The organism is Cupriavidus sp. FW216-B1 (assembly GCF_058789195.1).
Genome location: NZ_JBYTEL010000005.1, coordinates 85 through 55,586, shown reverse-complemented (window position 1 = coordinate 55,586; position 55,502 = coordinate 85). Strand labels below are relative to the sequence as shown.

The following is a 55,502-nucleotide window of genomic DNA, read 5'->3' as shown; positions in this document are numbered from 1 at the left end:
CGCCAGCGTGCGCGCGTGCGCCTCGGCGCGCGGCACGCCCTGGGCGATGGGGCCGGAGGCGATGGCCGCGCCGATGCGGTGGCGCGGGTTGAGCGAGGCGTAGGGATCCTGGAACACCATCTGGATCTTGCCGCCCGAGCGCTGCAGCAGGCCGCTGCCCTGCGACAGGTTGCGCCCGTTGAAGAGGATGCGGCCGCTGTCGAACGGCGCCAGGCCGACGATGCAGCGGCCCAGCGTGGACTTGCCCGAGCCGGATTCGCCCACCAGCCCCAGCGTCTGCCCGCGCAGCAGCTCCAGGTTGATGTTGCGCGCGGCGGGCACTTCGCGCGGGGGCCTGAACAGGCCGCCGCCGCTGCGGTAGGTCTTGCACAGGTCCTGCACCTGCAGCACGCGGTGGAATTCGGCGCCGTCCCCGGGCGCGCGCGCCTGGCCGCCCGGGATGGCGGCCAGCAGCTTGCGCGTGTAGGCGTGCCGCGGCGCGCCCAGTACCTGCGCGGCCGGGCCGGCCTCGACGATGGTGCCGGTCTGCATCACCGCCACCTGGTCGGCGATCTCGGACACCACGCCGAAATCGTGGGTGATGAACAGCACCGCCATGCCGCGCTTGCGCTGCAGCTCGCGGATCAGCTGCAGGATCTGCGCCTGGGTGGTGACGTCGAGCGCGGTGGTGGGCTCGTCGGCGATCAGCAGGCGCGGCTGCAGCGCCATCGCGCAGGCGATCATCACGCGCTGGCGCTGGCCGCCGGACAGGCGGAACGGGAAGCTGTCGTAGAGCAGCCCGGGATCGGGCAGGCCCACGTCGGCCAGCGCGCCGACGATGCGCCGGCGCTTCTCGGCGGCGCCCAGGCTCTGGTGCGCGTCGAACACCTCGGCGATCTGCTCGCCGATGCGCATGACCGGGTTGAGCGCGGTCATGGGCTCCTGGAACACCATGCCGATCTGCTGGCCGCGCAGCTCGCGCAGGGCCGGCTCGCCGAGCTGCAGCAGGTCGCGCCCCCCGAACAGGATGCGGCCGGCCACCGGCTCCACGTGCGGGCGCGGCAGCAGGCCCATCACCGCGTTGGCGATCATCGACTTGCCCGAGCCGGATTCGCCCACCACGCACAGGGTCTGGCCCGCGTGCAGGGTCAGCGAGGCATCGGTGACGGCCAGCGCGCGGTCGCCGCCGGCCGGCAGGCGGATGCTGAGGTTCTGGATGTCGAGCACCGGGCTCGCGGCGGCGCCGTTCATCGTCCCCTCCCGCCCAGGCGCGTGTTGAGCGCGTCGTTGAGGCCCTCGCCGACCATGTTCAGCGCCAGCACCGTCAGCAGGATGGCCAGGCCCGGGAACACCGCCATCCACCAGGCCTGGCGCAGCACCGTGCGCGCCGAGCCCACCATGTAGCCCCAGCTCATGTGGTTGGGGTCGCCCAGGCCGAGGAAGCTCAGGCTCGATTCCAGCAGGATCGCCGTGGCCACCATCAGCGAGGCCATCACCACGATGGGCGAGGCGGCGTTGGGCAGGATCTGCGCCACGATGATGCGCAGCGTCGACTGCCCCGCCAGTTGCGCCGCGGCGACGAAATCGCGCTGGCGCAGCGATAGGAACTCGCTGCGCACCAGGCGCGCCACCGGCGGCCACGACACGATGGCGATGGCGCTGACGATGGAGGCGACGGACGGCTCGAAGATGGCCACCAGCACCAGTGCCAGCGCGAAGCTCGGCACCGCCTGGAACAGCTCGGTGAAGCGCATCAGCGCGGCGTCGATCCAGCCGCCGAAATAGCCGGCGATGGCGCCCAGCGTCACGCCGATCGCCAGCGAGACCACGGTCGAGACCACGCCGATCAGCAGCGAGATGCGCGCGCCGTGGATCACGCCGGCCAGGATGTCGCGGCCCATCGTGTCGGTGCCGAGCGCGAAGCCGGCTTCCTGCATGGGATGGAGGAAGGGCTGCTGCACCATGTCCCACGGATCGTGGCCGGCCAGCAGCGGGCCGAACAGCGCCAGCACCGCGATGCACGCCATCACCAGCAGGCCGAGCAGGGCCGCCTTGTTGCGGCAGAAGCGCCGCCAGAATGTGTTTTTCATTGCATCTCGATCCGTGGGTCGACCAGGGTGTAGACGAAATCCGTGATCAGGTTGAACACGACCGCCATCGCGGCGGTGACCAGGAAGCAGCCCAGCAGCAGGTTGTAGTCGCGCTGCAGCAGCGCGTCGAACATCAGGCGGCCGATGCCGGGCCAGGCGAACACGGTCTCGGTCAGCACCGCGCCGCCGATCATGCCGCCGGCCTGGATGCCGGCCAGCGTCACCACCGGCAGCAGCGCGTTGCGCAGGATGTGCGCGCGCTGGATCCGTCCCGGGCGCACGCCCTTGGCGCGCGCGGTCTTGACGAAGTCCATCTGCGCCACTTCCAGCATCGAGGCGCGCGTCATGCGCGCGTACACGGCCATGTAGAACAGCGCCAGCGTCAGCGCGGGCAGTACCAGGTGCGCGGCAACGTCAGCCACGCGCGCCAGCCCGTGCAGGTCGGCGCCCACGGTGAAGTAGCCGAAGCCGGGCAGCCATTCGAGCTGCACCGAGAACAGCAGCACCGCCATCATCGCCAGCCAGTACAGCGGCGTGGCGTAGAACACCAGGGCGAAGGTGGTGATGGCGCTGTCGGTCCAGCTGCCGGCGCGCCGGCTGGCCCACGCCCCCAGCGCCACGCCGAACAGCACCGAGAGCAGGAAGGCGCTGCCGGTCAGCAGCAGCGTGGCCGGCAGGCGGTCCAGGATCAGCTTCAGCACCGGCTGCTGCTGGCGGTAGCTGTAGCCCAGGTCCAGCTGCGCCACGTGCAGCAGGTAGTTGCCGAGCTGCTGCGGCAGCGGCTGGTCCAGGCCGAACTGCGCGCGCAGCTGCGCCACGAACTGCGGGTCGGAGGCGCCGGCCTCGCCGGCCATGACCGAGACCGGATCGCCGGGCGCGGCGCGGATCAGCAGGAAATTGACGGTGGCGATCACCAGGATGGCGAGCACGCCCTGGACCACCCGGTTGAGCATGCGCTGGGTACGACTCATGGCTTCCCCCTCGAACAGGAACGCGCCGCCATCACGCCAGCCAGGCGCGGCCGAGGCCGTCGTTCAGGCCGATGCCGGAATTGATCGGGTTGTTGACGCGGCTGCGGTACAGCGTGGGGAAGTTCAGCTCGTGCATCCACACCACCGGCATTTCGTCGAGCAGGATCTTCTGCACGTCGCGGTAGAGCGCCGCGCGCCGGGCCGGGTCCATCTCGCGCGCGCCGGCCTGGAACAGCTCGTCCACGCGGGCGTTGCGGTAGCCCTCCACGTTGTTGAAGGGCGAGCCCTGGGCGATGTTGTCCGAGGTGTAGTTGCGCGCCACGCCCAGCGCGGGGTCGCCGTACTGGTAGACGTAGGTGAAGGCGAGGTCGTAGTCCCACTTGTTGAGGCGCTCGCCCCAGCCGGCCACGTCGGTCGGCGTCATCTCGATCTTGACGCCGGCCTGCAGCAGGTTCTGCCGGACGATCTCCGCCGAGCGGGTCCAGGTCTCGCCGTAGGGCAGCGGCAGCAGGCGCAGCGCCTCGCCCTTGTAGCCCGACTCGGCCAGCAGCGCCTTGGCCCTGGCGAGGTCGCGCGGGTATTTGGCGACGTCGGTGCTGTAGTACTTGATGTGGCTGTTGAAGGGGCCGGTGGCGGTCCTGGCGTAGCCCTGCCAGGCCACCTTGGCGATGGCGTCGCGGTCGATGGCGAAGGCCAGCGCCTGGCGGAACTTGACGTTGTCCATCGGCGCGCGGCGGTTGTTGACCCACAGCCACGAGTGCGGCGCGAAGAACTCCCAGCCCTTGGTGGTGACCTGCACGCCGGGCAGCTTGGCCAGCCGCGCCACGTCGAAGTATTCCACCGCGCCGCCCGGCACCAGGTCCACCTTGCCGGACTCGAACGCCGCCGCGCGCGCGGCCGCGTCGGGGATCACGTGGAAATAGACCGAGTCCACCAGCGGCACGTCGGGCAGGTGATAGTGCTCGTTGCGCACCAGCTGGATGTAGGAGCCGCGCACCCACTCCTTGAACTTGAGCGGGCCGGTGCCGATCGGGGTGGCATTGGCCGAGTTGGTCAGGAAATCGGTTCCCTCGTAGATGTGCTTCGGCACCATCGGCATCGAGCCCACCTCGAAGATGCCGAGGAAGGGGCCGAACGGGTACTTGAGCTTGAACTCCACCGTGTACGGGTCCACCGCGCGGATGGTTTCCACCGCGGCCAGGTTGGCGCGCAGGCGGGCGTGGGTCTTGCGCAGGAACACGTCGGCGGAGAACACCACGTCGGCGGCGGTAAACGGCTTGCCGTCGTGCCAGGTCACGTTGCGCTTGAGCTTGAAGGTGTACAGCGTGCCGGCCGGGTTGACCGTCCAGGACGTGGCCAGCGCCGGCTGCGGGTCCAGCTTCTCGTCGTAGCGCAGCAGGCCCTCGTAGATATTGCCGGAGATCAGCTGGGTCGGGCCGTTCTGGGTGATGCCGATCATCAGCCCGGACGGCTCGGGCTGCACCAGCGCGTTGATCACGCCTCCCTTCTTGCCCTGCGCAAGCACGTGCAAGGGCACGCCCGCGAGCGACAGCCCCGCGGTGGCAACACCCATCTTGATCAGTTGGCGACGATTCATGGCGAGACTCTCCTGGGGCTAGGGATGTGTGGGTCAGGCAAGAAGGGAAAAACGGGGCGAAGCGCCGGCGCCGGGTCGCCGGCGTTCAGCCGCTGGTGTCCAGCCGCTGGCGCTCAGTCGCGGAACGAAGGCGCGGCGGCCGGCTCCAGCCGGCGCAGCAGCGCGCGCCATTCGCGCGCGTAGGGATCGGGCGCGCCCGGCAGGCGGTTGGTGTCGCCGCTTTCGTACTGGCGCGCGGTCTTTTCGCGGACCGCCTCGGGCACCGGGTATTCCGGCTGCCCGCTGGACTGGATCGCCACCTGCACGCGGCAGGCGCGCTCCAGGTTGTGCATCAGGATGAAGGCCTCCGCCACGCTGCGGCCCAGCGTGAGCAGGCCGTGGTTGCGCAGGATCAGCGCGCGCTTGTCCGGGCCGAGGTCGGCCACCAGGCGCTCGCGCTCGTCGAGGTCCAGCGCGATGCCCTCGAAGTCGTGATAGGCCACGCGCTCGTGGAACTGTAGCGCCCACTGGTTCGACGGCTTGAGGCCGCACGCCAGCGAGGACACCGCCACGCCCGCCACCGTGTGGGTGTGCAGCACGCAGGCCGCGTCGTGGCGCGCGGCATGCACCGCGCTGTGGATGGTGAAGCCGGCGGGGTTGACGTCGCAGCCCGGCGGCGCGCTGACGATGCGGCCCTCCAGGTCGATGCACACCAGCGACGACGCCGTGATGTCGCGGAACAGCGTGCCGAACGGATTGATCAGGAAACGGTCCTCGGTGCCGGGCACGCGCGCCGAGATGTGGGTGTAGATGCTGTCGTCCATGCCGTACAGCGCGACCAGGCGGTAGGCGGCGGCGAGATCCTCGCGCACGCGCTGTTCCGCCGCGGAAATGGTCGCAGCCGCGGCCTGGATGTGGAGGGAGGGGACCGTGTTGCCCATGTTTTCTGTCCTTTGGCTAGGCGTGGATAGGCGCCATCGGTGGCGCGCTGATCTGGTTGCCAACTGTCGACAGCCGGCAGTCGTCGCCGATACGCAAAGTTCAGGCCATGCCGGCCGGAACTCGGGCAAGGTGCCGCGAGCCGGTGGCAACTGTTTGATTTATCGGGGATTTACTCGAGCGGGGCGGGCGGCATGCACGCGCGTGGGGCGGCGCGCGCATGCCCGAGGCTGGCGCGCGGCGGCATGCCGGGCCCGGCATTGGGGAGCGATGCACGAGAGATGCGCCGGTCGGGATGCACCGATTGGTGCGTGGGCACGCTAGTTCCTGGCGAACAGCCGGCACGGCGCTTCGGCAAAGCACCGTATGCGCGGCTGCACGCGCAGCAGGGCGCGCACGTCGCCGTCGATGGCGTCCATGAAATGCTGCACGACCTCCGCCGGCCGCGAGGGGCCTTCGCGGAAGTTCGCCTCCACATGGACTCCCGCGCCGTGGGGTTCGGCGAGCAAGGGCACCGCCATGACCTGCACCAGTTCCGGCCTGGCCTTGAGCGTGGCGGCGCAGTGGCCGGCCACCCGGGCGACGAGCGCGTCGATGGCGGCCGGGTCCCGCGGCATCGATCCCGGTCCGATGAAGACCTTGACGATCGGCATGAGCGGCTGTTCGTATGGATGGCGTGCCGCCGCGACGGCGCGGCACGCCCGCCCCGTCAGTCGAGCCGGATGTTCGCCGCCGTGACGATGCGGCCGTACTTCTGCAGCTCGGCCTGCATGAACTGCCCCAGCTGCCTGGGCGTGCCCTCCTGCGGTTCGGCGCCAAGGTCCTGGATTGCCGCCTTGACCTTGGGCATCTGGTTGATGCGTATCAGTTGGGCATTCAACTTGTCGACGATGGCCTGCGGCGTTCCGGCAGGCGCGAGCAACGCGGCCCAGGTCGAGCCTTCGAAACCCGGATAGCCCTTTTCGGCCACGGTCGGCACGTCCGGCAGCCAGGGGATGCGCTTCGCGCCGCTGACGGCCAGCGCCTTGATCTTGCCGCTCTTGAGGAGCGGCAGCGTGACCGGCGTGCTGTCGAACATGACCTGAACCCTGCCGCCCATCAGATCGGTCATCGCCGCCGAGGCGCCCTTGTACGGCACGTGGGAAATGGTCAGGCCGGCCTTGTCCTTCAGCATTTCCATCACCAGGTGGTTGGTGATGCCGTTGCCGCCCGAGGCGTAATTCAGGCGAGGGCCCTGCTCCTTGGCGATGCGGATGAATTCCTCGAAGGTGTTGGCCGGGAAGTCATTGTTCGCGACCAGCACCTGCGGCACCCGGATCACCAGGCCGATGGGCTCCAGGTCCTTGATCGGGTCGTACTTCAGCGTGTTCTTGTAGATCCAGGGGCTGATGGTCAGCGGGCCGCTGGAGCTCATCAGCAGCGTGTAGCCGTCCGGCGCGGCCTCCGCCACCGCGCGCGCGGCGATGGTCGCGCCGGCGCCGGGGCGGTTCTCCACCACGAAGCCCTGCCCCAGCGCCTGGCCCAGATGTTCCGCATAGATGCGGGCAATGATGTCGGTGGTCTGTCCGGCGGGGAAGCCCACCAGGATGCGTACCGGCTTGTCCGGGTAGCCCTTGCCGTCTGCGCCGGCAAGGGCGGCTCCGCAGGCCAGTGACAGGCACAGCGAGGTCACGGCGATCAGCTTCTTTCTTAATGTCTTCATGTCTCCATCCTCCTGTTGCGGCGGCGGCTGCGCCACTTTTAAGAGCGCCGCTCATTCTGACTCTACAAGCAGGTCATGAATCGTTTCATTGTCTTTGTCGCTGCGTCGCGGCGATGCCATCGGCTGCGTCTTTTCGATCGCACAAGAACCACGTTTTGCGCATCTTCATTGGCGACAAAAGAAACGTTTCATTTGAGAATTATGGCTATCTGCCAGTAGGCGTCAACCAAGGGCTAACCCTTAAGGTCGATTCGTCGTGGGAGGTCGGAGTCCCGATTCTCTCAATAATCTATTGTTTTTAAATGAGTTTATCTTGGTGGCGTGGAAGTCTGTCGATGTTACCCTGGTTGTCTCGCGCCAAGTTGATCTGGTTTCATCGCTTGCGACGAACTTATCATCTTGCTAGTATTGAATCGTTTCAACAAGATGCGGTGTGCCTCGTGAAACGGCCAACACCAGCCGCACCACCCGGACGAGGCGATCCCGGCTGGGCCACTGCCGGGCACGGCAGTGAAACGAATCAACATATCGACAAGGCGAGCGAAGATGACTGAACTGTCGGGAGTCGAGGGCATGGCGGATGGCCAGCCACTCAAGGGCGTCACCGTGGTGGAGTTGTGCCACAGCATCGCGGGGCCGTACGGCGCCAGCATTCTGGCGCAGCTGGGCGCAGAAGTGATCAAGGTCGAGAACCCGGCCAAGGGCGACGATGCGCGCGCCTGGGGGCCGCCGGACTGGTGCGGTTCATCGAGCGTGTTCCAGGCGATGAACCGCGACAAACTCGGAACGACCCTGAATCTCAAGGATGACGCGGAGTGCGCGCGCCTCAAGGCCTTCATTTTCGACAAGGCCGACGTCGTGCTGCAAAGCCTGCGCCCCGGCGCCGCCGAAGCGCTCGGCCTCGGTGCGCAGGCGCTGCGCGGCGTCAAGCCGGAACTGATCTACTGCAACCTCGGCGCGTTCGGCACGCGCGGCCCCCTGCGCGAAAAGCCCGGCTACGACCCGTTGATGCAGGCGCGCGGCGGGCTGATGAGCGTGACGGGGGAAGACGGCCGCGAGCCGGTGCGCGTGGGCTGCTCGATCATCGACATGGGTACTGGCATGTGGGCGGCGATGGGCATCGTGTCCGCGCTGTATCGCCGCGCGGTCAGCGGGCAGGGATGCGTGGTGGATACCTCGCTGTTCGAAAGCAGCATCGCGTGGATGACGGTGCATCTGACCGGCTACATGGCGTCGGGCGAGATCAGGCGGCCGATGGGCTCTGGCCTGGTCGAGATCGTGCCGCACCAGGCCTTCCGCACGCAAGACGGCTACATCATGGTCGCGGCCGGCAACGACTCGCTGTTCCGCAAGCTCGCCGCCGCGATGGGATGCCCCGAGCTGGCAAGCGATCTGCGCTACGCCACCAACAATGGGCGCGTGGCGAACCGCGACGGTTTGCTGCCGGTTCTGCAGGGTCTCTTCGCCGGCCGTTCGACCGCCGAATGGGAGGCAACGCTTGACAACGCGGGCGTGCCGGCCGCGCCGCTGCAGAAGGTCGACCAGGTGCTGAGCGACGCGCAGACGCAAGCCATGCAGATGATCCAGTCCGTGCCGGGCTCGGAGATGACGCTGGTTGGCCTGCCGCTGTCGTTCGACGGCACACGCCCGCCATGCCGCTCGGCACCGCCGCGCATGGGCCAGCACAACGCGGTGTTTGCCGAGGCGGATGCCGCCGTCGAACCGAAAATCGCCGCAGGAGCGCAGGCATGAACCAGTTGATAAATGCACCTCTCGAGACGCTGAAGCTGTCGCAATTGGCCGGGCCTGTCGTCCAGGTCAGCATCAATCGCCCGGAAGCGGCCAATGCGATCAACACGCGCATGGGCGAGGAGCTGACCGACGTATTCACTCGCCTGGCGGCTGGCCGGGAGCAGGTCCGCGCCATCGTGCTGACCGCCGAGGGCGACCGCCATTTTTGCGCCGGCGGCGACCTGAAAGAGCGAAATGGCATGACCGACGCCGACTTCCTGCGCCAGCACGCCATCTATGAGCGCATGGTGCTGGCCATCATGGATTGTCCGGTGCCCGTCATCGCCGCGGTCAATGGCGCCGCGTTCGCGGGCGGCTGCGAACTGGCGCTGGCCTGCGATTTCGTCTACGCCGGCGACAACGCCAGGTTCGCGCTGACCGAAACCAGCCTCGGCATCATGCCTGGCTGCGGCGGCACGCAGAACCTGGCGCGTGCCGTCGGCACACGCCGCGCGAAGGAACTGATTCTCGGCGCCATGCCATTTTCGGCGCAAGACGCCTGCGAATGGGGGCTGGTCAACAAGATCTGCCCGGACCACTCGGTCAAGCAGGAAGCCGCGCACATCGCGCAGCGCATCGCCGCCAATGCGCCGCTGTCGGTCTACCAGGCCAAGCGCGCGATCGACCACGGCGCGCGCATGGATTCGCGCACGGCCATGTTCTTCGAGGTAGAGGCCTACAACCGGCTGGTGCCGACAGCCGACCGGCTGGAAGGCATCGCCGCCTTCAACGAAAAGCGCAAGCCGGTATTCACCGGACGATAAGCATGCGCGGCGCAGACAAAGGAGATGCCATGAGCGACAAGGTGACGATTCGGGAAGTTGGATTGCGCGACGGCTTGCAGATCGTCAAGGGATTCATGCCTACCGACACGAAGCTGGCATGGATCGCGGCGGAGCACGCCGCGGGCGTGACGGAGATCGAGGTGTGCTCGTTCGTGCCGCCGAGACTGATTCCGCAGTTCGCCGACGCCGAGGCCGTGGTGAACGGCGCGCTCGCGCTGCCCGGCCTCGCGGCTACCGCGCTGATTCCCAACCTGAAGGGGGCAGAGCGCGGCCTCGCCCTTGGCGTGCACAAGCTCAACTACGTCATGTCGGTCAGCGAGCGCCACAACCTCGCCAACGTGCGGCGCTCGACGCAGGAATCGCTGGACGACTTCCGGCGCATCGTCGCGCTGGTGCGCGACAGTCAGGTGCCGCGTCGTCCCAAGGTGGTTGGGGGCTTGTCGACGGCGTTTGGCTGCACGCTCGAAGGGCGCGTGTCGGAAGCGCGGGTGGTCGAACTGGCGGTCGCGCTCGTCAGGGCCGGCGCCGATGAGCTGACCATCGCCGATACCGTCGGCTACGGCGATCCCGCCGGCGTGCGCCGCGTCTTCAAGGCGGTGCTGGACAACGTCGGCGACATTCCCGTGGCCGCGCATTTCCACGATACGCGCGGGCTGGGCATCGCCAATGCGCTGGCCGCGGCCGACACCGGCATCCGCGCGTTCGATGCCTCGCTGGCGGGCCTGGGCGGCTGCCCCCATGCGCCCGGCGCGACCGGCAACGTGGTCACGGAAGACCTCGCTTTCCTGTTCGAGTCGATGGGGCTGGCCACGGGAATCGACCTGAACCAGCTCTTGCAGGTGCGCAAGATCATCGAAGCCTCGCTGCCCGACGAGCCGCTCAGCGGCGGCCTGGCGCGCGCCGGCTTGCCGCGCGGCTTCGGCGGCCACGCGCTGGCGGCATGACGGAGGCCGCCATGCTGACGCTGGAAATCGGCCGCTTCGCGCACGAGTTTGGCTGGGATGCCATTCCGGACAAGGTGCGACGCCAGATCACGAGTGCCTTCATCGATACCACGGCCACAATGGTGGCTGGCCGTACCGAACCCGTCACCGCGGTGCTGCTCCATCACCTTGCCGATGAGCTGGCACTGGCGGGGCATTCTTCGCTGCTGTTCGGGGACCGCCATGTGCCGGCGCAGTACGCCGCGCTGGTCAATGGCACCGCCGCCCACGCGCTCGACTACGACGATGTCGCGCTGTCCGGCCATCCCAGCACCGTCCTGGTGCCGGCGCTGGTCGCGCAGGGCCAGCACATCGGCGCGTCGGGCCCGGACCTGATCCGGGCCTATCTCGTCGGCTATGAAACCTGGGCCGAACTGGTATCGCGCGATGCCGATCCGCATCATGCCAAGGGCTGGCATCCGACCGGGGTATTCGGCACCGTCGCCGCCGCCGCGGCGCTGGGCGCGCTCGAGCGTCTCGACCCGGCCATCGTGGCGCATGCGGTCGCCCTGGCCGCCAGCATGGCCGCCGGGCTGGTGGGCAATTTCGGCACCATGACCAAGCCGTTTCATGCGGGACGGGCGGCGCAGGCCGGCATCGAGGCCGTGCGTCTGGCCAGATGCGGAATGACCGCCGCCCTCGACGTGCTCGACCGCGGCAACGGCTACCTGATGGCGATCTCGCCGAACGGGCGCGTGCGCATGGATCCGGTGGCCGCGCCGCTCGGTACCACGCTGCGCTTCCTCGAAAACGGACTGAGCGTCAAGAACTACCCGGTCTGCTATTTCGCCCACCGGATCATCGACGGCGTGCTGGACCTGCGGGCGCAGGCCGGCCTGCAGGCGAGCGAGGTCGCGCACGTGAAGCTCGTCATCGGCGATGTGCAGGCCGGCATGCTGCGCAACCACCAGCCGCGCAGCGCACTGGAAGCCAAGTTCAGCGCCGAGTTCGGCGTCGCCGCGGCAATGGTTGCGGGGCGCGTCGACCTGTCGGTGCTGAACGATGCGTTCGTCGGCCGCGACGACGTGCGGGCGCTGATGGCGCGCGTCGAGGTGGAGACCACCGAGGCCCAGTGTCCGGTCGAGCCGGTGTTCGCGCCCAACGACTACGTGACCATCGGGACCCGGGACGGGCGCGTGCTCGACAGCGGCCCGATCCGTTTCCCGCGCGGCAATGCGCTGAACCCGCTGCCCGCGGCGGCGCTCAGGGAAAAGTTCATCAACTGCCTGGCGGGCGCGCCGGAACTGGATGCGCCGGCCATCTTCGCGCGCCTGTCGGCGCTGGAATCGCTGCCGGACCTGGCGGGCGTGTTCTGCGCGCCGGCCGCGGCGGGACGCTGACGCATGCCGACGCATGTGCCGACAGCCATGCCGGCCACCATCGACGGCCACCAACAACTCCAGAGAGACATCATGACATCCGACATCAATTGCAGCGTTGCCCTGGGCGAGGACTACAGCGACTTGCGCGACGCGGTGCGCCGGCTGTGCGGCGATTTCCCGGGCGCGTACTGGCGAGAGCTGGAAAAGACCGACGACTATCCCACGGCCTTCATCTCGGCGCTGACGGAGGCCGGCTTCCTGGCCGCACTGATACCGGAGCAGTACGGTGGCGCCGGCCTGCCGCTGCGTGCCGCGGCGGCCATCCTGGAGGAGATCAATGCGTCCGGCTGCGTCGCAAGCCAGGGCCATGCCCAGATGTACATCATGGGCACGCTGCTGCGCCACGGCAGCGAGGCGCAGAAATCGCACTACCTGCCGAAGATCGCCAGCGGCGCGCTGCGCCTGCAGGCCTTTGGCGTGACCGAGCCGACCACGGGCTCGGATACCACCAGCCTGAAGACCACCGCCACGCGCAAAGGGGATGTTTACGTCATTAACGGCCAGAAGGTGTGGACCTCGCGCGCGCTGCATTCCGACCTGATGCTGCTGCTGGCGCGGACCACGCCGCTGGCCGAGGTGAAGAAGAAGACCGAGGGGCTGTCGGTGTTCCTGGTCGACATCAAGGCCGGCCTGGGCAGGGGGCTGGAGTTGCGCCACATCGACGCCATGATCAATCACGGCGCTACGGAAGTGTTCTTCGACAACCTCGAGATTCCCGCCGAGAGCCTCATCGGCCAGGAAGGCAGCGGGTTCCGCTACATCCTCGACGGCATGAACGCGGAGCGCATCCTGGTCGGCACCGAAGCGCTGGGCGACGGCCGCTGGTGCCTCAGGAAAGCCGTCGAATATGCCGGCGAGCGCAAGGTGTTCGGGCACAGCATCGGCAAGAACCAGGGCGTGCAGTTCCCGCTGGCGCGCTGCCATGTCGAACTGGAGTCGGCGGACATGATGTGCCGGCGCGCGGCGGCCCTGTTCGACGCCGGCGCCGACTGCGGAGAAGCCGCCAATATCGCCAAGCTCGTGGCTTCGGAGGCGGCGTTCCATGCGGCCGACGTGGCGATGCAGACGCTGGGCGGCTTCTCCTTCGCCAAGGAATACGACCTGGAGCGCAAATGGCGCGAGACACGGCTGTATCAGATCGCGCCGATCTCCACCAACATGATCCTGGGCTATGTCGGGCAGCACGTGCTGGGCATGGAGCGCTCCTACTGAGCCGGCGCGGCATCTCAAATCACAAACCAGAAGGTCAACATGAAACTTGTACGTTACGGCGCGCCTGGACAAGAACTGCCGGGCATCATCGACGAGGCGGGCGTGCTGCGCTCACTGTCTCCGCTTGTCGCCGACATCACCGCCGCCATCATCGCGCCGGCCGGCCAGCGCATGCTGCGAGCGCTCGACCTGAGCCGGCTGCCGGCGGTGGCGGGATCGCCGCGCCTTGGCGTGCCGGTGGCCGGAATCCGGCAGATCGTCGCCGTTGGCCTGAACTATCGGCAGCATGCCGAAGAAGCGAAGATGGCCATCCCGGCCGAGCCGATGCTGTTCAGCAAGGCGATCAGTTCGCTGTCGGGCCCCGGCGACGACATCCTGGTGCGGGCGGGATCGCAGAAGACCGACTGGGAAGTCGAGCTTGGCATCGTCATCGGGACCGAAGCGGAATGTGTCAGCGAGGCCAATGCGCTCTCCCACGTGGCGGGCTACTGCAACGTCAACGATGTATCGGAGCGCGCCTGGCAGCTGGAGAAGGGTGGCCAGTTCTTCAAGGGCAAGAGCGCGCGGTCGTTTTGCCCCGTCGGTCCCTGGCTGGCGACCGCCGACGAGATCCGGTGGCCGCAGGAGCTGGCGCTGTCGCTGTCCGTCAACGGCAAGGTGATGCAGGCGGGCAATACCGCGGACATGATTTTCGGCGTGCCGCAACTGGTGAGCTACATCTCGCACTACATGACGCTGATGCCGGGCGACCTGATCATCAGCGGCACGCCGGCCGGAGTGGGGCTGGGCATGGTGCCGCCGCAATTCCTCCGCGCGGGCGACACCGTCACGCACAGCATCACCGGGCTGGGCGAGCAGCACCACAACGTGGTGCCGTATTAGACGGCGGGTCCGCAATAGCGGACCCGCGGTGGAAATGCCTGGCCGGCTGACGATATCAGTACAATCTGTCGATTGAATCGATGCAAGGGACAGGTGTGAAATCAGTCACCATTCGGGATGTCGCAAGAGAGGCGGGGGTGTCCGTCGGCACGGCTTCGCGCGTCATCAACGAGGCGAGCAATGTCGAGCCGGAAAACCGCGTGCGCGTGCGTGCCGCCATCGAGAAGCTGGGGTTCGTGCCGAACCGGGCCGCGCAAAGCATGCGCAATGGTTCCAACCGGGAAATCGGCATCATTGTGCGCGACATCACCATCCCGGTGCTGGCCGGTTTCGTCAAGGCGGCGCAAAGCGTGTTCGACCAGGCCGGCTATGTCCTGCTGATCAGCAGCGCGGAGAACGAGAAGAGCCGCGAGCTGGAGCTCCTGAGCCTTCTGCGCCGGCGCCGCGTGGATGGCCTGATCATGACTACCGCTTCGCAGGTGGATGCCCAGCTGGCCAGCGCGCGCGAGCATCTCGGGTTTCCGGTGGTGCTGTTCGACCGCGATATCGCCAACGCCGCCGATTGCGTGCTGATCGACCATGCCGAAGGGATGCGCCAGGCCGTGAGTCATTTGTTGAGCCTCGGGCATCGGCGCATCCTGCTGGTCACTGGCGATCTGGAAACCTATCCGGCCCAGTCCCGCATTCAGGGCTACCGGCAGGCGCACCAGGCTGCCGGCATTCCGGTCGACGAGGCGCTCATACACGCTGGCAGCTTCGAGTCCAGCTCGGCGTTCGTCGAAACCGCCTCCATGCTCGGCATGACGAACCGCCCCAGCGCCGTGATCGCGGGCGGCATCGGCATGCTGCCCGGCGTCATGAAGGCCGTTCGGGCACACAGCCTGCGCATCCCGGAGGACATCTCGGTGATCGGCAATGGCGATTCGGATCTTGCCGTGCTGGCAAGCCCCGCGATAACGGTAATCAAGTGGGACTACAGCGAACTCGGGCGCACCAGCGCGCGCATGATCCTCGATCGCATCGCCAGCCGCGCCGTGCCGGCGCAGCGGCGCATTCTGTTTCCGACCGAACTGGTGATACGCGGTTCCTGCGCCGCGCCGCTGGCCAATGCATAGCGGCGCGGCGCAGGCGGCGGCTCAGTCTTCGTGCTCCAGCCGCGCCGCCTCCTCGTCGCTGAACAATTCCGAGCGCGTCAGGAAGCGCAGGCCGGTCGGCCCTTCCAGCGAGAACATGCCGCCGGAGCCGGGCACGGCGTCGATCACCAGCCGCGTGTGCTGCCAGTACTCGAACTGCGCGCGCGTCATGTAGAACGGTACGCCGCCGATCTCGCCCAGGCGGACGTCGGCCTCGCCGAGGATCAGCTCGCCGGCCGGGTAGCACATCGGCGCGCTGCCGTCGCAGCAGCCGCCGGACTGGTGGAACATCAGCTCGCCGTGCTGCGCGCGCAGGTGCTCGATCAGCGCCAGCGCGGCGGGCGTGGCGACCACGCGCCGCACGGCGCCGGTGGGGATGGCTTCGGACATGGGGGCGCTCCTTGCCGGGTCGGGATGCTCAGCTTGCGGCGAAGTCCATCACCACGCGGCCTTCGATGTCGCCGGCGCGCATGCGCGTGAAGATGTCGTTGATCTTCTCCAGCGGCGCGGTGGAGACCGTGGCCTTGACCGCGCCGTGCGCGGCGAAGTCCAGCGATTCCTGCAGGTCGCTGCGGGTGCCGACGATGGAGCCGCGGATGGTGATGCCCTTGAGCACCACGTCGAAGATCGGCGTGGGGAAGTCGCCCGGCGGCAGGCCGTTGAGGGCGATCGTGCCGCCGCGCCGCACCATGCCGATGGCCTGGCCGAATGCCTTGGGCGACACCGCCGTCACCAGCGCGCCGTGGGCGCCGCCGATTTCCTTCTGCAGGTAGGCCACCGGATCGGTGGTGCGCGCGTTGACGGTGACTTCGGCGCCGAGCTTGCGCGCCAGCTCGAGCTTCTTGTCGTCGATGTCCACGGCCGCCACGCGCATGCCCATCGCGCGCGCGTACTGCACGGCCACGTGGCCGAGGCCGCCGATGCCGGAGATGACCACCCACTGGCCCGGGCGCGTCTCGGTGACTTTCAGGCCCTTGTAGACGGTCACGCCGGCGCACAGGATCGGCGCGATCTCGACGAAGTCCACGCTGTCGGGCAGCAGGCCGACGTAGTTGGGGTCGGCCACCACGTATTCGCCGTAGCCGCCGTTGACGGAGTAGCCGGTGTTCTGCTGCTTCTCGCACAGCGTTTCCCAGCCTTGCAGGCAGTGCTCGCAATAGCCGCAGGCGCTGTACAGCCACGGCACGCCGACGCGGTCGCCTTCCTTGACGCGTGTGACGCCCGCGCCCACGGCGGAGACGTAGCCCACGCCTTCGTGGCCGGGAATGAAGGGCAGGGTGGGTTTGACGGGCCAGTCGCCTTCGGCGGCGTGCAGGTCGGTGTGGCAGACGCCGGAGGCTGCGATCTTGACCTGGATCTGTCCGCGGCCGGGCTCGGGCACGGGGACTTCATCGATCGTGAGCGGGGCGCCGAATTCGCGCACCACGGCGGCTTTCATCATCGCTGTCATATGTCGACTCCTGAAGCTGATTCGGTTGGCGGTCGCGCCCGCCGCGCGGCGGGCGCCGATCCGATCATGCGCGCGCGGGCCGCGCTGCACCAGCGGTGCCGCGCGCGCATTCTTGCGCTGGATCAAAAGAAGCCGAGAGCGTTGGGGCTGTAGCTGACCAGCAGGTTCTTGGTCTGCTGGTAGTGGTCGAGCATCATGCGGTGGTTCTCGCGCCCGATGCCGGACTGCTTGTAGCCGCCGAAGGCCGCGTGTGCCGGATACGCGTGGTAGCAGTTGGTCCACACGCGCCCGGCCTGGATGCCGCGGCCCATGCGGAACGCGCGCGCGCCGTCGCGGCTCCACACGCCGGCGCCGAGGCCGTAGAGCGTGTCGTTGGCGATCTCCAGCGCCTCGTCCTCGTCCTTGAAGGTGGTCACCGCGACCACCGGGCCGAAGATTTCCTCCTGGAAGATGCGCATCTTGTTGTGGCCGGCGAAGACCGTGGGCTTGACGTAGTAGCCGGTGGACAGGTCGCCGCCCAGCGCGTTGCGCTCGCCGCCGATCAGGCATTGCGCGCCTTCCTGCTTGCCCAGGTCGAGGTAGGAGAGGATCTTCTCCAGCTGCTCCTGCGACGCCTGCGCGCCGATCATGGTGCTCTTGTCGAGCGGGTGGCCCTGCTTGATCGCCGCCACGCGCTTGAGCGCGCGCTCCATGAAGCGCTCGTAGATGGATTCCTGGACCAGCGCGCGCGACGGGCAGGTGCAGACTTCGCCCTGGTTCAGCGCGAACATGGCGAAGCCTTCGAGCGCCTTGTCGAAGAAAGCGTCGTCGGCGGCCATCACGTCTTCGAAGAAGATGTTGGGCGACTTGCCGCCCAGCTCCAGCGTCACCGGGATGATGTTCTGCGAGGCGTACTGCATGATGAGCCGCCCGGTGGTGGTCTCGCCGGTGAAGGCGATCTTGTTGATGCGCGGGCTGGACGCCAGCGGCTTGCCCGCTTCCAGGCCGAAGCCGTTGACCACGTTGAGCACGCCCGGCGGCAGCAGGTCGCCGATCAGTTCCATCAGCACCAGGATCGAGGCCGGGGTCTGCTCGGCCGGCTTGAGCACCACGCAGTTGCCGGCGGCCAGCGCCGGCGCCAGCTTCCAGGTGGCCATCAGCAGCGGGAAGTTCCACGGGATGATCTGGCCGACCACGCCGAGCGGCTCGTGGAAGTGATAGGCCACGGTGTCGTGGTCGATCTCGGAGATGCCGCCTTCCTGCGCGCGGATGCAGCCGGCGAAGTAGCGGAAGTGGTCCACCGCCAGCGGCAGGTCGGCCGCGGTCGTTTCGCGGATGGGCTTGCCGTTGTCGATGGTCTCGGCCACCGCCAGCGTGACGAGGTTGGCCTCGATGCGGTCGGCGATGCGGTTCAGGATGTTGGCGCGCTCGGTGGTGGAGGTGCGGCCCCACGCGGTCTTGGCGCGGTGGGCGGCGTCGAGCGCGGCGTCGATGTCCTTCTGGTTGGAGCGCGGCACGCGCGTAAACGGCTTGCCGGTGACGGGCGTGATCGCCTCGAAGTACTGGCCGTCGGCCGGGGCCACCCAGGCGCCGCCGATATAGTTCTCGTACTGGTCCTTGTAGGGGTTCGCAACGCCCAGCTGGGCGATTTCCGCCATGTCCATGTCTCGCTCCGTTCTTTGATGTGGTCCGCTGTCGGGCGACAGCCGCCGTGCGGCGATGCCGCGCGCACGCCGCCTTATCCGCAAGAGGCATGCCCGCGGCGGGCGGCGGCGTGGCAGGGGCGTGGCAGGGGCGTGGCGGCGCCACGCGGCGCGCAGATGCGGGCGCCCGCCGGGCGACGCGGCGCGCGCGGGTGTGTCAATCTGGAACAGCGCGTGCGCCAGCGTGACACGCCGGTGTCACAGGCGCGGGTTAGCTGCCGCTGGCGTGGATCAGGAACTCGCGCAGCGCGTCGGCCGGCTTGTCGAGCGCGCGGCCGGGCTGCCACAGCAGGCCCACTTCCATGTCCGGCACGCCGTCGGCGATCGGCCGCGCCTCGATCTGGCGGCCTTCGAGCGACCACGGCCGGTACACCATGTCGGACAGCACGGTCACGCCGAAGCCATGCGCCACCAGCCCGCGCAGCGCCTCCATCGAACTGGTGCGGAACGCGACCGATGGCGCCAGCCGCTTGCTGCGCCAGTAGCGCAGGGTGGCGCGCTCGCTCTCGTCCACGGTGATCTGGATGTACGGATGGGCCGCGATGTCCTTGAGCGTGAGGCGCGGCAGCGCCAGCAGCGGATGCGAAGGCGAGGCCCACAACTGCCGCCGCGAGCGGATCAGCGTGTGATGGGCGAAGCGCTGCAGCTTCTCGATATTGGACAGCAGGCAGATGCCCAGCTCGATCTCGCCGTTCAGCACGCCCTGCTCGATGCCGGGGCGGTCCATGTCGTGCAGGTCGAAGTCGATGTCCGGGTAGTTGCTGCGAAAGCGTGCCAGCAGTCCCGGCAGCAGGTAGCCCAGCACGGTGTACGACGCCGCCAGCCGCACCGTGCCGGCGAGGTTGTGCGCCTGGAAGCGCGGCTCGCGCAGGGTGTCCTGCACCGCGTCGAGGATGTCGCGCGCGCGCTGATGCAGGCGATGGCCTTCGGCGGTGAGCGCCACGCCGTGCGGCAGGCGGTCGAACAGGCGCACGCCGAGCTGCTGCTCCAGCATCAGCACGGCGTTGGTGATGGCCGACTGCGACACGTGCTGGGCGGTGGCCGCCATCGAGAACTGCCCGGTCTCGGCCGCCGCGGCGAAGTAGCGGAACTGCCGCAGCGTGATTTCCTTGGCAAGGCGCGGCGCGCCGTCCTGTCTGCTGCTGCGTTCCTTCGGCATGGCTGCGCTCCCGATGGGTCACAGGGTTAACGCGTATTATCTGTCTCGCGCATACCTGTTCTCTGATTTTTTGATTTTACGATAACGGGCCGCCTTCCTACACTCAGCGCAGCCCCCACAGAGCGCAGAACGGAGACCGCATCGATGAATGCCCCCCTATCCCCCGCCCAGCAAGCCGAACTGGCGTCCCTGGAAACGGTTTCGCTGGACGACAAATACACGCTGGAGAAGGGCCGGGTCTACCTGAGCGGCACCCAGGCGCTGGTGCGCCTGCCCATGCTGCAGAAGGCGCGCGACCGCGCCGCCGGCCTGAATACCGCCGGCTTCATCTCCGGCTACCGCGGCTCGCCGCTGGGCGGCGTGGACCAGGCGCTGTGGAAGGCCAAGGCGCACCTGGCCGCCAGCGACGTGGTGTTCCAGCCCGGCGTCAACGAAGACCTCGCCGCCACCGCGGTGTGGGGCTCGCAGCAGGTCAACCTGTTTCCCGGCGCCACCCGCGACGGCGTGTTCGCCATGTGGTACGGCAAGGGCCCGGGCGTGGACCGCTCCATCGACGTGCTCAAGCACGCCAACTCGGCCGGCTCGGCCAGGCACGGCGGCGTGCTGCTGCTGGCCGGCGACGACCACGCCGCCAAGTCCTCCACCGTGGCGCACCAGTCCGAGCACGTGCTGATGGCCGCGGGCATCCCGGTGCTGTACCCGTCGGACGTGCAGGAATACCTCGACTACGGCCTGCACGGCTGGGCCATGAGCCGCTATTCCGGCCTGTGGGTGTCGATGAAGTGCGTGACCGACGTGGTGGAGTCCAGCGCCTCGGTGGAGATCGATCCCGAGCGCGTGCGGATCAAGCTGCCGGAAGACGTCGCCATGCCGCCGGACGGCCTCAACATCCGCTGGCCCGACCCGCCGCTGGTGCAGGAAGCACGCCTGCTGGACCACAAGTGGTACGCGGCGCTGGCCTACGTGCGCGCCAACAAGCTCAACCGCGTGGTGCTCGATTCGCCCGACGCGCGCTTCGGCATCATGACCGCCGGCAAGGCCTACCTCGACGTGCGCCAGGCGCTCGCCGACCTGGGCCTGGACGACGACACCTGCCGCCGCGTCGGCATCCGCGTGTTCAAGGTGGGCTGCGTGTGGCCGCTCGACGCGCAGGGCGCGCGCGAGTTCGCCACCGGCTTGGAAGAGATCCTGGTGGTGGAGGAGAAGCGCCAGATCCTCGAATACGCGCTCAAGGAAGAACTCTACAACTGGCGCGACGACGTGCGCCCCAAGATCTACGGCAAGTTCGACGAGCGCGGCAACCACGGCGGCGAATGGTCGTTGCCGCGCGGCGACTGGCTGCTGCCGGCGCACTATGAACTGTCGCCGGCGCTGATCGCCAAGGCCATCGCCACCCGCCTGGAAAAGCGCGACCTGCCGGCCGACGTGCGCGCGCGCATCGCCGCGCGCGTGGCGCTGATCGAGGCCAAGGAGCGCGAGGCCGCGCGCCCGCACATCGCGGTCGAGCGCAAGCCGTGGTTCTGCTCGGGCTGCCCGCACAACACCTCGACGCGCGTGCCGGAAGGCTCGCGCGCGATGGCCGGCATCGGCTGCCACTACATGACGCTGTGGATGGACCGCAATACCGACACCTTCAGCCAGATGGGCGGCGAGGGCGTGGCGTGGACCGGCCAGATGCACTTCACCGGCGAGAAGCACGTGTTCGTCAACCTCGGCGACGGCACCTACTTCCACTCCGGTCTGCTGGCCGTGCGCGCGTCGATCGCGGCCAGGGCCAACATCACCTACAAGATCCTGTTCAACGACGCCGTGGCCATGACCGGCGGCCAGCCGGTCGACGGCGTGCTGACGGTGCCGCAGATCGCCCACCAGGTGCTGGCCGAAGGCGCCAGCAGGATCGTGGTCGTGACCGACGAGCCGGAAAAATACGGCGACGGCGCCATGCTGCCCGCCGGCGTGACCGTGCATCACCGCGACCGGCTCGACGAGATCCAGTTGCAGTTGCGCGATACCGCCGGCGTCACCGTGCTGATCTACGACCAGACCTGCGCCACCGAGAAGCGCCGCCGCCGCAAGCGCGGCACCTATCCCGACCCGGCGAAGCGCGCCTTCATCAACGACGCGGTGTGCGAAGGCTGCGGCGACTGCTCGGTCAAGTCCAACTGCCTGTCGGTGGAGCCGCTGGAGACGGAGTTCGGCACCAAGCGGCAGATCAACCAGTCGTCGTGCAACAAGGACTTCTCCTGCGTCAACGGCTTCTGCCCGAGCTTCGTCACCGCCGAAGGCGCGCAGCTCAGGAAGCCGGCCGCCGCGGCCGGCAAGGGTGCCGATGTCGATTTTTCGGCGCTGCCGCTGCCGGTGCTGCCGGCGCTCGAGCGCGCCTACGGCGTGCTGGTCACGGGCGTGGGCGGCACCGGCGTGGTCACGATCGGCGGCCTGCTCGGCATGGCCGCGCACCTGGAGAACAAGGGCGTGACCGTGCTCGACATGGCCGGCCTCGCGCAGAAGGGCGGCGCCGTGATCAGCCACGTGCAGATCGCGCCGACGCCGGCCGCGCTGCACGCCACCCGCATCGCGATGGGCGAGGCACGGCTGGTGATCGGCTGCGACGCCATCGTCTCGGCCTCGGCCGAGGTCCTGTCCAAGACCCGGCCCGGCGTGACGGCCGCCGCCATCAACAGCGCCAACACGCCCACGGCGGAGTTCATCCACAACCCCAGGTGGCAATTCCCGGGCGCCTCGGCCGAGCAGGACCTGCGCGCCAGCGTCGGCGACGCCTGCGCGTTCATCGACGCCAACGCCTGGGCCGTGACGCTGCTGGCCGACTCGATCTACTCCAACCCGCTGCTGCTCGGCTTTGCGTGGCAGAAAGGCTGGATTCCGCTGCGCCGCGAAAGCCTGGCGCGCGCGATCGTGCTCAACGGCGTGTCGGTAGAAAAGAACCAGCTTGCGTTCGACTGGGGCCGCTACCTCGCCCATCACGGCGAAGCCGCATTGGGCGCGCTGCTCAGGCCGGCGGCGCGCGCGCAGGTGGTGTCAATGCCGGAAACGCTCGACGGCGTGATCCGCCAGCGCGAAACGATGCTCACCGCCTACCAGAACGCCGCCTATGCCGCGCGCTACAGCGCCGTGGTGGCGCGCGTGCGCGGCGCGGAGAAAGCGCTCGGCGCCGGCGGCCGCCTGCCGCTGACCGAGGCGGTGGCGCGCAACCTCGCCAAGTTGATGGCCTACAAGGACGAATACGAGGTCGCGCGCCTGTACGCCGACCCGGCCTTCCTCGACAAGCTGCGCGCCCGGTTCGAAGGCGAGCCGGGCCGCGACTACCAGCTCGGCTTCCACCTCGCGCCGCCGCTGCTGGCCAGGCGCGATGCCAGGGGCCATCTGGTCAAGCGCCGCTTTGGCCCGGCCACGCTCGGCGTGTTCCGCCTGCTGGCGCGCGCCCGCGGCCTGCGCGGCACCGTGTTCGACGTGTTCGGCAAGACCGCCGAGCGCCGCGCCGAGCGCAGGCTGATCGAGGACTACATCGGGATGGTGGACGAGTTCTGCGCCACGCTCGACGCCGCGCGGCTCGATACGGCCGTGGCGCTGGCCGGCCTGCCGGACGACATCCGCGGCTTCGGGCACGTCAAGGAAGCCAGCATGGAGAAGGCGGCGGTGCTGCGCGGGCAGTTGCTGGCGCGGTATCGGGAGGGTGGGGCGCGGGTGGCGGCTTGAGTTTTTTTTGAACCGTTGGCTTCGCTTGAGGTGGCGCCTAGCTAAACCGCCCCTCTCCCCGGCCCTCTCCCCGTGAGGGGAGAGGGAGGACACCTTGCTTGAGCTAGCTCTCGCGGCGTGGGTCCATTCGCGGGCTTCGTCAATCGCTCGGGGTTTGCTCCCCTCTCCCGCCCGCGGGAGAGGGGCCGGGGGAGAGGGCCGGCGCCCGCAAACAGCGCCACCGCTCAAACCACCCCAGCCCGATCACTCACCGCGGCTGCAGCACAATCACCGCCATCCCCGCAATCGCCACCGCCACGCCGGCCAGGTCCCACGGCGTGGGCCGCACGCCGTCGACCAGCCACAGCCACGCGATCGCCACCGCGATATAGACCCCGCCATACGCCGCGTAGACGCGCCCGGACGCATCCGGATGCAGCGTCAGCAGCCACGCGAACAGCGCCAGCGACAGCGCGCCCGGCACCAGCACCCAGGCGCTGGCGTTCTGGCGCAGCCACAGGTAGGGCAGGTAGCAGCCGAGGATTTCCGCGCAGGCGGTGATCAGGTAAAGGCCGAAGATCTTCACGCCGCGGGTTCCTCCGCCTGCGCGGCGGCGGGCGCTTTCCTGGCCCGCCTGCGCGTCTTGCTGCTGCCGAGCTCGCCGCCCTGGTAAGGCACCCGCCCCGACGGCACCACCGCGGAGGCCAGTTCCACGTGGCCTTCCTGGTCGTCGAAGAACATGTGCGCGCCGAAGGCCTGCAGCACCTGGTCCTTGGGCAGGCCGCCGAGGAAGAAGGCTTCGTCGATGCTGACGTTCCAGGCGCGCAGCGTGTGCACCACGCGCGTGTGGGCGGGGCTGTTGCGCGCGGTCACGATGGCGATGCGCACCGGGCTCTCGCCGGGCGGGAAATGCGCCTGGATCTGGGCCAGGCGCAGCAGCAGCTTGGCGAACGGGCCTTCGGCCAGGGCCTTGTGGCGATGGCGCTTTTCGTTCTTGATGAAGGCCTCCAGCCCCTTTTCCTTGTAGATCCGCTCGGACTCGGGCGAGAACAGCACGGCGTCGCCGTCGAAGGCGATGCGGATCTGCCCGGGCGGGGCGCGGTAGGCGGCGGGCGCGTCGTACAACTGCGCCGCGGCCACGCCGCCGTCGATGGCGGCCTGCACGTCGGCGGCTTCGCGCGACAGGAACAGGTCGACCTTGAAGGCCTTGAGGTAGCGCGCGATCGGCGCGCCGCCGGTGAAGGCCGCGCGCGTGATGTCGAGCCGGTGCGTTTCGATGGCGTTGAAAGCGCGCAGCCCGGTGTCGGGCGAATTGCGCGAGATCACCACCACCTCCACCGGGCGCAGGTCCGGGATCAGGCTGTTGAGCCCGAGCAGGGCCTCCACCAGCGGGAAGGCGGTGCCCGGCAGCAGCGGCTGGTCCTCGTTCTCGCGCTGGTAGGCGGCGTAGGCCGCCACGCCCTGGGATTGATAGATGCCGTTCTCGTGCTCGAGGTCGAACAACGCCCGGGACGAGATGCCGATGACGAGTTTGTCGGTGAGATCGTAGGCCATGAGCGCGAGTATAAGGGCATCGAGGCGGGGCACCGAGGCAGCGCATTGCGACAGGGCACCGGGTCCGCGCCGGGTCCGCTGTTTACAAACTTTGACACTTTCCCGCTTGGCCGCGGCACCCCGCGCGGGTATCCTCGCCCGCATTTGCGAATGCGCCGGCCGACGTGCCGGTCAACGTGCCGGTCCGCTGCTGCCATGAATCGTCCCGATCTTCCCCTGCATGCCTTGCGTGGCGTGGCCGTGCTGTCCGCCGCCGCGCTGTGCCTGTCCACCGCGGGCTGCAGCTCCCTGCTCAACGAGGGCACGGCCGCCGGCGCGGGCATTGCCGGCGCCGCGGTGGCCGGCGCGGTGACCGACAACGCCGCTGTCGCCACCGGCATCGGCCTGGGCGTGCAGGCCGGCGCGAAGGCGGCCCTGCAATACAGCCAGCGGCGCGTGCATGCCGCCGCGCAGGACCGCATCGCCCAGGCCGCCGGCGGCCTCGCGGTGGACGCGGTGGCCGACTGGAAGACCGACCACGCGGTGCCGCTGGAGCCGGCCGAGCATGGCCGCGTCACCGTCAGCCGCGAGATCGGCGGCAAGTCGCTGCCGTGCAAGGAGATCCTGTTCTCGGTGGACGAGGACGGCAAGCCGAGCGCCTTCTATATCGCGGCGATCTGCCGCGACGGCCAGAACTGGAAGTGGGCCACCGCCGAGCCGGCCACCGAGCGCTGGGGCTCGCTGCAATGAGCGGCCGCCGGCGGCCGCGCATCCTGGTCTCCGCGCCGGCCTCCGCCCTGGCCGCGCTGCTGGCCGCGGCGCTGGCCAGCGGCTGCGCCTCGGTGGGCGACCTGACTGGCGCGGTGGCCGGCGTGGCCACCGGCGCCATCACCGGCAACCCGGCCATCGGTGCCAGCGTGGGCATCGGCGTGGCCGCGGCGGCGGATGCCGGCGCCAAGTACGTGTTCCGCAACTGGCAGCGCGCCGAGCAGGACAGCATCGCCGCCACCATCGGCGCCATGCCGGTGGACGAGCAGCAGCGCTGGGAAATCCGCCATGCCATTCCCTACGGCAACCAGCACGGCTGGGTGCGCGTGGTGCGCGTCATCCGCACGCCGCTGGCCGAGTGCCGCGAGGCGCTGTTCTCGGTGGACGACGACGGCAAGCGGCAGCGCAGCTGGTTCCTGACCACGGCCTGCAGGCAGCCCGGCGGCTGGAAGTGGGCGGCGGCCGAGCCGGCGGTGCCGCGCTGGGGCAACCTGCAATAGCCGGTCGCCACCGGCCGGTGGCCGGCGCCGCGCTGGCCTGACGCGCGCGCGCCGCGGCACGTCGTTCCGGCATTTCTCCGCTTCACGGCACAGACACGCCGCCGCCGCGCCACTTCGCGGCACGTTCCGCTGCGCGCGGCCCGCCGGCTGCCCGAATTCGGCAGCTTCTGCGGCACCCCTCTCCCTACAATGAATTCCTGCCCGCGCGGCCCCCGGACCTTGCCGGAAAGGCGGTCCGCGCCCCGGGGCGACGCGGCGCCATCGATGCCGCCGCCCGCCACGCAACCCCACGGAGACAGCCATGCACGCGCAGCACCAAGCCGCCGCCGGCGACCTTGCCCACGGCGAGGACACCGATCACGAAGAAACCCGCGAATGGCTCGATGCGCTGGCCGGCGTGGTGCGCGCCGGCGGCGCGCCGCGCGCGCGTTTCCTGCTCGAGCGGCTGGCCGAGCATGCCAGCCATCTCGGCCTGGGCCACCGCGCGCATCCGTACTCCGCCTACCAGAACACCATCGGCGTGGCCGAGCAGCCGCGCTATCCCGGCGACCTCGACATGGAGCAGCGCCTGACCTCGATCATCCGCTGGAACGCGCTGGCGATGGTGGTGCGCGCCAACAAGGCCTACGGCGAGCTCGGCGGGCACCTGTCCAGCTATGCCTCGGCGGCGGAAATCTTCGAAGTGGGCTTCAACCATTTCTTCCGCGCCGACGAGGGCGGGCGCAAGGGCGACCTGGTCTACTTCCAGCCGCACTCGGCGCCGGGTGTCTACGCGCGCGCCTTCCTCGAAGGCCGGCTGTCCGAGAGCCAGCTCGCCAACTACCGGCAGGAGGTGGCCGGCGGCGGCCTGTGCTCCTATCCCCATCCGTGGCTGATGCCGGATTTCTGGCAGTTCCCGACCGGCTCGATGGGCATCGGCCCCATCAGCGCGATCTACCAGGCGCGCTTCCTGCGCTATCTCGCGCATCGCGGCATCGCCGAGACCGCCGGGCGCCGCGTGTGGGGCGTGTTCGGCGACGGCGAGATGGACGAGCCCGAATCGCTGGCCGCGCTGTCGCTGGCCGCGCGCGAGCAGCTCGACAACCTGACCTTCGTCGTCAACTGCAACCTGCAGCGGCTGGACGGCCCGGTGCGCGGCAACGGCCAGGTCATCAACGAGCTGGAGGCGCTGTTCGCCGGCGCCGGCTGGAACGTGGTCAAGGTGGTGTGGGGCTCGGAGTGGGACACGCTGTTCGCGCGCGACACCAGCCACGCGCTGCTGCGCCGCTTCGCCGCGATGGTCGATGGCGAGTACCAGAACCTCGGCGCCAGGGACGGCGACTACAACCTCGCCAACTTCTTCAACCGCGACCCCGAGCTCAAGGCGCTGGCCGCCGGCATGAGCAGCGCCGACATCGACGCGCTGCGCCGCGGCGGCCACGACTTCCGCAAGCTCCACGCGGCCTTCCGCGCCGCGCAGGAGCATACGGGCGCGCCCACCGTGATCCTGGCCAAGACCAAGAAGGGCTTCGGCATGGGCGAGGCTGGCGAATCGCGCATGACCGCGCACCAGCAGAAGAAGCTCGACGTGGACGCGCTGCGCGCCTTCCGCGACCGCTTCAAGCTGCCGCTGGACGATGCCGCGGTGGAGGCGCTGCGCTTCTACAAGCCCGCCGAGGACAGCGCCGAGATGGCCTACCTGCATGCGCGCCGCCGCGCGCTGGGCGGCTACCTGCCGGCGCGCAGCCGCCACGCCGACGCGCTGCGCATGCCGGACCTGATGCAGTACGCGCGCTTCGCGCTGGAGCCGGACGCGCGCGCGGTCTCCACCACCACCGCGGTGGTGCGGCTGTTCACCAACCTCATCAAGGACCGCGAAGTCGGCCCGCGCGTGGTGCCCATCGTGGCCGACGAGGCGCGCACCTTCGGCATGGCCAACCTGTTCCGCCAGATCGGCATCTACTCGCCGGCCGGCCAGCTCTACGAGCCGGAGGACGCCGGCTCGATGCTGTACTACAAGGAAAGCCGGCAAGGCCAGCTGCTCGAGGAAGGCATCACCGAGGCCGGCGCGCTGGCGTCCTGGACCGCGGCGGCCACCTCGTACAGCGTGAATGGCGTGGCCATGCTGCCGTTCTACATCTACTACTCGATGTTCGGCTTCCAGCGCGTGGGCGACCTGATCTGGGCCGCGGCCGACCAGCGCGCCCGCGGCTTCCTGATCGGCGCCACCGCCGGGCGCACCACGCTGGCCGGCGAAGGCCTGCAGCACCAGGACGGCACCAGCCAGCTGATTGCCTCCACCGTGCCGAACTGCCGCGCCTACGACCCCGCCTTCGCCAGCGAGGCCGCCGTCATCATCGACCACGGCGCGCGCCGCATGCTCGAAGACCAGCACGACGAGTTCTACTACCTCACCGTCAACAACGAGAACTACGCGCAGGCGCCGCTGCCGGCCGATGCGCGCGAAGGCGTCATCAAGGGCATGTACCGCTTCGGCACGCGCGGCCCGGGCGAGGGCGCCGCCGCGGTCAGGCTGCTCGGCGCCGGCGCCATCCTGCGCGAGGTCATCGCGGCGGCGGAACTGCTGGCCGAAGACTGGGGCATCCGGTCCGAGATCTGGAGCGTGACCAGCTTCTCCGAACTGGCGCGCGACGCGCGCGAGTGCGAGCGCGGCGGCCTGTTCGCGGCCGGCGGCGAGGCCCGCAGCTACGTGCAGCGCTGCCTGCCCGGCACCACGCCGGTGGTGGCCGCGACCGACTACGTGCGGGCCTGCGCGCAACTGATCGCCTCCTATGTGCAGGCGCCGTTCACCGCGCTGGGCACCGACGGCTTCGGGCGCAGCGACACGCGCGACGCGCTGCGCGGCTTCTTCGAGGTCGACCGGCATCACGTGGCGCTCGCCGCGCTGCGCGCGGTGTCGCCGGCCCTGCATGCGCAGGCGCTGGCGCGCTACGGCGCGGGCGGCGGCCAGGACGCGCCCTGGCTGCGCTAGGCCAGGCCACGTGCCTGGCCCGCTCAGTCCGCGCCGGCCTCGGCGCGGAAATGCTCGATCGACTGCCCGGCGTTGACGGCGCGCTGCAGCCAGTGCGGCATCGCGCCGTGGCCGTCCCAGGTCTGGCCGTCGGCATTGCGGTAGTGCTTCTGTTCTCTCTTTGGCGGCGGCTTGGTGGTCCGGATCGTGGTCCGGATCGGGGCCGGGATCGCGGCCGGAAAGCAGCCGGCAGCGGCCAGCGCATCGATGGTCAGGCCATATGCGGCCATGCGCTCGCGCACCCAGATGATGGCCGAGAGGCGTTCGATTTCGACGGACATGCGGGGGACCGGGAGTTGGACGACGACAACGTGGCGATGCGGCTCAACTGCCGCGCTGGTCGGCCGCGCCGGCCTGTTCCGGCTGCGGCCTGACGGCGGCCGGCTCGCTGGCGGCGTCGCTCTGCAGGACCCGTCGCTGGGCGCGCTGCTCGGCCCGCTTGGCCGCGCGGCCCTTTTCGATGACGGCGAAGTCCGGGCCGGCCAGTGCCGCGAGCGAGCATGCGAGTGCCGCCAGGCCGGCGGCCATCAAGGTCAGATTTTTCACGAGCGTTGCCTGTTCGGTGTGATTGCGGTCGGGTTGCGGAGCAACGCCGTGCGCCGGCGGCGCAACGGGGCGCGCATGCCGTCGCGAGGAAAAAAACGGGGAGCGGGCCCTGGGCCGCTCCCCGCGGCTGGAGATAGCTCAGCCGTCAGAAGTGTGGCCGCACTGGAGCAAAGGAGAAGCACGCGGCCACAGAGCCACCTGTCTACCCGGATATCCATCCGGCGCGGGCCGGCGCCGGTGCCGGGCGCCGCCGGCAAACGGGCCTGCCGTCGTTCGCGCCGCCGGCAAGGGCGGCGTGGCCCGAGGCATGGGCCGCGGCGGCGCGGAACGCTGTGGCGGGCGCCACGGCTGCCAGGGCGATACCTCGGGTCTTCATGATGCGTCATCTCCAGGGGCGGCGGCGTGGCGGCGTCCGGTCCGACCGGCTCTTGGGCCTGTCTTGAACCTGACGAATCACGCTGGAACGACGGCAGTGTATGCCTGCGCGATGAATTCGAATAACGATATAAAACTATGTGTACCAGTCGTTTTTTTCATGGGGAAAAAACGCCATGCGCGACGCGGGATGACGGACATTTACGTCCCTGCAGCGGCATGTTCCTTGCCGGCGAGCCGCTGCCACACCACGGCGGTGCGGTACGCCAGGCCCGGCAAGAGAAGGAACCCATCCGATGAAAACACACGTCCGATTCTGCGTCGCCACAGTCCTGACGGCATTGAGCGCCGGCCCCGCCGCCGCGTGGGCGCAGGACCAGCCGCAGCAGGCGGCGGCCGAGGCCGGCCAGCAGCCCGCGCAGGAAGCGCAGGAAGCGCCGGCGCCGGCACTGCAGCCGGCGATCGCGAGCACGTTGAGCGCGGCCCCCGTGCGCATCGACGCGGGCGCGCTCGGGCCGCTCTACGTGGGCGGCGTGCTGAGCGGGCTCGGGCTGGCGCAGAGCCACGCCGTGCCGGCGGACCGCAGCCGGCAGTTCGACCTCGGCAACGCCCAGGTCTTCGTCAACAAGGCCGATGGCCTGCTGCAGTTCTTCGTCCAGGCCGGCTACTACTCGACGCCGGTGCTCGGCGTACCGTACCTGCGCACCTCGGATGCCACGCCGGCCTTGTTCAGCCCGCTGGCCCAGGGCTATCTCAAGATCGCCCCCACCGACACGCTGTCGGTGATGGTCGGTAAGCTGCCCACGCTGATCGGGGCGGAGAGCACCTTCTCGTTCCAGAACATGAACATCCAGCGCGGCCTGCTGTGGAACCAGGAGAACGCGGTGAACCGCGGCATCCAGGTCAACTACGCCGCCGGCCCGCTGACGCTTTCCGCATCGGTGAACGACGGCTTCTACTCGAAGCGCTATAGCTGGATCTCGGGGCTGGCCAGCTACGCACTGGACAGCAGCAGCACCATCACGTTCAGCGCCGGCGCCAACACCGGCCACACCGACGTATCGACGACCGCGACGCCGCTGTACCAGAACAACCAGCAGATCTACAACCTGATCTACACGCGCACCCGCGGCGCATGGACCTTCCAGCCCTATCTGCAGTACACGCGCGTGCCCAGGCTGCCCGAGTACGGCACCAGCGAGGCGGCCTCGACCTACGGCGGCGCGCTGCTGATGAGCTACGACTTCGGCGCCGACGCCACGCCCGCCGGGCTGCGGCTGCCGGGGTTCAAGCTGCCGGTGCGGCTGGAGTACATCGCCTCGACCGGCACCGCGGCGGGCGGCGCGCCCAATCTCCTGTACGGCGCGGGCAGCGAGGCGTGGTCGGTCACGCTGACCCCGACGTACCAGTACAAGCGCTTCTTCGTGCGTACCGAGTTCGCCTACGTGGGCGCGCGCCGGACCGCGCCGGGCGCGGCCTTCGGCACCGACGGCAACCGCCGCGCGCAGGTGCGCGGCCTGTGCGAGATCGGCGTGCTGCTCTAGTCCGCCTCGGGGACGTTGCCGGAGGTCGGCGCCATGCGCGCGGGCCGCCCCGCTTCCGCGCCGAAGTATCGCTTGAGCGCCAGCAGCCTTGCCTCGAACAGATGCCACGTGGCAAGGCTGATCAGCATGCACGCCAGCAGGGAAACCAGCACGAAGCACAGGTAGCCGGCCGAGAACACGCTGCCCTCGTCCGGCAGCAGTTGCAGCCGCGAGCGGAACAGCCAAGCCACGGCATACAGCACCGGCGGGTGGAACACGTAGAGCGAATAGCTGTATTTCCCGAACGTGGTCAGCACGCGGTGGCCGAGGAACCGGTTCAGCCGCGCATCGGGCGGCAGCAGCAGCGTGGCCGCGATCAGCAGCGCGGCGCTGGCGCCGATGATGCTGAAGCCCAGCGTCTGCAGCGCCAGCCCGTTGCGCCGCAGCCCGCCGTCGAGCACGTCGACCAGCGCCGCGCCAGCGAATGCCAGCACCGCGAGCGCGCCCAGCACCTGCCGCGCGCTGGGCAGCGGCGCCCGGCAGCGCGCATACGACGCCACCAGCGCGCCCCACAGGAGCGGGTCGACGTGGGTGAGCGTGGACACGTAGATTGCCATCTGGTCCCAGCCGCGCGCGATCAGGGCCAGCCTGAGCAGCGGCGACGCCGCGCACAGGGCCAGCGACAGCAGCGCCACGCGCCGGGCCGGGCACAGGAACACCACCAGCGGCCAGGCCAGGTAGAACTGCTCCTCGATGGCGAGCGACCACAGTTGCGTCACCGGCACCGGCGAGCCCTGCGGCAGCCTGGCGAAATACCAGTTCTGCAGATAGCTCCAGAACCACGCCTGCGCGCGATGGAGGTCCGCATAGGCCTGCCCGGGCTGGTAGATGTCGGCCAGGAATGGCCGCAGGACCAGAAAGAACAGAACCAGGAAGAAGTAGTACAGCGGGAAGATCCGCAGCGTGCGCCTGGCGTAGAAATTGACGAAGTAGCGCGGCGCGCCTTTCGCGTCGAGCAGGATGCCGGTGATCAGGAAGCCGGACAGCGCGAAGAAGACGTCCACGCCGATCCAGCCCGACACCAGCAGCTTGAGCGCGAGATGGCCGATGGTTCCGCTGTCGCCGAGCGCGGCCGGCACCACCGAGTGGTGGAAGAAGACCAGCAGGATGGCGATGCCGCGTATGCCGTCGAGCGGGCGCAGGTGGCCGCGCGCGAGGCGGCTTGCGGGCGCTGCCCGCGGGCCCGCGGTCGTGGCGCCGTTGCGCCGTGCGCCGCGCGGCTGTGAACGGGGATACTCGCTGCGCATTGACGCCCCATCCAGGTTTCCCGTATCGGCACGAGTGTACCGGCGTCCCCTAGGCATCGTCCGCCAAGTTCAACGCACGGCGCGCCGCGCCGCGTGGGCGGCACGGCGCGCCGTGCGCAAGGCGTCATGCGCCGATGCGTGGCATCGGGCCGGCCGCGCGCGGCGGCCGGGCAGCTTCGCGCGTGAGCGGGCTCAGCTCTTGGAGCCGTCCGCGCCGGCCTGCGGCGCGGCCGTGCTACGGGCGGGCGCGGCCTGCTGGCCGATGGTGTCCCGCGCCGGCACGGCAGCCACTTCGTGCTTGTAGACCACGCCGCGCGGCGTCACCGACGCCTGGGTGGTGGTGGCGGTGGTGGCCACGGGCTGGCTGACGGCGGCATGCTGCTGGGCGCGCTTGGCCTCGCGGGCCTTCTCGATGACGGCGAAATCCGGGCCGGCGAGGGCCGACAGCGAGCAGGAGAGTGCCATCAGGCCGGCACCGGCGAGAGCGATCTTTTTCATGATGTGTTTGTCCGGGGTAGTCGAGCCGCTGCGCGGCGCGCCGCATGCGGTGGAGGGGGCGGGCGGGCTCGTAAAAGTCAGGGGGCGACGGGTCTGCCGCCCCCTGCGGCTAGTGAATCATCAGCCGGGAAAGAAGCGGCCGCGCGCGAGCAGGGAGGGAGGTGCGCGGTCACTGGGTTCTGCATGATGGTTCGTCTTCACGGACGAGCACGGCGGCACCGGATGGTTCCGGGCCTGCATGCCGCGCCCGATGGAAAGCAGTGTAGGCCCGGGCCGGTAATTCCAGAAGCGATTTAAAACTATGAGATGAAGTCGTTTTTTTCATGGGTGCCGGCGGGCGGGCGCGCGATCCGGCTGGCCACAGGACGTGGCGCGGATGCCGCCGCTCAGGCGCCCAGCACTTCCTCGCACACCGCGAACCACGCGCGCGCCGCGTGGGACAGGTAGCGCCCCGGCGACCAGATGTGCGCCAGCGTCCAGTCCATCGCCGGCTCGGACAGGCGCGCCACGGCGAGCTTGTCGTCGAGCTGGAGCCGCGCCAGCAGCGGCTGCGGCAGGAAGGTGGTGCCCAGGCCCGCGGCCGCCATCGAGGCGAGGAAGTCCCAGTGCCCGCTCTGCGCCACGATGCGCGGCTCGAAGCGGGCCTCCATGAAGGCCACGCGCAGCTTGCGCGTGAGCGAGAATTCGTCGGTCAGCAGCAGCAGCGGCTCGTCGCGCAGCGCCGCGAGGCTGACGGTCTTGTTCTTGGCCCAGCTGGCCTTGCGCGGCCCCGCCACCCAGACCGGGTACTTGGCGAACTCGCGCGTGGCCAGCGCCAGCCCGCTGTCGCCGGGCAGCACGGTCGCGCCCACTTCCAGCTCGCCGCTGGCCACCTGCTGCTCCACCATGTGGCCGCCGTGCTCGGCCATGCTCAGCTCCAGGTTGGGGTAGCGCTGGCGGAAGGCGCTCACGGCGGGCGTGAAGAACAGGTTGGCCATCGGCGGTATGCCCACCGTGAGCTGCCCGCGCCCCAGCGACGACAGGTCGGCCACTTCCAGCGTGAGCCGGTGCACCACGCCGAGCGCCTCCTGTCCGCGCTCGTAGACCACGCGCCCCACGTCGGTCAGCCGCACCTGCTTGCCCTCGCGGATCAGCAGCGGCTGGCCGACTTCATCCTCCAGCTGGCGCACCATCTTGCTGATGGTGGACTGGGTGACGTATAGAGAGGTCGCGGCCTGGGTAAAGCTCTGCAGGCGCACGGTCTCGACGTAGTAGCGCAGGGCACGGATATCGATGGGCACGGGGGGCGTCCTGTTACCGGAGGGTGGGGGCTGGGGTTCGCATGAAAAAAGCGAATATGAAGGGTAATTTTAAATCATGTTCGGAATGACCGCCAGTTGGCTACACTTGCATCCCACTGCAGTTACTACAGGTTTGCGTCCCCATGGCATGGCCGAGCGCACGGCAATGGCTCTTTTCGCTCAAAGCGTTTGCCGCTTCGATGCTCGCGCTCTATATCGCGCTGGCGCTGGGTCTGCCCCGCCCTTACTGGGCGATGGCGACCGTCTATTTCGTCTCCCACCCGCTGACCGGGGCCACGCGCTCGAAGGCCGCGTACCGGGTGGCGGGCACGCTGCTTGGCGCCACCGGCGCGGTGGCGACCGTGCCGCCGCTGGTCAACGAGCCGGTGCTGCTGATGGCGGCCATCGCGCTGTGGACCGGCGCCTTGCTCTATTTCTCGCTGCTGCAGCGCACGCCGCGCAGCTATGTGTTCCTGCTGGCCGCCTACACGCTGCCGATCGTGGCGCTGCCCGCGGTCAGCGAGCCGGCCCAGGTCTTTCCCATCGCGGTGGCGCGCATCGAGGAGATCGTGGTCGGCATCGTGTGCGCCGGGATGGTCGGCTCGATCGTGTTCCCGGCCAAGGTGGCGCCCGCGCTGCGCGCGCGCTCGGCCACCTGGCTGGCCGACGCGGCGCTGTGGGCCTCGGACATGCTCTCGCCCGAGCCCGACGCCAACGTCGCGCGCCATGACAGCCGGCACCGGCTGGCCGCCGACATCCTCGCGCTCGACCAGCTGATCGCGCAGCTTTCCTACGACACCGAAAGCACCGACACCCTGCGCCATGCGCGCGCGCTGCGCGAGCGCATGACCATGCTGCTGCCGGTGCTGTCCTCGCTGGGCGGGCTGCTGCATGCCCTGCGCTGTCATGCGCAGGGCATGCCGGAACAACTGGCGCGCCACATGGCGGACATGCGCGCGTGGATCGACGGCGGCTTCACCGGCCCGTCGCCGGTGCTCGAGCCGGCCGCCGCGCCGTGGCGCGCCTACGGCAAGGCGCCCGGCTGGCATGCCGGGCTGGTGGCCACCGCCAACGACCACCTGCGCACGCTCGCGGCGCTGTGCGAAGACTGTCAGGCGCTGCAACGCTGCATCGGCGACCAGGCCGGCAACGGCGCCGCGCCCGCGCCCGCGCTGCGCTACCGCGCCGGCGCGGCCGGCCGCGCGCACCACCACGACCACGGCATGCTGCTGTACTACGCCTGCTCGACCAGCCTCGCGGTGTTCTGCGCGGGCCTGCTGTGGATCGCCTCGGGCTGGGAGGACGGCGCCGGCGCCGTGGTGGTGGCCACCATCGCCAGTTGCTTCTTCGCCACCGTGGAGGAGCCGCGGCCGGTGGCGCGCGCGTTCATGCGCTGGAGCGTGGTGTGCTTCCTGGTGTCGTGCTTCTACCTGTTCCTGGTGGTGCCGCAGGCCCACAACTTCGAGACGCTGGTGGGCATGCTGGCGGTGCCGTACATGGGCATCGGCCTGCTGATCTCGCGTCCGGGCTTCAACCTGATCGCCATGCTGCTGTCGGTCAACACGGCCTCGTTCGGCAATTTCCAGAGCCTCTACGACGCCAACTTCCTCGGCACCTTCAACACCAGCCTGGCCAGCGTGGGCGGCATGCTGTTCGCGCCGCTGTGGTTCATGGCCACGCGCCCGTTCGGCGCGCGCGTGGCGGTGCACCGGCTGATCCGCGCAAGCTGGAAGGACCTGGCGCAGGCCGCTACGCGCGGCGAGGCGCCGCAGCAGGGCAAGCTCGGCGCGCGCATGCTGGACCGCCTCGGCCAGCTGGTGCCGCGCCTGGCGGCCAGCGACGACAAGCTGTCCTCGGATGGCTTCGCCGAACTGCAGGTCGGCTTCGGCGCGCTGGCGCTGCAACGCAACCTGGGCGCGCTGCGCCCGCCCGCGCGGCGCGCGGTCACGCGCGTGCTCAACGGCGCCGCCGGGCACTACCGCGCGCGCCTGAAGGCCGGCCACGCGATGGCGCCGCCCGAGGCGCTGTCCGCGCGCATCGACAAGGCCATGCACGAAGTGGCCGCGCAGGCCGACGACACCGCCGGCCACGCGGTGCGCGACACGCTGGCCGCGCTGTTCGTGCTGCAGGTCACGCTTTACCACGCGCAGCCGCATCCGGCCGCGGCCGCGCCGCTGCCTCACATTCCCGCGCCGGCGCCGGCCGCCGCGCGCGCGCAGACCGCATGCTGAACGCCGAGCTCGACCTGTACGGCGTGTTCGTGCCCATGCTGCTGGCGCTGATGCTGCTCGCCTTCGCCATGACCGCCAGCCTGCGCGCGCTGCTGGCGCGCCTGGGCTTCTACCGGCTGGTCTGGCACCGTTCCCTGTTCAATCTCGCCCTCTACCTGATCGTGCTCGGTGGCGTGGTCGCCCTGGCCCGCTCGCTGCAATCATGAAATTCAAGATCCGTTTGCTGGTTCCCGTGGTCCTGACCCTGCTGGCCGCGGTGGCGGCGCTGTTCGTCGTCAGGCATCTGTGGGATTACTACACCGTGGCGCCGTGGACGCGCGACGGCCACGTGCGCGCCGACGTGGTGCAGGTCGCGCCCGACGTGTCGGGCCTGGTCACGCAGGTGCTGGTCAAGGACAACCAGCGCGTGCGGCGCGGCCAGGTGCTGTTCGTGATCGACCAGGACCGCTACCGGCTGGCGCTGCAGCAGGCCCAGGCCAGCGCCGCCGCGCTGCGCGCGACGCTGGCGCAGGCGCGCCGCGAGGCCGCGCGCAACCACGCGCTCAACGAGGTGGTCGCCACCGAGGTGGTGGAAGAAGGGCAGGCCCGCGTGCAGCAGGGCGAAGCCGCGCTGGCGCAGGCCGAGGCCGAGGTCGGCGTGGCGCGCCTGAACCTGGCGCGCACCAGCGTCACCAGCCCGGTGGACGGCATGCTCAACGACCGCCTGCCGCGCCTGGGCGACTACGTCAGCACCGGCCGCCCGGTGCTGTCGATGGTCGACGCGGACTCGTTCCACGTGGAAGGGTACTTCGAGGAAACCAAGCTGCACCGCATCCATATCGGCAGCGCGGTCTCGGTGCGCATCATGGGCGAGCGCACCACGCTGCACGGCCACGTGCAGAGCATCGCCGCCGGCATCGAGGACCGCGACCGCAGCGCCGGCGCCAACCTGCTGCCCAACGTCAACCCGACCTTCAACTGGGTGCGGCTGGCGCAGCGCATCCCGGTGCGCATCGTGCTCGACGCCGTGCCGGCGGACGTGCAGCTGGTGTCGGGCCGCACCGCCACGGTGTCGGTGGCGGAGCCGCGCCAGATGGTGGCCGCGCGGCGCGCCGACGCGTCCGTCGAGGCCATCGATGCCATCGCGGCCAGCGAGGCGGCGCGATGAACCGGCTCGCCCTGGCCGTGCTGCCGGCGCTGGCGCCGCTGCTGTTCGCCTGCACCACGGTCGGCCCCGACTACAAGGTGCCGGAGCACGCGGCGGTGCGCGCGCCCGAGGCCAACGGCCCGCTGCTCGGCACGCAGGACGCGGCCGTCTCGGTGGCGCCGGTGCCGGATGACTGGTGGCGGCTCTACGACGACCCCAAGCTCAACCGGCTCGTGCAGGAAGCGCTCACCGCCAACACCAGCCTGCGCGTGGCCGCCGCCAACCTGCGGCGCGCGGTGGCGGTCTATCACGAGGTGGAAGCCGAGAACCTGCCGCAGGCCGCGTTCTCGGCCAAGGCCGAGCGCGCGCAGGTGGCCGGCGAGAGTTTCCTCATCAAGGAGAAGATTCCCGTCTTCAGCCTTGGCGACTTCGGCTTCTCGGTGTCCTACCTGGTGGACTTCTTCGGCAAGCTCGCGCGCGCCGACGAGGCCGCGCTGGCCAGCGCCGAAGCCAGCCAGGCCGCGCTCGACATGGCGCGCGTGGGCGTGGTGGCGCAGACCGTGCGCGCCTACGTGCAGGGCTGCGCGGCCACGCACGAGCTGGAGGTTGCCGAGCACCAGCTCGCGCTGCAGGAGCGCGGCGCGGAAATCGCCGGCAAGCTGGTCGCCGCCGGCCGCGGCCAGCCCGCCGACCTGCTGCGCGCGCGCTCGCAGGCCGAGACCCTGCGCGCCGCGCTGCCGCGCTTCAAGGCCGAGAAAGAGGGCGCGGCCTACCGGCTGGCGGTGATGCTGGGCAAGCCGCCCGCCGCGCTGGCCGAGGATGCGTTCGCCTGCGAGGAGGAGCCGCGGCTGCGCCAGGCGCTGCCGGTGGGCGACGGCGCCGCGCTGCTCAAGCGCCGGCCCGACGTGCGCCAGGCCGAGCGCGAGCTCGCCGCGGCCACCGCCAGGATCGGCGTGGCCACGGCCGATCTCTATCCGTCGATCCGCCTCGGTGCCTCGGCCGGGCTGAGCGGCCTCATGGGCGATCTCGGCACCGGGCCCACGGCGCGCTGGGGCATCGGCCCGCTGGTCACATGGAACCTGCCCACCAACGGCGTGCGGCCGCGCATCCATGCGATGGAGGCGGGCGCCGACGCCGCGCTGGCGCAGTTCGACGGCGTGGTGCTCAAGGCCTTGCAGGAAACCCAGGGCGCGCTGAGCGAGTACACGCGCGAGCTGGAGCGCAACCAGTCGCTGCGCGTGGCGCGCGACGATGCGCGCGAGGCCGCGCATCAGCATCGCCAGTTGTACCGGGCCGGGCGCACGCCGTACCTGTCCAGCCTCGACGCCGACCGCACGCTGGCCGCGTCGGAGGCGGCGCTGGCCGCGTCGGACAGCCAGGTGGCGCTCGACCAGATCAACCTGTTCCTGGCGCTCGGCGGCGGCTGGCAGAACAGCCCGCAGGTGGCGCGGCGCGATGGCGCCGGCCACGCCGACGGGCACGACTAGCGCCGCGCGCCTTCCTTCCGATTCCCTTGCGCACCCTCTCCCGTTCGCGGGCGAGGGCGCGCGCGCGTCCGTGTCCGGCGCGTGCGCCGATGCGGCGGATTCCCGCGCCCGCGCTGGCCGGCAGGCATGTCGGGCTGTTCCCGGCGCCTCGTTGCCACTGTGAAAATTTCGACTGAAAACCAGAATTTTAATTCATCACAGGAATGCTTCGCGATGGCTACACTGCTGTCTGTGCCGGCGCCCCCAACTGTGCCGGTGCAAGCAAAAAGGCGAAACAGACGACATGCGGGACGCAAGACTCCGCCTATCCCGCTCCACCACAAGTGGAAAGTGCCGCCCCAATCTGGAATCCAGCAGCAATCATGAACAAGAAGCTCTTCACGACCCTCGTTTCCGCAGCAGCATTCGGCCTTTGCGTCATGGCATCGACGCAGGCCAACGCACAGGGTCCGAAAGACAGCGTCAACGCCGGTGACAAGTACGGCTACAACCTCCATAACGGCAAGCGCGATCCGTTCACCGACGGTGCGCGCGTCAACGACCGCCGCAACCCGTTTACCGACGGCGCGCGGGTCAATGACCGCCGCGATGCGTTCACCGACGGCGCTCACGGCGCCACGGCACTCGACCTCGCCGGCCGCGACCTGACCGGCGTGTCGGCGGCGCCGGCCTACAGCGGCGACACCAGCGGCGCCAGCGCCTGACGGCGCTGGTCGGCCCGACCGCGGGAGCCCTCCACCCGCGGCCGGGCCGGCCGATGCGGATTTTCTTGCAGCGTCCGCATCCCCCGCATCACCCGCATCCCCTTCACGGCGCGCATCCGCCGCCCGCCGGTTCCGGCCAGCAGATTCCCCTCCCCGCCAAGCCTCCCGCCGTTGCACTGCGCCGGCCCTGCGACCGGCCCTACGGCGCTTTCACCGCGATCACCATCCACGACACCCCGAAGCGGTCGGCGCACATGCCGAAGCGCTCGGCGAAGAAGGTCTCGCCCGCCGGCATCAGCACCTGGCCGCCCTCGGCCAGCGCGTTGAAGACGCGGTCCACGGCGGCCGCGTCGGGCACCGTGACCGATAGCGAGAAGCCCTGGAAACTGGGCTTGCCGCCGCAGCGCCCGTCGGACATCATCACCGTGGTCTCGCTGATGCGCAGGGACATGTGCATCACCTTTTCCCCGTCGATGGGGCCGGGCGCGCAGCCCTCCGGCGCGGCCGACTGTTGCGGCGGCGCTTCCTTGAAACGCATCAGCATCTCGACCTGCGCGTTCAGCACGCGCTTGTAGAACTCCGCCGCTTCCTCGCAGCGGCCCTCGAAGAACAGATAGGGTTGAACCAGCATCGTCTCGTCTCCTTGCGGGATGTCCCGCGGTGGCGCATGCGCGACTTGCCGCAGCGCTGTGCAGGCCGCGCGGGCGGCCACCATCCCAGCATAGTCCGCAAGGTTGACGCCGCCGTGTCGCGGCGCCCGTTTTTCGCGCGCGGCGCCCGGTGCGCATCCCGCCGGCGAGCAGGGAGCGGCGCGGCATCGACGTTAGAATGCCGCTCTCGTTCCCTCGTGCTGCGGAGTTGCCGTGCTGGCTGAACAACGACAAAAATTCATCCTCGACCAGCTTGCCGCCAGCGGCGCGCTGGCGATCAGCGAGCTGGTCAGCGAGCTCGACGTCTCGCGCGAGACCATCCGGCGCGACCTCAACGCGCTCGCCGCGCGCGGCCTGCTGATCCTCACGCACGGCGGGGCGCTGTCGCCCGAGCGGGCCGAGCCCGACGCCCAGACCCGCGCCGCGGTCAATGCCGAAGGCAAGCGCGCCATCGGCATGCGCGCGGCGGAACTGGTGCCCGACGGCGCCTCCGTGATCCTCGACTACGGCACCACCACCCACACGGTGGCGCAGGCGCTGCACGGCCACCGCAACCTCGTGGTCTACACCAACGACATCGCCATCGCGCTGCTGCTGGGCCGGCGCAACGGCAACCGCGTGGTGTTGCTGGGCGGCGAGCTGCAGGAGAACGAAGACGCCACGCACGGCTGGGACGCCATCGAGCAGTTGTCGCGCTATCACGCCGATTTCGCCTTCGTCGGCACCGGCGGCATCACGGCCGAAGGGCAGATGAGCGACTTCTCGCGCGCCGCCGCGGAACTGCGCGGGCGCATGCTGCTGGCCGCCAGCGTGGCCTGCGTGGTGGCCGACCACACCAAGTTCGGCCGCCATGCCGGCGTGCTGGTCAAGCATTTCGACAAGGCCGCCTACCTGATCTCCGACATGGCGCCCGAGCCATCCATTGCCGCCGCGCTGAACGCGCGCGGCCCGGCGCTGCGCCTCGCCTGAGGCGCGCCGCGCCGCTCTCCGGCTCGATTTCCGGCCTGGCTTCCGGCGCGCATCCGATGCGAATCCGGCGAGCGGCGGTGTCCGCCAGCGCGGCCGTTGATCGCACGGAAAAAGCGGCCGGTTCCGCTCTCCGGGTGGCGTTTCGTCATCGTTTGCCGCCGCCCGCATGCCTGCCAAGGCACAGCGGATGCTAAGCTTCCGCCTTGTAGATACATTCAGGATCACACATGAATGTATCTTCATGTCCGCGGCGGTGCCGCCCCTGAATGTCCCCGGGGCACGCCGCGGCATCTTCCGGCACGCCGGCGGGCACGTATCCGCGGCGGCCGTCCCGACCGAAGCTTCAGCACACAACCCGATACGAAGAGACACCCGTGAGACCTGCCTCCCTCGAAACCTTCCTGGCCGGCGTTGCCCGGCGCGATCCCGACCAGCCCGAATTCCTCCAGGCCGTGAAGGAAGTCATGATGACGCTGTGGCCGTTCGTCGAACAGCATCCGCGCTACGGCGAGCAGGCCCTGCTCGAGCGGCTGGTCGAGCCCGAGCGTGTGATCCAGTTCCGCGTGGCGTGGACCGACGACCGCGGCCACGTGCAGGTCAACCGCGCGTTCCGCGTGCAGCACAGCTCCGCCATCGGCCCCTACAAGGGCGGCATGCGCCTGCATCCCACCGTCAACCTGTCGGTGCTCAAGTTCCTCGGCTTCGAGCAGACCCTCAAGAACGCGCTCACCACGCTGCCGATGGGCGGCGGCAAGGGCGGCTCCGACTTCGATCCCAAGGGCAAGTCCGACGGCGAGGTCATGCGCTTCTGCCAGGCACTGATGACCGAACTGCACCGCCATCTCGGCCCCGACACCGACGTGCCCGCCGGCGACATCGGCGTGGGCGCGCGCGAGGTCGGCTTCATGGCCGGCATGATGAAGAAGCTCTCCAACCACGCCGCCTGCGTGTTCACCGGCAAGGGCTTGTCCTTCGGCGGCAGCCTGATGCGGCCCGAAGCCACCGGCTACGGCACGGTGTACTTCGCGCAGGAAATGCTGCACCGGCGCGGGCGCGGCCTCGACGGCCTGCGCGTGCTGATCTCCGGCGCGGGCAACGTGGCGCAGTTCGCCGCCGAGAAAGCCATCGAGCTCGGCGCCAAGGTGCTCACCGTGTCCGACTCCGGCGGCGTGTTGCACTATCCCAGGGGCATGGACCGCGCGCAGCTCGCCGCGCTGATGGCCTTCAAGAATGAAACGCGCGGCCGCCTGGCCGATTTCGCCGCCGCGCACGACCTGCACTTCGAAGCCGGCCGCACGCCGTGGCACGTGCCCGCCGACGTGGCGCTGCCGTGCGCCACCCAGAACGAGCTCGACGGCGCCGACGCCGAACGCCTGCTGGCCAACGGCGTGTTCTGCGTGGCCGAAGGCGCCAACATGCCATCCACGCTCGACGCCGTCGACCGCTTCCTGGCCGCGCGCATCCTGTACGCGCCGGGCAAGGCCAGCAACGCCGGCGGCGTGGCCACCTCGGGCCTGGAGATGTCGCAGAACGCCATGCGCCTGGCGTGGCACCACGCTGAAGTCGACGAAAAACTGCACGCCATCATGAAGGACATCCACGGCAACTGCATCCACTACGGGCAGAAGGCGGACGGTTATGTCAACTACGTGGAAGGCGCCAACGTGGCCGGGTTCGTGAAGGTGGCCGATGCGATGCTGGCGCAGGGGGTGGTGTAGCGGCTGGCCATGATGGCAGGCGGGCCCGGATGCTTCGCGGGCTAAAGATATCCGGCCCATGTCCGATACATTGATGTGTGCCGCTGCATGACGGCCATGCCGCGGCGTGCCTCTTTCATCAATACGAAAACAAGAATCCAATGTCCAAGAACATCAAAATCAATGGAGCAGTCACCCGGGTCATGGTTTACGGCTTTGCCGTGGCGGCATTGATGGGCTGCGCGCTCGGGCGCGACGTGGTGGCCGTCAAGGCGCCCAGCGCCGACAATCCGGCAACGGGCAAGGCAGTGCGCATCGAGGCCGTGCTGGATAACCGCAAGTTCGAAGCCGCGCCGTCCAGCCCGGACATTCCGTCTCTCGACGACGCCGAGGACAACGGCCAGGACAGCAAGGCGCGCGCGATCGGGCGCAAGCGCAATGGCTATGGCAAGGCGCTGGGGGACGTGGTCCTGCCCGAAGGGCAGACCGTATCCGGCCTGACCGAGGCGGCGCTCGCCACGGCCTTCAAGGAGTCCGGCTACATCGTGGCAAGCAAGGGCGACGCCAACTACGATGCGGCCGCGCCGGTCAGCGCGCGCATCAACGAATTCTGGGCCTGGTTCAAGCCGGGATTCTGGTCGGTGACTACCAGCCAGAAATCGGAGGTGGAACTGGAAGGCAACGTGGGCCCGCTCGCCGGCAAGCAGGTGATCAAGGCCACGGTGTCGGAGTCCAGGCAGGTGGTGACTGTCGATGACTGGCGCGACATCGTCGAGAAAGGGCTGCGGGCCATCACGGACCAGACCAAGCAACTGCTGGCACGCTGAGCGGCCATCTCCGCATCTCCGCGGCGCAGGAAAACTCAAAGATCGAGCTGCAACGACATGGAGCCGCTACCCTCGTCGCCCGCCGCCGGCACCGCGCAGCAGATCAGCGCTTCCCCGTCCGACACCTCGAATTCCGGCGTGCCGGCGTAGGCCACCGCGCCCTGCACGATGCGTGTGCGGCAGGTGCCGCAACTGCCGTTGCGGCAGCCGAACTCGGGTGCGAGTCCGCGCTGTTCGGCCAGTTCGAGCAGCGAGCCGGCGGCGGGCGACCAGCGCGCTTCCTTGCCGGAGCGGGTGAAGACCACCGGCACCGGCGCCGTGGCGGGCCTGGCGGTGGGCGCGGCGGCGGGCTGGGCGGCGGGCTGGGCGGCGTTGTCGCGGCGGCGGCGCAGCGCGGCGGGGCCGAAGGCTTCGGCGTGGATGCGGTCGTCGGCCACGTTGAGCGCGCGCAGGCCGTCGTAGAGGGACTGCATGAACGGGCCGGGGCCGCACAGGTAGAAGTCGTAGTCGCCGAAGGGCAGGTGGCGCTGGAGCATGGCGATGTCGATGCGGCCGGCTTCGTCGAAGTCCTGCTGCGGCTCGGCGTCGCGCGGGTCGCTGAGCACGCGCACGTATTGCACGGCGCCCTGGGCGCTGTCGGCCAGCGCGCCCAGTTCGCGCGCGAAGGCGCGTTCGGGCAGCGTGCGCGCGGCATGGAAGAAGTAGGCCGGGCGCGTGCGGCGGGTGCGCAGTCCTTCGTGGACGAGGTGGCGCAGCATGGCCAGCATGGGCGTGACGCCGATGCCGGCGGCCAGCAGCACGGCGGGGCGCGGCGCGGCCGCGTCGATGGTGAACGTGCCGGCGGGCGCGCGCGCTTGCACGATGTCGCCGACCTTGACGTGGTCGTGCAGGTGCTGCGACACCGTGCCTTCGCGCTTGACGCTGATGCGGTAGACGCCGTCGGCCGGCGCCGACGACAGCGTATAGGTCCGGATCGCCGGCGCGGGCGGCGAGCCGGCCGTCACGCGGATCGGCAGGTACTGGCCGGCGCGGTGCGGCAGCAGCCCGGCGCCGTCGGCGGGTTCGAGGTGGAGCGAGCGGATGCCCATGCTTTCCTCGACCAGCCGCGTCACGCGGAACGGGCGCCACGTATCGGCCAGCGGACGCGCGCGCAGGCGCTCGGCGGCTTCGCGCCAGTCGCCGGTGAGCTCGACCGAGGGCGACGTGCCTTCGGGCTCGGGCGTCCAGCGCAGCGGCAGCGCGTCTTCGCGCCGCACCACGCTGGCCGGCATGAAGCGCCACAGGCGCTCGGCGCCCTGGAACGCGGCGATTTCCGGCGAGTCCAGGATGACCTGCGCCGAGCCGGTCATCTGCAGGAGTTCGCCGCTGGCGAAGTCCGCGAACACCAGCCCCGCGCGCGGGTTGGCCATGAAGTTGCCGAGCGTGTTGAAGAACAGGTTGCCGGAGAAATCCGGGATGGTCATGCCGCCGTCCTCGTCCAGCCGCACGAAGCCCGGCTTGCCGCCGCGATGGGATACGTCCACCTGGCGCGTGCCGTCGGGCAGGTCCACGTACGAGGCCACGAAGAAGGTATCGGCGCCGGCCACCAGCGCGCGGGCGCGCGCGTCCAGCCCGCTCATGCGCTGCGGCTGCGCGGCGCCCGGCGCGGCGGGGTCGCGCGTGAAGGCATAGTTGCGCTGCTGGATGTATTGCGGGCAGTTGCCGAAGCTCTGTCCCACCATGATCTCGAACACCGCGGCGTCCGCCGCCGGCGCGTCGCGCCGGATGGTGCCGTTGAGGCGGTTGCGGCGCCGCGTCAGCAGGTCGATGCCGAGCAGGCCGACGGCGTCGCCATGCTCCATGCCGCGCTCGGCGGGGTCGGCCGCCTCGCGCGGCAGGCGCGCGGCGAGCGCCTTGTCGTGCGGGGAATGCAGGAAGCCCGGCCTGCCCGCGCGCAGCGTGGCCCACACGTCGCCGTTCGGGTCCACCGCGCCGAGCACCACCACCGGCAACTGCGCGAAGAACTGGCGGTGCTGCTCCGGCATGTGGTCGCGCACGAAGCGCGCGCCGAGTTCCTCCATCTTGCGCGCCACCCCGGCGCGCTCCTGCAGCGTGCGTTCGCCCGCATGCCAGGGCAGCGGCGGGACCTGTGTCGGCGCGAGGGGCGAGGGCTGGGACATGATGGCGATCTCCGGAATGCGGCGCGGCCGCGGTGAGAACGATGGCGCGATGGCGCGGTGGTCAGGTGCTCAGGCGGCCAGTCCGGCCGGCGTCTGCTGGAAGGCGACGAAGCCGGGCAGCGCCTCGACGCGCGCGAGCCACGCATTGACGTTGGCATACGGCGCGAGGTCGACGAAGCCTTCGGGCGCGCGCGCGATGTAGCCGTAGAGCGCCACGTCGGCCAGCGTGGGATGGTCCGCCGCCAGCCACGGCGAGGCGGCCAGCGCATCGTCCACGCGCTTGAGCACGACGTGGGCGCGCGCGATGACTTCCTCCGCGTTCAGCGGCGCGCCGAACACCGTGATCAGGCGCGCGGCGGCGGGGCCGTAGGCGATCTCGCCGGCGGCGACCGACAGCCATTTCTGCACCGCCGCGGCGCCGGCGGGCGAGGCTGGCAGCCACGCGGTCTTGCCCAGGCTGGTGGCCAGGTAGACCAGGATCGCGTTGGAGTCCGAGACCACGTTGTCGCCGTCGACCAGCACGGGCACCTGGCCGAACGGGTTGAGCTTCAGGAACGCGGGTTCCTTGTGCGCGCGCTTGGCCAGGTCGACGTGGATGAACTCGGCATCCGCGCCGATCAGCGACAGGAACAGGCGGACACGGTGCGAGTGGCCGGAGAGCGGGTGGTGGTAGACCTTCATGGCTGGCATTCCTTGGGCAAGTGTGAGGGGGAATCGCCGCAGGCCGCGCGCCGGGCCGCGGTGGCCGCCGGCGTCTTGCCTGAGTGCGTGAAGGCATATTAGGAGCGCCGCCGCGCGGGAAAAACGGCGCCGGCGAGAAAGGACTCTTCTCGCTGGCCCAATAATGGGCGGCGTGGCGGGCGGTGTGCGGAGGGCGTGAAGCGGCGCGCCGGGCGCCGCGCTTCAGCGCAGCGAGGGATCGGCGCGCAGCGTGTCGATGGCCATGTCGAGGAAGGCGCGCACCTTGCGCGTGGCATGGCGGCCTTCCCGGTGGATGACGTTGATGGGCAGGGCCGGCGGCTCGAACTCGCGCAGCACCACCTGCAGCGTGCCGGCGCGCAGGTGGCCGGCGATCTGGTACGACAGCAGCCGCACGATGCCGAAGCCGGCCGCCGCCGCGACGATGGCCGACTCGTTGGTCGAGGTGGTCAGGCGCGGCTGCAGGCGCGTGACCACCTGGCTGCCGCCGGCGTCGAAGCGCCACTCGGGCGAGGCCGAGACCGCGCTGGCCACGATGACCGTGTGCCGCGCGAGATCCTCCGGCGCCTGCGGCACGCCATGCCGCTCGAGATAGGCGGGCGCCGCGCACACCACGCGCCGCACGCGCCCGACCGGCGCCGCCTGCAGCGACGAGTCCGGCAGCTCGCCGATGCGGATGCCCACGTCGATGCCTTCCTCGACCAGGTTGACGGTGCGGTCGAGCAGCAGGCAGGTGGCGTCCACGTCCGGGTAGCGCTGCAGGTACGCGGTGACGATCGGCATGGCGTAGGCCGCGCCGAACAGCACCGGCGCGGTGATGGTGAGCTGCCCGCGCGGCTCCGCGTGGGAGCCGGCGGCCAGCAGTTCGGCGTCGTCGATCTCGCCGAGGATGCGCCGGCAGTTCTCGAAGTAGGCCGAGCCGGTGTCGGTCAGCCGCACCAGCCGCGTGGTGCGGGTCAGCAGGCGCACCGCGAGATGCGCCTCGAGTTCGTTGACGATGCGGCTCACCACCGACGGCGAGACGTCGAGCTTGTTCGCGGCGGCGGTGAAGCCGCCGGTCTCCACCACGGTGACGAAGGTCTTCATGGCTTGCAGTCGGTCCACCCCTCGCTCTCCCCGTTCCGTGCGCCCGGCGGCGCTTCGTGGCGGAGTATAGCGCCGGTGCCGGCGCCGGCGCGGCCGGCGTTCAGCCCACGGCCAGCACGATATTGCCCACGCCCAGGTTGGATTCCATGCGCCGGTGCGCGTCGGCGGCGTCGGCCAGCGCAAACACGCTGTCCACCACGGGCGCGAGGCCGCCCGTGCCGAAGCGGTGCAGCCACTGCCCGGCAAAGCGCTGCGTCATGGCGCGCTTGGCCTCCGGCGTGCGCGACTTCATCACCGTGCCGATGATCTGCAGGTGGCCGTACAGCAGCCGCTCCAGCGGCAGCGCCGCGCCCTCGGTGCCGCCCAGCAGGCCCACCTGCACCAGCCGGCCGCCGTCGGCCAGCGCGCGCACGTTGCGCTCCAGGTAGGGCGCGCCGATGAAGTCCACCACCACGTCGACGCCGCGCCCGTCCGTGGCCCGCGCGACCGCCGCGGCGAAATCCTCCGTCTTGTAGTCGATGGCCACGTCGGCGCCGAGCGCGCGCACGCGCTCGAGCTTGCCCGCGCCGGCGGTGGCGAAGACCGTCGCGCCGGCGGCGCGCGCAAGCTGCACCGCCGCCGAGCCGACGCCGCCTGCCGCCGCGTGGATCAGCACCGTGTCGCCGGCCTGCGCGCGGCCCAGGTGGAACAGCGCCTCGTGCGCGGTGACGAAGACCTCGGGGATGGCCGCGGCCTCCGCGTAGCCCATGCCGTCGGGGATGCGCATGGCCATGCGGTGGTCGATGCGGGCCAGTTCGGCATAGCCGCCGCCGCCCACGACGCCCATCACGCGGTCGCCCGGCGCGAAGCCGCGCACCTCCGCGCCCATGCCGATCACTTCGCCGGCGATCTCCAGCCCCATGATGTCCGAGTCGCCGAAGTGCTCGCGGCCGTAGCCGCCGCGCCGCTGGATCACGTCGACGCGGTTCACGCCGGCGGCGTGGTTGCGCACCAGCAGGTCGTGCGGGCGCAGCGCCGGCGCGGGCACGGTCTCCAGGCGCAGCACGTCGGCTTCGCCGAAGTCGCGGAAGGTGATGGCGTTCATGGTGTTGGTCTTGTTCATGTGTGTGGTGCCCGGTTCCGGGCTGCGTGGTTGGATGGACCGAGTATAGGTTTGCGCGCTGATGTATTTGTGCTGCATTATTCCGCTCGCTAAATGCAAATTTGCATCACACGGGAGCGGCTTTCCATGAACTGGGACGACACGCGGATCTTTCTCGCGGTACAGCGCGAGCGCACCTTGCGGCGCGCCGCGCGCACGCTGGAGCTCGACCAGGCCACGGTCGGCCGGCGCCTCGCGGCGCTGGAGCGGGCGCTCGGCGCCACGCTGTTCCTGCGCACTTCCGATGGCTACGCGCTCACGCCGGCCGGCGAGGCGGTGCTGCGCTCGGCGCTGAAGATGGAGCAGTCGGCGCACGAGCTGCTGCGGCAGGCGCAGGGCGCGGACACGCGGCTCGAGGGCGAGGTGCGCGTGACCACCACGGACTCGCTGGCGCTGGCGTTCCTGATCCCCGCCATCGGGCGCCTGCACGCGGCGCATCCTGACGTGAAGATCCTGCTCGACACCTCCACCAACGTGCTCAACCTGGCGCGGCGCGAGGCGGACATCGCCGTGCGCACCATGAAGCCCGAGAACCCCGACCTGGTGGCGCGCCGGCTGGCGCGCTGGCCGGTCGGGCTCTATGCCGCGCCGGCCTATCTCGAGCGGCACGGCGAGCCGGTGCCCGGCACCGCGTTCGCCGGGCACGACCTGGTGGTCTACCAGCCGCTGATGGCGGGCAACCGCGCGCCCACGCTGGCCGGCGAGCCGATCCACGGCGGGCGCATCGTGGCCGGCATGTATTCGAGCCTGATGCTGCGCAACGCCATCAAGGCCGGCATCGCCATCGGCGAAGTGCCGGTCCACCTGGGCGAGCGCGACGGGCTGGTGCGCGTGTGGCCCGGCAGCACGCGCGCCCAGCATTACGAGGTCTGGCTCGTCACGCACCAGGACCTGCGCCACACGGCGCGCGTGCGGGCGATGATCGACGAGATCGTGCGCGCGTTCGAGAGCCCGGAGGAGGCGGTCTGGTAGGTGGTCTGGCAGGCGGCCGGAGACGCGGCCTGAACGGGCGGGCGGCCCGCGCGTCGCGGGCAGCGGCGGTATGATCTGCGCTCGGCGCCCGCCGCGGATGACGCCGGCCCGAGCGCATTCCCCCAATGCACCGCGAAGAACAGGAGATCGCCATGACCCGTCCCGCCGCCGAGAAGCGCGCCGCCTTCCGCGCCCTGCACCAGCAGGGCTGCTTCGTGCTGCCCAATCCGTGGGACGTGGGCAGCGCGCGCATGCTGCAGCACCTGGGCTTTGCCGCGCTGGCCTCGACCAGTTCGGGCCTGGCGTGGTCGCTGGGCCGCGCCGACAACGCGGTCGGCCGCGACGACGTGCTGCGCCACCTGGGCGCGCTGTGCGCGGGCGTGGACCTGCCCGTCAACGCCGATTTCGAATCCGGCTTCGCGCACGCGCCGGAAGGCGTGGCGGGCAATGTGCGCCTGGCCATCGAGACCGGCGTGGCCGGCCTGTCCATCGAGGATCTCGATGCGCGCAGCGGCGCGCTGTACGACAAGGCGCTCGCGGTCGAGCGCATCCGCGCCGCGCGCGCGGCCATCGACGCCTCGGGCGAGGACGTGCTGCTGGTTGCCCGCACCGAAGGCATGCTGGCCGATCCCGCCGCGCTGGCGCCCGCCATCGACAGGCTGGTCGCCTTCGCCGAAGCCGGCGCCGACTGCCTCTACGCGCCGGGCGTGGTGGCCAGGGCCGACATCGAGGCAATGGTGCGCGCTGTCGCGCCCCGGCCGCTCAACGTGCTGATGATGCGGCCCGGCATGAGCGTGGCCGAGCTGGCCGGCCTCGGCGTGCGGCGCATCAGCGTGGGCGGCGGCCTCGCGCGCGCGGCCTGGGCCGGCATGCTGGCCGCCGCCGAGCAGCTCAAGGCGGGTTCGTTCGACGGGCTGGGCAAGGCGCTGCCGTCGCGGCAGCTCAACGACGTGTTCGGCAGTTTCCCGTGAGTCCCGTGAGTCTCTCTAGCCCTCGACGCTGCCGGCCAGCGCCGCCTTGGCGAAGTCGATGAAGACGCGCAGCTTCTTCGGCATGCCGGTCCGGTTGTAGTAATAGAGATAGAGGCCGGCGCGCGGGATCCAGCCGTCCAGCACGCTCACCAGCCGCCCGGCCTGGAGGTGCGGCTCGGCGATGCTGTGCTGGAGGTAGCCGAAGCCGAAGCCGTCCAGCGTGGACTGCAGCAGCAGCCCGCTGTCATTGGTGGCGATGCGCCCGGTCACGGCCATGCGCAGCTTCTCGTCGCCTTTCTCGAACTCCCAGCGGTACAGCGCGCCGTTGTCGGCGCTGCGGTAGTTGACGCACTCGTGCGCGAGCAGGTCGCGCGGATGGCGCGGCCGCGGCCGGGACTGCAGGTACGCCGGCGCGGCGACCACGCAGAAGCGCATCTGCGTGACCAGCGGCACCACCACCATGTCTTCCTCCAGCACGTTGTCGTAGCGGATGCCCGCGTCGAAGCCGCGGCCGACGATGTCCACCAGGCTGTTGTCCGCGATCACGTCGACGTTGATGTCGGGGTAGGCGGTGAGGAAGTCCTTCAGCACCGGCTCGATCACGCGCGGGATGGCGGAGTGGGGCACGTTCAGGCGGAGGGTGCCCATCGAGCGGCTGGAGGCGCCGGCCACGTCGTGCATTGCCAGCTCCAGCTCCTGCAGCAGCGGAGCGATGCGCGTGAGAAACTTGGCGCCGGCCTCGGTCAGGCTGACGCTGCGCGTGGTGCGGTTGAGCAGGCGGGCGCCGAGGCGCTCCTCGATCTTGCGCACCGTGTAGCTGACCGACGTGACCGGGATGCCCAGCGCGCGCGCGGCGGCGCTGAAGCTCTGTTCCTGCGCCACCCGGGCGAAAACCGACAAGGCCTGGAAATCAGCATGGTTCATTGTGCAATTTTCCTGCAAAGTCCTTTTGGATTATCTTCCTTCTTGATACGGTTCGCAACGTCCATACTCCGATGTGCCGGAGCCGCCCGCGGTGGCGGCTCCATGCAGGCAACCGCATTTCAAGCAAACCATCTGGAGAAGTGATGAAAACCTGGTTCATTACGGGCGTGAGCACCGGTTTCGGACGTGCGCTGGCGCAAGCCGTCATCGCGCAGGGCGACAAGGTCGCGGGCACGCTGCGCAACGAAGCGCAGCGCGCCGAGTTCGCCGCGCTGGCCAAGGGCCAGTCCTTCGGCTACATCCTCGACGTGCGCGACGACGCGGCGATCCCCGGCGTGGTGGCGCAGGTCGAGCGCGAGGCCGGCCCCATCGACGTGCTGGTCAACAACGCCGGCTACGGCTACGAAAGCAGCATCGAGGAAGCCCCGCCGGCCGACGTGCGCGCGCAGTTCGACGTCAACGTCTTCGGCGCGCTGAGCGTGGCGCAGGCGGTGCTGCCCTACATGCGCCAGCGCCGCCGCGGCCATGTCCTGAACGTGACCTCGATGGGCGGGCTGATGACCTTCCCCGGCGTCGGCATCTACAACGCCAGCAAGTTCGCGCTCGAAGGCATCAACGAAGCGCTGGCCAAGGAAGTGAACGGATTCGGCATCAAGGTGACGGCCATCGAGCCGGGCGCGTTCCGCACCGACTGGGCCGGCCGCTCGATGCAGCGCACCGCGTCGGAGATCGAGGACTACGCCACCATGCTCGCGCCGCAGCGCGCCGCGCGCGCGGCCCGCTCGGGCAAGCAGCCCGGCGACCCCGCCAAGGCCGCGCAGGCCATCCTGCGGGTGGTGGCCGCCGAAGACCCGCCGGTGCACCTGCTGCTGGGCACCGACGCGCTCGGCTTCGTGCGCGAGAAGCTCAAGGAGCTGAACGCGGAAATCGACAAGTGGGAACACCTCACCGTGAGCACCGACTTCACCGAGTGAGCGGTTCGGCGCGCAGGGCAATGAACGAAGCCGTCAGATACGCCCACGCCGTCAGCGCTAGCCCAAGCAAGGTGTTCTTCCTCTCCCCTCACGGGGAGAGGGGCGGTTTGACTAGGAGCCACATCAAGCGGGGCCAGCGGTGTGGTCCAGCACAGAGGCCACGAACGAAGCCAATGGTGATGTCCAGCCCGGCTGCATTCGCCAGCCCCCGCCCTCTCCCCCGGCCCCTCTTTCCCGGCCCCTCTCCCACTTCGCGGCAGAGGGGAGCAAACCGCCGGTCGGCAGCCTCTGGCCGCCGGCCTACGCCAGCCCCTTGTTCGGATTGACCAGGAATTTCTCCCCGGTGGCGCGCTTGTTGTAGACCGCGATCTGCTTCAGGTCGAGCACCTCGGCCAGCGAGATTTCGCGCGCGTAGTGGCTGGCGAAGGTCGTCTTCAGTTCCGCCACCACGCGCGCCTTGAGCGCGTTCGCCGCTTCCGGGCCGATCTTCTGCAGGAACGGGAACACCAGCCAGCCGCCCATGCTCCACGCCATGCCGAAATTGCGGACGAACTCGGTCGGGCTGGGGTCCAGGCTGCCGTAGAGGTAGACCTGCTTGTGCGTCGACGAGCCATAGCGGCTGTAGGCGCGCGCGTTCCTGCTCAAGGCCGCTTCCATCGCGCCCAGGATCTGCCCGGCCAGCTTGCCGCCGCCGGTGGCGTCGAAGGCGATGGTCGCGCCGGTGGCGGCGATCGCCTCGGTCAGGTCCTGCGTGAAGGTCGGCGACGACATGTCGCACACATGGGCCGCGCCGAGCGACCTGAGCAGGTCCGCCTGTTCCTGCCGGCGCACGATGTTCACCAGGCCGATGCCGTCCTTCTGGCAGATCTTGTTGAGCATCTGGCCCAGGTTGGACGCGGCGGCGGTATGCACCAGCGCCTTGTGTCCCTCGCGCCGCATGGTCTCGGTCATGCCGAGCGCGGTCAGCGGATTGATGAACGACGAGGCGCCGTCCGCGGGCGTGGCGTCCGGCGGCAGCGCCAGGCTCTGCGCCACCGGCACGCAGCGGTACTGCGCGTACATCGCGCCGCCCAGCACCGCCACCGTCTTGCCGAGCAGCGCCTGCGCCGCGGCCGACGCACCGGCCGCCACCACCACGCCCGCGCCTTCGTTGCCGACCGGCATGGCGTCGTCGAGCCGGCCGGCCATGCTCTTCATCGCGCCCTCGGGCACGCGCGCGCTCACCACTGGCCGCTCCCGCGTGCCGCCGGCCTTCGCCGTGCTCATGTCGGCCGCGCCGAACAGCAGGCCGAGGTCCGACGGATTGAGCGGCGAGGCCTCGATGCGGACCAGCACTTCGTCGGGACCCGGCGCGGGCACGTCGACGCTGGCGAGGGACAGTTCGAGTTCGCCGCTGGCCTTGATCAGCGAGCGGAGCTGGAGGGCGGTGCGTGGGATGTCGGCTGGCATGCGGGGTCTCCTGGTTGGCTGGGCGCGGCGAGCGGCGGCCGCGGAGCCGGCGCCCGTTTCGCGATGCGCCATCCTACTGCAAGATCGGAAACCGGGTCGGCGGGCTTGCGGCCGGCGCCGGCATGCGGGTTTGCGCGGCGGCAGGAGAAAGAACGGCGCCGCGAACGCGGCGCCGGGGGGCGGCAGGCTGGTGCCGCGGAAGAGACAGCGTTGGCGCTTGTCGAGGAGGGCGGCGCCGGCTTCGCGGTGGCGCCTGCCCTTTTCCCCGATCCCTCTCCCGCGCGCGGAAGAGGGGAGACCACAAGTGTTACGGGCGGCTCCCTGTGGTCTCTTGCCGTCTTCTGCTTATCGCCTGTTGTTGACCAGTCCGCCGAGCAGGCCGCCGGCCGGGGCGTTGTTGCTGCCCGCGGTGCCGCCCGCTGCGCCGGTCAGGCCGGAGACCAGGCTGGTGACGGGGGCCAGCACGCCGGACAGCGGGTTGTTGCCGCCCGCCGCGCCGCCCACGGCGCCGGTCACGCCGGACACCACGCTGGTGACGGGCGTCAGCACGCCCGCCAGCGGACCGCCGCCGCTCCCGCCACCGCCCACGGCGCCGGTCAGGCCGCCGACCGTGTTGTTGAGCAGGGTCGTGACCGGCGCCAGCAGGCCCGCCGCGCCGCCGGTGCCGCCGCGGCCCCGCCGCGGCGG

Annotated in this window: 49 protein-coding genes (1 of these 49 running past the window's edge); 23 read left to right on the top strand and 26 right to left on the bottom strand. The window is 70.0% G+C overall.

Annotation, left to right across the window (positions count from 1 at the left end):
• The 7 genes from AC3WXD_RS13415 to AC3WXD_RS13385 form a co-directional block, all read right to left on the bottom strand.
• Nucleotides 1-1,230, bottom strand: the 5' portion of a protein-coding gene (locus tag AC3WXD_RS13415; RefSeq protein WP_082079869.1) for an ABC transporter ATP-binding protein. It extends 492 nt beyond the left edge of the window; 1,230 of the gene's 1,722 nt are visible here — the first part of the coding sequence; its start codon is at nucleotides 1,228-1,230; the stop codon falls past the left edge of the window.
• Nucleotides 1,227-2,069 carry an ABC transporter permease gene (locus tag AC3WXD_RS13410; protein ID WP_492323920.1) on the bottom strand — a complete coding sequence of 281 codons (843 nt, stop codon included), beginning with the start codon at nucleotides 2,067-2,069 and terminating at the stop codon, nucleotides 1,227-1,229. Before AC3WXD_RS13410 ends, AC3WXD_RS13415 begins: the two co-directional genes overlap by 4 nt.
• Nucleotides 2,066-3,040, bottom strand: a complete 975-nt coding sequence (locus tag AC3WXD_RS13405) for an ABC transporter permease (RefSeq protein WP_059413800.1) — start codon at nucleotides 3,038-3,040, stop codon at nucleotides 2,066-2,068. Before AC3WXD_RS13405 ends, AC3WXD_RS13410 begins: the two co-directional genes overlap by 4 nt.
• Before the next feature lie 31 nt (nucleotides 3,041-3,071).
• Entirely contained in the window at nucleotides 3,072-4,637 is a 1,566-nt protein-coding gene (locus AC3WXD_RS13400) for an ABC transporter substrate-binding protein (protein WP_492323919.1), read from the bottom strand.
• 113 nt (nucleotides 4,638-4,750) lie between these two features.
• Nucleotides 4,751-5,557: a class II aldolase/adducin family protein gene (locus AC3WXD_RS13395; RefSeq protein ID WP_492323918.1), complete on the bottom strand. Its 807-nt coding sequence runs from the start codon at nucleotides 5,555-5,557 to the stop codon at nucleotides 4,751-4,753.
• Nucleotides 5,558-5,875: 318 nt separating this feature from the next.
• Nucleotides 5,876-6,208 (bottom strand): hypothetical protein, encoded by a 333-nt coding sequence (locus AC3WXD_RS13390; RefSeq protein ID WP_492323917.1) that lies wholly within the window; start codon nucleotides 6,206-6,208, stop codon nucleotides 5,876-5,878.
• 56 nt (nucleotides 6,209-6,264) lie between these two features.
• A complete protein-coding gene (locus tag AC3WXD_RS13385) occupies nucleotides 6,265-7,257 on the bottom strand; it encodes a Bug family tripartite tricarboxylate transporter substrate binding protein (RefSeq protein WP_492323916.1) in 993 nt (330 codons plus the stop codon).
• Nucleotides 7,258-7,803: 546 nt separating this feature from the next.
• Between AC3WXD_RS13385 and AC3WXD_RS13380 the strand changes: the two genes are divergently transcribed.
• The 7 genes from AC3WXD_RS13380 to AC3WXD_RS13350 all read left to right on the top strand — a co-directional run bounded on the left by AC3WXD_RS13380 (nucleotide 7,804) and on the right by AC3WXD_RS13350 (nucleotide 15,407).
• The gene (locus AC3WXD_RS13380) at nucleotides 7,804-9,009 is read left to right on the top strand and encodes a CaiB/BaiF CoA transferase family protein (protein ID WP_492323915.1); all 1,206 of its coding nucleotides are present in this window, start codon (nucleotides 7,804-7,806) and stop codon (nucleotides 9,007-9,009) included.
• On the top strand, nucleotides 9,006-9,812 hold the full coding sequence (locus tag AC3WXD_RS13375; protein WP_020204060.1) for an enoyl-CoA hydratase/isomerase family protein: 807 nt from the start codon (nucleotides 9,006-9,008) through the stop codon (nucleotides 9,810-9,812). The genes AC3WXD_RS13380 and AC3WXD_RS13375 overlap by 4 nt, the downstream gene beginning before the upstream one ends.
• A 29-nt stretch (nucleotides 9,813-9,841) precedes the next feature.
• Nucleotides 9,842-10,777, top strand: coding sequence for a hydroxymethylglutaryl-CoA lyase (locus tag AC3WXD_RS13370; protein WP_020204059.1), 936 nt, complete (start codon nucleotides 9,842-9,844; stop codon nucleotides 10,775-10,777).
• Between the two features lie 11 nt (nucleotides 10,778-10,788).
• Nucleotides 10,789-12,156, top strand: coding sequence for an MmgE/PrpD family protein (locus tag AC3WXD_RS13365; protein ID WP_020204058.1), 1,368 nt, complete (start codon nucleotides 10,789-10,791; stop codon nucleotides 12,154-12,156).
• 72 nt (nucleotides 12,157-12,228) lie between these two features.
• Complete coding sequence (locus AC3WXD_RS13360; RefSeq protein ID WP_043366910.1) at nucleotides 12,229-13,410, top strand: acyl-CoA dehydrogenase family protein; 1,182 nt, start codon at nucleotides 12,229-12,231, stop codon at nucleotides 13,408-13,410.
• 39 nt (nucleotides 13,411-13,449) lie between these two features.
• Nucleotides 13,450-14,292: a fumarylacetoacetate hydrolase family protein gene (locus AC3WXD_RS13355; RefSeq protein WP_492323914.1), complete on the top strand. Its 843-nt coding sequence runs from the start codon at nucleotides 13,450-13,452 to the stop codon at nucleotides 14,290-14,292.
• An 80-nt stretch (nucleotides 14,293-14,372) separates the two neighbouring features.
• Nucleotides 14,373-15,407: a LacI family DNA-binding transcriptional regulator gene (locus AC3WXD_RS13350; protein WP_492323913.1), complete on the top strand. Its 1,035-nt coding sequence runs from the start codon at nucleotides 14,373-14,375 to the stop codon at nucleotides 15,405-15,407.
• Between the two features lie 21 nt (nucleotides 15,408-15,428).
• On the opposite strand, the gene AC3WXD_RS13345 is transcribed toward AC3WXD_RS13350, so the two are convergent.
• The 4 genes from AC3WXD_RS13345 to AC3WXD_RS13330 all read right to left on the bottom strand — a co-directional run bounded on the left by AC3WXD_RS13345 (nucleotide 15,429) and on the right by AC3WXD_RS13330 (nucleotide 19,716).
• Nucleotides 15,429-15,815 (bottom strand): DUF779 domain-containing protein, encoded by a 387-nt coding sequence (locus AC3WXD_RS13345; protein WP_492323912.1) that lies wholly within the window; start codon nucleotides 15,813-15,815, stop codon nucleotides 15,429-15,431.
• A 28-nt stretch (nucleotides 15,816-15,843) separates the two neighbouring features.
• On the bottom strand, nucleotides 15,844-16,875 hold the full coding sequence (adhP, locus tag AC3WXD_RS13340) for an alcohol dehydrogenase AdhP (RefSeq protein ID WP_029043829.1): 1,032 nt from the start codon (nucleotides 16,873-16,875) through the stop codon (nucleotides 15,844-15,846).
• A 122-nt stretch (nucleotides 16,876-16,997) separates the two neighbouring features.
• Nucleotides 16,998-18,518, bottom strand: a complete 1,521-nt coding sequence (gene adh / locus AC3WXD_RS13335) for an aldehyde dehydrogenase (protein ID WP_454732793.1) — start codon at nucleotides 18,516-18,518, stop codon at nucleotides 16,998-17,000.
• Between the two features lie 250 nt (nucleotides 18,519-18,768).
• Nucleotides 18,769-19,716 carry a LysR family transcriptional regulator gene (locus AC3WXD_RS13330; RefSeq protein WP_020204051.1) on the bottom strand — a complete coding sequence of 316 codons (948 nt, stop codon included), beginning with the start codon at nucleotides 19,714-19,716 and terminating at the stop codon, nucleotides 18,769-18,771.
• A gap of 144 nt (nucleotides 19,717-19,860) precedes the next feature.
• Here AC3WXD_RS13330 and AC3WXD_RS13325 point away from each other — a divergent pair, with 144 nt between their 5' ends.
• On the top strand, nucleotides 19,861-23,430 hold the full coding sequence (locus AC3WXD_RS13325) for an indolepyruvate ferredoxin oxidoreductase family protein (RefSeq protein ID WP_492323911.1): 3,570 nt from the start codon (nucleotides 19,861-19,863) through the stop codon (nucleotides 23,428-23,430).
• Between the two features lie 247 nt (nucleotides 23,431-23,677).
• Here AC3WXD_RS13325 and AC3WXD_RS13320 read toward each other — a convergent pair whose 3' ends face one another.
• Together AC3WXD_RS13320 and AC3WXD_RS13315 are read right to left on the bottom strand one after the other, a co-directional pair.
• Nucleotides 23,678-23,995 (bottom strand): YnfA family protein, encoded by a 318-nt coding sequence (locus AC3WXD_RS13320; protein ID WP_020206811.1) that lies wholly within the window; start codon nucleotides 23,993-23,995, stop codon nucleotides 23,678-23,680.
• Nucleotides 23,992-24,963, bottom strand: coding sequence for a 5'-nucleotidase (locus AC3WXD_RS13315; RefSeq protein ID WP_020206812.1), 972 nt, complete (start codon nucleotides 24,961-24,963; stop codon nucleotides 23,992-23,994). The genes AC3WXD_RS13320 and AC3WXD_RS13315 overlap by 4 nt, the downstream gene beginning before the upstream one ends.
• Before the next feature lie 195 nt (nucleotides 24,964-25,158).
• Between AC3WXD_RS13315 and AC3WXD_RS13310 the strand changes: the two genes are divergently transcribed.
• The 3 genes from AC3WXD_RS13310 to mdeB all read left to right on the top strand — a co-directional run bounded on the left by AC3WXD_RS13310 (nucleotide 25,159) and on the right by mdeB (nucleotide 29,181).
• Complete coding sequence (locus tag AC3WXD_RS13310) at nucleotides 25,159-25,692, top strand: hypothetical protein (protein ID WP_492323910.1); 534 nt, start codon at nucleotides 25,159-25,161, stop codon at nucleotides 25,690-25,692.
• Nucleotides 25,689-26,210, top strand: a complete 522-nt coding sequence (locus AC3WXD_RS13305; protein ID WP_492323909.1) for a hypothetical protein — start codon at nucleotides 25,689-25,691, stop codon at nucleotides 26,208-26,210. The genes AC3WXD_RS13310 and AC3WXD_RS13305 overlap by 4 nt, the downstream gene beginning before the upstream one ends.
• A 301-nt stretch (nucleotides 26,211-26,511) precedes the next feature.
• Complete coding sequence (gene mdeB, locus AC3WXD_RS13300; protein ID WP_492323908.1) at nucleotides 26,512-29,181, top strand: alpha-ketoglutarate dehydrogenase; 2,670 nt, start codon at nucleotides 26,512-26,514, stop codon at nucleotides 29,179-29,181.
• Between the two features lie 23 nt (nucleotides 29,182-29,204).
• Here mdeB and AC3WXD_RS13295 read toward each other — a convergent pair whose 3' ends face one another.
• Together AC3WXD_RS13295 and AC3WXD_RS13290 are read right to left on the bottom strand one after the other, a co-directional pair.
• On the bottom strand, nucleotides 29,205-29,501 hold the full coding sequence (locus tag AC3WXD_RS13295; protein WP_020206817.1) for an H-NS histone family protein: 297 nt from the start codon (nucleotides 29,499-29,501) through the stop codon (nucleotides 29,205-29,207).
• 43 nt (nucleotides 29,502-29,544) lie between these two features.
• Nucleotides 29,545-29,766: a hypothetical protein gene (locus AC3WXD_RS13290; RefSeq protein ID WP_029044416.1), complete on the bottom strand. Its 222-nt coding sequence runs from the start codon at nucleotides 29,764-29,766 to the stop codon at nucleotides 29,545-29,547.
• A gap of 671 nt (nucleotides 29,767-30,437) precedes the next feature.
• Here AC3WXD_RS13290 and AC3WXD_RS13285 point away from each other — a divergent pair.
• Entirely contained in the window at nucleotides 30,438-31,685 is a 1,248-nt protein-coding gene (locus AC3WXD_RS13285; protein WP_492323907.1) for an outer membrane beta-barrel protein, read from the top strand.
• On the opposite strand, the gene AC3WXD_RS13280 is transcribed toward AC3WXD_RS13285, so the two are convergent.
• The 3 genes from AC3WXD_RS13280 to AC3WXD_RS13270 all read right to left on the bottom strand — a co-directional run bounded on the left by AC3WXD_RS13280 (nucleotide 31,682) and on the right by AC3WXD_RS13270 (nucleotide 34,749).
• The gene (locus AC3WXD_RS13280; protein ID WP_492323906.1) at nucleotides 31,682-32,971 is read right to left on the bottom strand and encodes an acyltransferase family protein; all 1,290 of its coding nucleotides are present in this window, start codon (nucleotides 32,969-32,971) and stop codon (nucleotides 31,682-31,684) included. The genes AC3WXD_RS13285 and AC3WXD_RS13280 overlap by 4 nt on opposite strands.
• Nucleotides 32,972-33,163: 192 nt before the next feature.
• A complete protein-coding gene (locus tag AC3WXD_RS13275) occupies nucleotides 33,164-33,469 on the bottom strand; it encodes a hypothetical protein (RefSeq protein ID WP_155887916.1) in 306 nt (101 codons plus the stop codon).
• Nucleotides 33,470-33,855: 386 nt separating this feature from the next.
• On the bottom strand, nucleotides 33,856-34,749 hold the full coding sequence (locus AC3WXD_RS13270; protein WP_020200760.1) for a LysR family transcriptional regulator: 894 nt from the start codon (nucleotides 34,747-34,749) through the stop codon (nucleotides 33,856-33,858).
• 200 nt (nucleotides 34,750-34,949) lie between these two features.
• Between AC3WXD_RS13270 and AC3WXD_RS13265 the strand changes: the two genes are divergently transcribed.
• From AC3WXD_RS13265 to AC3WXD_RS13245, 5 genes are all read left to right on the top strand, one after another.
• A complete protein-coding gene (locus tag AC3WXD_RS13265) occupies nucleotides 34,950-36,980 on the top strand; it encodes an FUSC family protein (RefSeq protein ID WP_492323905.1) in 2,031 nt (676 codons plus the stop codon).
• Nucleotides 36,974-37,186: a DUF1656 domain-containing protein gene (locus AC3WXD_RS13260; RefSeq protein ID WP_020200758.1), complete on the top strand. Its 213-nt coding sequence runs from the start codon at nucleotides 36,974-36,976 to the stop codon at nucleotides 37,184-37,186. The genes AC3WXD_RS13265 and AC3WXD_RS13260 overlap by 7 nt, the downstream gene beginning before the upstream one ends.
• Nucleotides 37,183-38,127, top strand: coding sequence for an efflux RND transporter periplasmic adaptor subunit (locus AC3WXD_RS13255; protein WP_492323904.1), 945 nt, complete (start codon nucleotides 37,183-37,185; stop codon nucleotides 38,125-38,127). The genes AC3WXD_RS13260 and AC3WXD_RS13255 overlap by 4 nt, the downstream gene beginning before the upstream one ends.
• Nucleotides 38,124-39,593, top strand: coding sequence for an efflux transporter outer membrane subunit (locus AC3WXD_RS13250; RefSeq protein WP_020200756.1), 1,470 nt, complete (start codon nucleotides 38,124-38,126; stop codon nucleotides 39,591-39,593). Before AC3WXD_RS13255 ends, AC3WXD_RS13250 begins: the two co-directional genes overlap by 4 nt.
• A 362-nt stretch (nucleotides 39,594-39,955) precedes the next feature.
• Nucleotides 39,956-40,297, top strand: coding sequence for a hypothetical protein (locus tag AC3WXD_RS13245; protein ID WP_020423633.1), 342 nt, complete (start codon nucleotides 39,956-39,958; stop codon nucleotides 40,295-40,297).
• 199 nt (nucleotides 40,298-40,496) lie between these two features.
• On the opposite strand, the gene AC3WXD_RS13240 is transcribed toward AC3WXD_RS13245, so the two are convergent.
• Nucleotides 40,497-40,928, bottom strand: a complete 432-nt coding sequence (locus tag AC3WXD_RS13240; RefSeq protein WP_492323903.1) for a VOC family protein — start codon at nucleotides 40,926-40,928, stop codon at nucleotides 40,497-40,499.
• Between the two features lie 232 nt (nucleotides 40,929-41,160).
• Here AC3WXD_RS13240 and AC3WXD_RS13235 point away from each other — a divergent pair, with 232 nt between their 5' ends.
• The 3 genes from AC3WXD_RS13235 to AC3WXD_RS13225 all read left to right on the top strand — a co-directional run bounded on the left by AC3WXD_RS13235 (nucleotide 41,161) and on the right by AC3WXD_RS13225 (nucleotide 44,440).
• Nucleotides 41,161-41,916 carry a DeoR/GlpR family DNA-binding transcription regulator gene (locus AC3WXD_RS13235; protein ID WP_020200752.1) on the top strand — a complete coding sequence of 252 codons (756 nt, stop codon included), beginning with the start codon at nucleotides 41,161-41,163 and terminating at the stop codon, nucleotides 41,914-41,916.
• A 374-nt stretch (nucleotides 41,917-42,290) separates the two neighbouring features.
• Nucleotides 42,291-43,634 carry an NADP-specific glutamate dehydrogenase gene (gdhA, locus tag AC3WXD_RS13230; protein WP_020423632.1) on the top strand — a complete coding sequence of 448 codons (1,344 nt, stop codon included), beginning with the start codon at nucleotides 42,291-42,293 and terminating at the stop codon, nucleotides 43,632-43,634.
• Between the two features lie 182 nt (nucleotides 43,635-43,816).
• Nucleotides 43,817-44,440, top strand: coding sequence for a hypothetical protein (locus AC3WXD_RS13225; protein ID WP_020200750.1), 624 nt, complete (start codon nucleotides 43,817-43,819; stop codon nucleotides 44,438-44,440).
• Between the two features lie 35 nt (nucleotides 44,441-44,475).
• Here the strand turns inward: AC3WXD_RS13225 and AC3WXD_RS13220 are convergent, their stop codons facing one another.
• The 4 genes from AC3WXD_RS13220 to AC3WXD_RS13205 form a co-directional block, all read right to left on the bottom strand.
• On the bottom strand, nucleotides 44,476-46,599 hold the full coding sequence (locus AC3WXD_RS13220; RefSeq protein WP_492323902.1) for a 2Fe-2S iron-sulfur cluster-binding protein: 2,124 nt from the start codon (nucleotides 46,597-46,599) through the stop codon (nucleotides 44,476-44,478).
• 69 nt (nucleotides 46,600-46,668) lie between these two features.
• Entirely contained in the window at nucleotides 46,669-47,280 is a 612-nt protein-coding gene (locus AC3WXD_RS13215) for a glutathione S-transferase family protein (protein WP_059413763.1), read from the bottom strand.
• Nucleotides 47,281-47,502: 222 nt separating this feature from the next.
• Nucleotides 47,503-48,402: a LysR family transcriptional regulator gene (locus tag AC3WXD_RS13210; RefSeq protein ID WP_492323901.1), complete on the bottom strand. Its 900-nt coding sequence runs from the start codon at nucleotides 48,400-48,402 to the stop codon at nucleotides 47,503-47,505.
• A gap of 82 nt (nucleotides 48,403-48,484) precedes the next feature.
• Nucleotides 48,485-49,468, bottom strand: coding sequence for an NAD(P)H-quinone oxidoreductase (locus AC3WXD_RS13205; protein WP_492324013.1), 984 nt, complete (start codon nucleotides 49,466-49,468; stop codon nucleotides 48,485-48,487).
• Between the two features lie 144 nt (nucleotides 49,469-49,612).
• Here AC3WXD_RS13205 and AC3WXD_RS13200 point away from each other — a divergent pair, with 144 nt between their 5' ends.
• Entirely contained in the window at nucleotides 49,613-50,497 is an 885-nt protein-coding gene (locus tag AC3WXD_RS13200) for a LysR family transcriptional regulator (protein WP_059413761.1), read from the top strand.
• A gap of 152 nt (nucleotides 50,498-50,649) precedes the next feature.
• Nucleotides 50,650-51,468, top strand: coding sequence for an isocitrate lyase/PEP mutase family protein (locus tag AC3WXD_RS13195; protein ID WP_492323900.1), 819 nt, complete (start codon nucleotides 50,650-50,652; stop codon nucleotides 51,466-51,468).
• Between the two features lie 15 nt (nucleotides 51,469-51,483).
• Here the strand turns inward: AC3WXD_RS13195 and AC3WXD_RS13190 are convergent, their stop codons facing one another.
• Complete coding sequence (locus tag AC3WXD_RS13190; RefSeq protein ID WP_020200743.1) at nucleotides 51,484-52,392, bottom strand: LysR family transcriptional regulator; 909 nt, start codon at nucleotides 52,390-52,392, stop codon at nucleotides 51,484-51,486.
• Nucleotides 52,393-52,535: 143 nt separating this feature from the next.
• On the opposite strand from AC3WXD_RS13190, the gene AC3WXD_RS13185 reads away from it, so the two are divergent.
• A complete protein-coding gene (locus AC3WXD_RS13185) occupies nucleotides 52,536-53,366 on the top strand; it encodes an oxidoreductase (RefSeq protein ID WP_020200742.1) in 831 nt (276 codons plus the stop codon).
• A gap of 300 nt (nucleotides 53,367-53,666) precedes the next feature.
• Here the strand turns inward: AC3WXD_RS13185 and AC3WXD_RS13180 are convergent, their stop codons facing one another.
• Both AC3WXD_RS13180 and AC3WXD_RS13175 read right to left on the bottom strand, forming a co-directional pair.
• Complete coding sequence (locus AC3WXD_RS13180) at nucleotides 53,667-54,815, bottom strand: zinc-binding dehydrogenase (protein WP_454732808.1); 1,149 nt, start codon at nucleotides 54,813-54,815, stop codon at nucleotides 53,667-53,669.
• A 345-nt stretch (nucleotides 54,816-55,160) separates the two neighbouring features.
• Nucleotides 55,161-55,364, bottom strand: a complete 204-nt coding sequence (locus tag AC3WXD_RS13175) for a hypothetical protein (RefSeq protein ID WP_492323899.1) — start codon at nucleotides 55,362-55,364, stop codon at nucleotides 55,161-55,163.
• Nucleotides 55,365-55,502: the final 138 nt, after the last annotated feature.

What these genes read in the sequence shown, in the direction of transcription:
- AC3WXD_RS13260 (WP_020200758.1), top strand. Translation starts at nt 36,974, where the DNA reads ATGCTGAACGCCGAGCTCGACCTGTACGGCGTGTTCGTGCCCATGCTG.
- AC3WXD_RS13325 (WP_492323911.1), top strand. Translation starts at nt 19,861, where the DNA reads ATGAATGCCCCCCTATCCCCCGCCCAGCAAGCCGAACTGGCGTCCCTG.
- AC3WXD_RS13295 (WP_020206817.1), bottom strand. Translation starts at nt 29,501, where the DNA reads ATGTCCGTCGAAATCGAACGCCTCTCGGCCATCATCTGGGTGCGCGAG.
- AC3WXD_RS13410 (WP_492323920.1), bottom strand. Translation starts at nt 2,069, where the DNA reads ATGAAAAACACATTCTGGCGGCGCTTCTGCCGCAACAAGGCGGCCCTG.
- AC3WXD_RS13215 (WP_059413763.1), bottom strand. Translation starts at nt 47,280, where the DNA reads ATGAAGGTCTACCACCACCCGCTCTCCGGCCACTCGCACCGTGTCCGC.
- AC3WXD_RS13185 (WP_020200742.1), top strand. Translation starts at nt 52,536, where the DNA reads ATGAAAACCTGGTTCATTACGGGCGTGAGCACCGGTTTCGGACGTGCG.
- adh (WP_454732793.1), bottom strand. Translation starts at nt 18,518, where the DNA reads ATGGACATGGCGGAAATCGCCCAGCTGGGCGTTGCGAACCCCTACAAG.
- AC3WXD_RS13330 (WP_020204051.1), bottom strand. Translation starts at nt 19,716, where the DNA reads ATGCCGAAGGAACGCAGCAGCAGACAGGACGGCGCGCCGCGCCTTGCC.
- AC3WXD_RS13190 (WP_020200743.1), bottom strand. Translation starts at nt 52,392, where the DNA reads ATGAACCATGCTGATTTCCAGGCCTTGTCGGTTTTCGCCCGGGTGGCG.
- AC3WXD_RS13315 (WP_020206812.1), bottom strand. Translation starts at nt 24,963, where the DNA reads ATGGCCTACGATCTCACCGACAAACTCGTCATCGGCATCTCGTCCCGG.
- AC3WXD_RS13255 (WP_492323904.1), top strand. Translation starts at nt 37,183, where the DNA reads ATGAAATTCAAGATCCGTTTGCTGGTTCCCGTGGTCCTGACCCTGCTG.
- AC3WXD_RS13370 (WP_020204059.1), top strand. Translation starts at nt 9,842, where the DNA reads ATGAGCGACAAGGTGACGATTCGGGAAGTTGGATTGCGCGACGGCTTG.
- AC3WXD_RS13360 (WP_043366910.1), top strand. Translation starts at nt 12,229, where the DNA reads ATGACATCCGACATCAATTGCAGCGTTGCCCTGGGCGAGGACTACAGC.
- AC3WXD_RS13355 (WP_492323914.1), top strand. Translation starts at nt 13,450, where the DNA reads ATGAAACTTGTACGTTACGGCGCGCCTGGACAAGAACTGCCGGGCATC.
- adhP (WP_029043829.1), bottom strand. Translation starts at nt 16,875, where the DNA reads ATGACAGCGATGATGAAAGCCGCCGTGGTGCGCGAATTCGGCGCCCCG.
- AC3WXD_RS13390 (WP_492323917.1), bottom strand. Translation starts at nt 6,208, where the DNA reads ATGCCGATCGTCAAGGTCTTCATCGGACCGGGATCGATGCCGCGGGAC.
- AC3WXD_RS13240 (WP_492323903.1), bottom strand. Translation starts at nt 40,928, where the DNA reads ATGCTGGTTCAACCCTATCTGTTCTTCGAGGGCCGCTGCGAGGAAGCG.
- AC3WXD_RS13245 (WP_020423633.1), top strand. Translation starts at nt 39,956, where the DNA reads ATGAACAAGAAGCTCTTCACGACCCTCGTTTCCGCAGCAGCATTCGGC.
- AC3WXD_RS13220 (WP_492323902.1), bottom strand. Translation starts at nt 46,599, where the DNA reads ATGTCCCAGCCCTCGCCCCTCGCGCCGACACAGGTCCCGCCGCTGCCC.
- AC3WXD_RS13275 (WP_155887916.1), bottom strand. Translation starts at nt 33,469, where the DNA reads ATGAAAAAGATCGCTCTCGCCGGTGCCGGCCTGATGGCACTCTCCTGC.
- AC3WXD_RS13285 (WP_492323907.1), top strand. Translation starts at nt 30,438, where the DNA reads ATGAAAACACACGTCCGATTCTGCGTCGCCACAGTCCTGACGGCATTG.
- AC3WXD_RS13405 (WP_059413800.1), bottom strand. Translation starts at nt 3,040, where the DNA reads ATGAGTCGTACCCAGCGCATGCTCAACCGGGTGGTCCAGGGCGTGCTC.
- AC3WXD_RS13180 (WP_454732808.1), bottom strand. Translation starts at nt 54,815, where the DNA reads ATGCCAGCCGACATCCCACGCACCGCCCTCCAGCTCCGCTCGCTGATC.
- AC3WXD_RS13200 (WP_059413761.1), top strand. Translation starts at nt 49,613, where the DNA reads ATGAACTGGGACGACACGCGGATCTTTCTCGCGGTACAGCGCGAGCGC.
- AC3WXD_RS13195 (WP_492323900.1), top strand. Translation starts at nt 50,650, where the DNA reads ATGACCCGTCCCGCCGCCGAGAAGCGCGCCGCCTTCCGCGCCCTGCAC.
- AC3WXD_RS13395 (WP_492323918.1), bottom strand. Translation starts at nt 5,557, where the DNA reads ATGGGCAACACGGTCCCCTCCCTCCACATCCAGGCCGCGGCTGCGACC.
- AC3WXD_RS13305 (WP_492323909.1), top strand. Translation starts at nt 25,689, where the DNA reads ATGAGCGGCCGCCGGCGGCCGCGCATCCTGGTCTCCGCGCCGGCCTCC.
- AC3WXD_RS13225 (WP_020200750.1), top strand. Translation starts at nt 43,817, where the DNA reads ATGGTTTACGGCTTTGCCGTGGCGGCATTGATGGGCTGCGCGCTCGGG.
- AC3WXD_RS13350 (WP_492323913.1), top strand. Translation starts at nt 14,373, where the DNA reads ATGCAAGGGACAGGTGTGAAATCAGTCACCATTCGGGATGTCGCAAGA.
- AC3WXD_RS13345 (WP_492323912.1), bottom strand. Translation starts at nt 15,815, where the DNA reads ATGTCCGAAGCCATCCCCACCGGCGCCGTGCGGCGCGTGGTCGCCACG.
- AC3WXD_RS13280 (WP_492323906.1), bottom strand. Translation starts at nt 32,971, where the DNA reads ATGCGCAGCGAGTATCCCCGTTCACAGCCGCGCGGCGCACGGCGCAAC.
- AC3WXD_RS13310 (WP_492323910.1), top strand. Translation starts at nt 25,159, where the DNA reads ATGAATCGTCCCGATCTTCCCCTGCATGCCTTGCGTGGCGTGGCCGTG.
- AC3WXD_RS13380 (WP_492323915.1), top strand. Translation starts at nt 7,804, where the DNA reads ATGACTGAACTGTCGGGAGTCGAGGGCATGGCGGATGGCCAGCCACTC.
- AC3WXD_RS13205 (WP_492324013.1), bottom strand. Translation starts at nt 49,468, where the DNA reads ATGAACGCCATCACCTTCCGCGACTTCGGCGAAGCCGACGTGCTGCGC.
- AC3WXD_RS13365 (WP_020204058.1), top strand. Translation starts at nt 10,789, where the DNA reads ATGCTGACGCTGGAAATCGGCCGCTTCGCGCACGAGTTTGGCTGGGAT.
- AC3WXD_RS13250 (WP_020200756.1), top strand. Translation starts at nt 38,124, where the DNA reads ATGAACCGGCTCGCCCTGGCCGTGCTGCCGGCGCTGGCGCCGCTGCTG.
- AC3WXD_RS13385 (WP_492323916.1), bottom strand. Translation starts at nt 7,257, where the DNA reads ATGAAGACATTAAGAAAGAAGCTGATCGCCGTGACCTCGCTGTGCCTG.
- mdeB (WP_492323908.1), top strand. Translation starts at nt 26,512, where the DNA reads ATGCACGCGCAGCACCAAGCCGCCGCCGGCGACCTTGCCCACGGCGAG.
- AC3WXD_RS13265 (WP_492323905.1), top strand. Translation starts at nt 34,950, where the DNA reads ATGCTCGCGCTCTATATCGCGCTGGCGCTGGGTCTGCCCCGCCCTTAC.
- AC3WXD_RS13400 (WP_492323919.1), bottom strand. Translation starts at nt 4,637, where the DNA reads ATGAATCGTCGCCAACTGATCAAGATGGGTGTTGCCACCGCGGGGCTG.
- AC3WXD_RS13375 (WP_020204060.1), top strand. Translation starts at nt 9,006, where the DNA reads ATGAACCAGTTGATAAATGCACCTCTCGAGACGCTGAAGCTGTCGCAA.